The sequence below is a fragment of the Engelhardtia mirabilis genome (assembly GCF_007748095.1).
Lineage (GTDB): Bacteria > Planctomycetota > UBA1135 > UBA1135.
The window spans coordinates 5,592,795-5,650,465 of record NZ_CP036287.1; the positions used below are offsets into that span (position 1 = coordinate 5,592,795).

The 57,671-nt window shown below is 70.1% G+C and carries 37 protein-coding genes (1 of these 37 only partly in view); 8 read left to right on the top strand and 29 right to left on the bottom strand.

Annotation, left to right across the window (positions count from 1 at the left end; genetic code table 11):
• From Pla133_RS20600 to Pla133_RS20610, 3 genes are all read left to right on the top strand, one after another.
• Positions 1-485, top strand: the 3' portion of a protein-coding gene (locus tag Pla133_RS20600) for a beta-propeller fold lactonase family protein (RefSeq protein WP_145068759.1). 1,918 nt of this gene lie to the left of the window's left edge; only the last 485 of its 2,403 coding nucleotides appear in the window; its start codon lies off the left edge, out of view; its stop codon occupies positions 483-485.
• Between the two features lie 151 nt (positions 486-636).
• The gene (locus Pla133_RS20605; protein ID WP_419191780.1) at positions 637-4,437 is read left to right on the top strand and encodes a beta-propeller fold lactonase family protein; all 3,801 of its coding nucleotides are present in this window, start codon (positions 637-639) and stop codon (positions 4,435-4,437) included.
• Positions 4,438-4,817: 380 nt separating this feature from the next.
• Complete coding sequence (locus Pla133_RS20610) at positions 4,818-5,549, top strand: hypothetical protein (protein ID WP_145068764.1); 732 nt, start codon at positions 4,818-4,820, stop codon at positions 5,547-5,549.
• Positions 5,550-5,622: 73 nt separating this feature from the next.
• On the opposite strand, the gene Pla133_RS20615 is transcribed toward Pla133_RS20610, so the two are convergent.
• Positions 5,623-7,467, bottom strand: coding sequence for a putative bifunctional diguanylate cyclase/phosphodiesterase (locus tag Pla133_RS20615; RefSeq protein WP_145068766.1), 1,845 nt, complete (start codon positions 7,465-7,467; stop codon positions 5,623-5,625).
• 287 nt (positions 7,468-7,754) lie between these two features.
• Between Pla133_RS20615 and cyaY the strand changes: the two genes are divergently transcribed.
• Positions 7,755-8,069, top strand: a complete 315-nt coding sequence (cyaY, locus tag Pla133_RS20620) for an iron donor protein CyaY (RefSeq protein ID WP_145068768.1) — start codon at positions 7,755-7,757, stop codon at positions 8,067-8,069.
• A 140-nt stretch (positions 8,070-8,209) separates the two neighbouring features.
• Here the strand turns inward: cyaY and Pla133_RS20625 are convergent, their stop codons facing one another.
• The 6 genes from Pla133_RS20625 to Pla133_RS20650 all read right to left on the bottom strand — a co-directional run bounded on the left by Pla133_RS20625 (position 8,210) and on the right by Pla133_RS20650 (position 15,605).
• The gene (locus Pla133_RS20625) at positions 8,210-10,516 is read right to left on the bottom strand and encodes a hypothetical protein (RefSeq protein ID WP_145068770.1); all 2,307 of its coding nucleotides are present in this window, start codon (positions 10,514-10,516) and stop codon (positions 8,210-8,212) included.
• 23 nt (positions 10,517-10,539) lie between these two features.
• Positions 10,540-11,097, bottom strand: a complete 558-nt coding sequence (locus Pla133_RS20630) for a YqgE/AlgH family protein (protein ID WP_145068772.1) — start codon at positions 11,095-11,097, stop codon at positions 10,540-10,542.
• Positions 11,098-11,491: 394 nt separating this feature from the next.
• Complete coding sequence (gene rlmD / locus Pla133_RS20635; protein WP_419191782.1) at positions 11,492-13,021, bottom strand: 23S rRNA (uracil(1939)-C(5))-methyltransferase RlmD; 1,530 nt, start codon at positions 13,019-13,021, stop codon at positions 11,492-11,494.
• 95 nt (positions 13,022-13,116) lie between these two features.
• Positions 13,117-13,566 carry a hypothetical protein gene (locus tag Pla133_RS26615; protein WP_419191783.1) on the bottom strand — a complete coding sequence of 150 codons (450 nt, stop codon included), beginning with the start codon at positions 13,564-13,566 and terminating at the stop codon, positions 13,117-13,119.
• Positions 13,567-14,061: 495 nt separating this feature from the next.
• Positions 14,062-14,271 (bottom strand): hypothetical protein, encoded by a 210-nt coding sequence (locus Pla133_RS26620; RefSeq protein ID WP_419191784.1) that lies wholly within the window; start codon positions 14,269-14,271, stop codon positions 14,062-14,064.
• Between the two features lie 137 nt (positions 14,272-14,408).
• Positions 14,409-15,605, bottom strand: a complete 1,197-nt coding sequence (locus Pla133_RS20650) for a type III PLP-dependent enzyme domain-containing protein (protein ID WP_419191785.1) — start codon at positions 15,603-15,605, stop codon at positions 14,409-14,411.
• A 70-nt stretch (positions 15,606-15,675) separates the two neighbouring features.
• On the opposite strand from Pla133_RS20650, the gene Pla133_RS20655 reads away from it, so the two are divergent.
• Positions 15,676-16,644, top strand: a complete 969-nt coding sequence (locus tag Pla133_RS20655) for a hypothetical protein (protein ID WP_419191786.1) — start codon at positions 15,676-15,678, stop codon at positions 16,642-16,644.
• 30 nt (positions 16,645-16,674) lie between these two features.
• On the opposite strand, the gene Pla133_RS20660 is transcribed toward Pla133_RS20655, so the two are convergent.
• Together Pla133_RS20660 and Pla133_RS20665 are read right to left on the bottom strand one after the other, a co-directional pair.
• The gene (locus Pla133_RS20660) at positions 16,675-17,787 is read right to left on the bottom strand and encodes a tetratricopeptide repeat protein (protein WP_145068781.1); all 1,113 of its coding nucleotides are present in this window, start codon (positions 17,785-17,787) and stop codon (positions 16,675-16,677) included.
• Positions 17,784-18,362 (bottom strand): tRNA (cytidine(34)-2'-O)-methyltransferase, encoded by a 579-nt coding sequence (locus Pla133_RS20665; protein WP_419191787.1) that lies wholly within the window; start codon positions 18,360-18,362, stop codon positions 17,784-17,786. Before Pla133_RS20665 ends, Pla133_RS20660 begins: the two co-directional genes overlap by 4 nt.
• 283 nt (positions 18,363-18,645) lie before the next feature.
• Between Pla133_RS20665 and Pla133_RS20670 the strand changes: the two genes are divergently transcribed.
• A complete protein-coding gene (locus Pla133_RS20670) occupies positions 18,646-22,056 on the top strand; it encodes a CHASE domain-containing hybrid sensor histidine kinase/response regulator (RefSeq protein WP_145168480.1) in 3,411 nt (1,136 codons plus the stop codon).
• Between the two features lie 238 nt (positions 22,057-22,294).
• Here Pla133_RS20670 and Pla133_RS20675 read toward each other — a convergent pair whose 3' ends face one another.
• Positions 22,295-23,074, bottom strand: coding sequence for a 3-keto-disaccharide hydrolase (locus tag Pla133_RS20675; protein WP_145068788.1), 780 nt, complete (start codon positions 23,072-23,074; stop codon positions 22,295-22,297).
• Positions 23,075-23,263: 189 nt separating this feature from the next.
• Here Pla133_RS20675 and Pla133_RS20680 point away from each other — a divergent pair, with 189 nt between their 5' ends.
• Complete coding sequence (locus tag Pla133_RS20680) at positions 23,264-25,855, top strand: amylo-alpha-1,6-glucosidase (protein ID WP_145068790.1); 2,592 nt, start codon at positions 23,264-23,266, stop codon at positions 25,853-25,855.
• A gap of 167 nt (positions 25,856-26,022) precedes the next feature.
• On the opposite strand, the gene Pla133_RS20685 is transcribed toward Pla133_RS20680, so the two are convergent.
• From Pla133_RS20685 to Pla133_RS26625, 12 genes are all read right to left on the bottom strand, one after another.
• Positions 26,023-28,332 carry a heavy metal translocating P-type ATPase gene (locus Pla133_RS20685; RefSeq protein WP_145068792.1) on the bottom strand — a complete coding sequence of 770 codons (2,310 nt, stop codon included), beginning with the start codon at positions 28,330-28,332 and terminating at the stop codon, positions 26,023-26,025.
• 73 nt (positions 28,333-28,405) lie between these two features.
• Positions 28,406-29,167, bottom strand: coding sequence for a hypothetical protein (locus Pla133_RS20690; protein WP_145068794.1), 762 nt, complete (start codon positions 29,165-29,167; stop codon positions 28,406-28,408).
• 160 nt (positions 29,168-29,327) lie between these two features.
• Positions 29,328-32,897, bottom strand: a complete 3,570-nt coding sequence (locus tag Pla133_RS20695) for an efflux RND transporter permease subunit (RefSeq protein ID WP_145068796.1) — start codon at positions 32,895-32,897, stop codon at positions 29,328-29,330.
• Positions 32,894-34,813: a heavy metal-binding domain-containing protein gene (locus tag Pla133_RS20700; RefSeq protein WP_145068798.1), complete on the bottom strand. Its 1,920-nt coding sequence runs from the start codon at positions 34,811-34,813 to the stop codon at positions 32,894-32,896. The genes Pla133_RS20695 and Pla133_RS20700 overlap by 4 nt, the downstream gene beginning before the upstream one ends.
• Positions 34,810-36,171 carry a TolC family protein gene (locus Pla133_RS20705; RefSeq protein WP_145068800.1) on the bottom strand — a complete coding sequence of 454 codons (1,362 nt, stop codon included), beginning with the start codon at positions 36,169-36,171 and terminating at the stop codon, positions 34,810-34,812. Before Pla133_RS20705 ends, Pla133_RS20700 begins: the two co-directional genes overlap by 4 nt.
• Positions 36,172-36,435: 264 nt before the next feature.
• The gene (locus Pla133_RS20710; RefSeq protein WP_145068802.1) at positions 36,436-36,888 is read right to left on the bottom strand and encodes a hypothetical protein; all 453 of its coding nucleotides are present in this window, start codon (positions 36,886-36,888) and stop codon (positions 36,436-36,438) included.
• A gap of 99 nt (positions 36,889-36,987) precedes the next feature.
• Positions 36,988-37,869 carry a metal ABC transporter permease gene (locus Pla133_RS20715; protein WP_145068804.1) on the bottom strand — a complete coding sequence of 294 codons (882 nt, stop codon included), beginning with the start codon at positions 37,867-37,869 and terminating at the stop codon, positions 36,988-36,990.
• Positions 37,866-38,573: a metal ABC transporter ATP-binding protein gene (locus tag Pla133_RS20720; protein ID WP_419191788.1), complete on the bottom strand. Its 708-nt coding sequence runs from the start codon at positions 38,571-38,573 to the stop codon at positions 37,866-37,868. The genes Pla133_RS20715 and Pla133_RS20720 overlap by 4 nt, the downstream gene beginning before the upstream one ends.
• A complete protein-coding gene (locus Pla133_RS20725; protein WP_145068808.1) occupies positions 38,570-39,523 on the bottom strand; it encodes a metal ABC transporter substrate-binding protein in 954 nt (317 codons plus the stop codon). The genes Pla133_RS20720 and Pla133_RS20725 overlap by 4 nt, the downstream gene beginning before the upstream one ends.
• Before the next feature lie 4 nt (positions 39,524-39,527).
• The gene (locus Pla133_RS20730; RefSeq protein ID WP_145068810.1) at positions 39,528-40,778 is read right to left on the bottom strand and encodes a hypothetical protein; all 1,251 of its coding nucleotides are present in this window, start codon (positions 40,776-40,778) and stop codon (positions 39,528-39,530) included.
• 171 nt (positions 40,779-40,949) lie between these two features.
• Positions 40,950-41,432 carry a hypothetical protein gene (locus Pla133_RS20735; RefSeq protein WP_145068813.1) on the bottom strand — a complete coding sequence of 161 codons (483 nt, stop codon included), beginning with the start codon at positions 41,430-41,432 and terminating at the stop codon, positions 40,950-40,952.
• Positions 41,433-41,540: 108 nt separating this feature from the next.
• Entirely contained in the window at positions 41,541-42,110 is a 570-nt protein-coding gene (locus Pla133_RS26625) for an SRPBCC family protein (protein ID WP_419191789.1), read from the bottom strand.
• Between the two features lie 206 nt (positions 42,111-42,316).
• On the opposite strand from Pla133_RS26625, the gene Pla133_RS20745 reads away from it, so the two are divergent.
• Positions 42,317-44,383 (top strand): M48 family metalloprotease, encoded by a 2,067-nt coding sequence (locus Pla133_RS20745; protein WP_145168484.1) that lies wholly within the window; start codon positions 42,317-42,319, stop codon positions 44,381-44,383.
• Here the strand turns inward: Pla133_RS20745 and Pla133_RS20750 are convergent.
• The 7 genes from Pla133_RS20750 to Pla133_RS20780 form a co-directional block, all read right to left on the bottom strand.
• Positions 44,343-47,471: an efflux RND transporter permease subunit gene (locus tag Pla133_RS20750; protein WP_145068819.1), complete on the bottom strand. Its 3,129-nt coding sequence runs from the start codon at positions 47,469-47,471 to the stop codon at positions 44,343-44,345. The two genes, Pla133_RS20745 and Pla133_RS20750, sit on opposite strands and share 41 nt — an antisense overlap.
• Positions 47,468-48,865, bottom strand: coding sequence for an efflux RND transporter periplasmic adaptor subunit (locus Pla133_RS20755; RefSeq protein WP_419191790.1), 1,398 nt, complete (start codon positions 48,863-48,865; stop codon positions 47,468-47,470). The genes Pla133_RS20750 and Pla133_RS20755 overlap by 4 nt, the downstream gene beginning before the upstream one ends.
• A gap of 179 nt (positions 48,866-49,044) precedes the next feature.
• Positions 49,045-49,434, bottom strand: a complete 390-nt coding sequence (locus tag Pla133_RS20760; protein WP_419191791.1) for a response regulator — start codon at positions 49,432-49,434, stop codon at positions 49,045-49,047.
• Positions 49,435-49,572: 138 nt separating this feature from the next.
• Positions 49,573-51,171 (bottom strand): SGNH/GDSL hydrolase family protein, encoded by a 1,599-nt coding sequence (locus tag Pla133_RS20765; protein WP_145068824.1) that lies wholly within the window; start codon positions 51,169-51,171, stop codon positions 49,573-49,575.
• Between the two features lie 36 nt (positions 51,172-51,207).
• On the bottom strand, positions 51,208-52,791 hold the full coding sequence (locus tag Pla133_RS20770; RefSeq protein WP_145068826.1) for an SGNH/GDSL hydrolase family protein: 1,584 nt from the start codon (positions 52,789-52,791) through the stop codon (positions 51,208-51,210).
• Between the two features lie 715 nt (positions 52,792-53,506).
• Entirely contained in the window at positions 53,507-55,597 is a 2,091-nt protein-coding gene (locus Pla133_RS20775) for a hypothetical protein (protein WP_145068828.1), read from the bottom strand.
• Positions 55,567-56,946, bottom strand: coding sequence for a hypothetical protein (locus Pla133_RS20780; protein WP_145068830.1), 1,380 nt, complete (start codon positions 56,944-56,946; stop codon positions 55,567-55,569). The genes Pla133_RS20775 and Pla133_RS20780 overlap by 31 nt, the downstream gene beginning before the upstream one ends.
• Between the last annotated feature and the right edge of the window lie 725 nt (positions 56,947-57,671).

The following is a 57,671-nucleotide window of genomic DNA, read 5'->3' on the forward strand; positions in this document are numbered from 1 at the left end:
TCGGAGCCGTGGAAATGAGCGGAGCGCCGTGGGACGTCGTCGCGCATCCCGACGGGCGCTTCGTGTACGTCCTGACCCGCACCGCCAAGCGGGTCAAGGCGATCGAGCTGGATCCGGTGATCGGCACACCCACGGTCGTGGTGGGGGTTTCGCCCCTGGTCGGTGACGCCCCCGAGGCGATCGCCATGGACCCCCTCGGGCGCTTCCTCTACGTCGCCAACTCGGGCTCGGACAACATCAGCGCCTTCGAGATCGACCGGGAGACCGGTGGGCTGGTCTCGATCGGCACGTTCGCAGTCGCGGACGACCCGCGCGGGCTGGCGATCGACGCCTCGGGGTCGGTGCTGGTGGTGGCGAACACGGCCGCGAACATCCTTCAGGTCTTCGGAATCGACCCCGTCACCGGCGATCTCGGAATCAAGATGATGATCGGCTCGAACGGTCTCGGGCCCCTGGGGCTGGCTGTCACGACCGAGCTCGACTGATCCGCGGGCGACGATCCGCGCCCGAGAGGCGGGTTCGGACGGGAAACGGGCCAGAGGATCGGGCTCTGGGTGCCGCGGATCCGAGGCTGGTACATGGCCGTGATTGCCTGACGGGCGCTTGCGGGCGAGAATGCCGCGCAAGAGTCGATCCATGCGCCAATTCCTCGCCCGAGTCCTCGCCGTCACGGCGCCCCTGGTCCTGATCGCTTGCGGTCAGGGAACAGGCATCTCCGTGGGTCCCGCACCGTCCTCGCTGAGCTACAGCACGGTCGCTGCTTCCTACTCCGTCTGCGCCACGATCCCGCCCAACACACCGATCTTGATCGGCGGGGCGAGTAACTACACCGTGGCCCCGGCTCTGCCGCCCGGCCTGACCCTGGACGCGAGCAGTGGAATCATCACGGGGACGCCGGTGCAGCCATCACCCCAGGCGTTCTATACGGTGACTGCTTCCAACGAGGCGGGGCAGATTTCGGCGCCGGTGGTGATCGAGGTGAAGCTCGGCGTGCCGCCGACGAACCTGCTCTACAGCACGACCGAAGCCAACTACGGACTCGGGTTCCCGATCGTGCCGAACGTGCCGTCGGTGCAGGGAGACGTCGAGACGTTCCAGATCTCGCCTTCGCTGCCGGCCGGCCTGGCCCAGAACCCCTTCACTGGGATCATCGTCGGCACGCCCCTCGCGCTGAGTCCGGAGACGATCTACACGATCACGGCATCGAACTGCATCGGGCAGACGGCCGCGACCCAGATCCGAATCGGGGTCGCCGACCCGAGCGTTCCGCCGGTGAGCCTCAGCTACACCAACCTGAACGGGAGCTACCAGGCCTGTTCGGCCATCGCGACCAACGAGCCGATCCTCGACGGATTCGCCACGGTCTTCAGCGTGACGCCGTCCCTGCCGAGTGGGCTCTTGCTCAACTCCAGCACCGGCACGATCACCGGCACCCCGGTCGCGACCCAAGGGACGACGACCCACACCGTCACCGCCACCAACAACGCCGGATTTGCTCAAGCGGACGTCAACATCACCGTCGTCGCGCCGGCGCCGCCCGCCAACCTGATCTACACGACCCTCGACGCGACCTTCATCGTCGGCGTCCAAGGCGCACCCCTGGTCCCGTCCTACACGGGCAAGGTCAACTCCTGGGCGGTATCGCCTGCCCTGCCCGCGGGTCTGGCGCTCGATCCACTGACGGGGATCATCGGCGGCACTCCACAGGCCGTGGTTCCGCAGTCCGTCTTCGTCATCACGGCGAATGACTGCATCGGCCAGCAGACGAGCATCAATCTCGCCATCGAGGTCGCCGACCCGACGGTTCCGCCCTCGGGCCTGGTCTACGGGACGCCCGCGCCTTCGTACACGGCCTGCAATCCGATCACGGCGAACATCCCGACCGTGAGCGGCGTTGTGCTCCAGTTCACGATCACACCGCCGCTTCCGGCCGGCCTGGTCTTCGACCCCGGGACCGGCGCCATCACGGGCAATGCAACGGCGACGTCGCCCAGTACGACCCATACGATCACCGCGATCAACGCCGCGGGATCGGACCAAACCACGATCAACCTCACGGTTGTGGCGCCGGCGCCCCCGTCCAGCTTGAGCTACTCCCTGGGCGACGTGACCTACACCGTTGGCGAGGCCGTGCAGCCGAACAATGCGACGGTCGACGGGTCGATCTCGAGCTACGTGTCGGTGCCCGCGCTTCCCGCGGGCCTCACGATCAACCAGCTGACGGGCGCCATCAGCGGCCTGCCGACCCAAGCCGCCTCTGCCAACGTCCACACCATCACGGCGTCGGACTGCCTGGGCCAGTCCACTTCGACCACCGTCACGGTGGAGGTCGTCGACCCGTCGCAGATCATTCCGCGCTTCATCTACGCGTCGAACTCCGACGGAACGGTCTCAGGCCTGACCGTCGACAGCCTCACCGGTCGCCTGACCCACAACGGCTACGCCTTGGCCGGGATCAGCCCGGTCGACCTGGAGATCTCGAAGACCGAGCGCGACCTGTACGTCTTGAACGAGGGCAACTCGTCACCCGGCAGCGCCGGGATCACGCACTTCAAGATCGACATCTCGAGCGGCCGACTGAGCGCCGTGGGCGCCCCCACGGCGCTTCCCGACGGTGGCTTCCCGACCGATCTTCTGCTCTCCCCGGACGGCGACGCCCTCTACGTCAGCAATACCCTGCTGGGCAGCATCTCGGCCTTCAACGTCGCGCCGGACGGCAGCCTGTCCTCGATCAGCGGGAGCCCCTTCACCACCGTGGGCTCCCAGCCACGCGGCCTCGCCATCGAGCCACTCGGGCGCTACCTCTTCGCGGCCAACGCCAGCAGCAACGACGTCTCGGTCTTCGACATCAACCCCAGCAACGGAGGCCTCTCCGGCGAGCAGCGTTTCGGGGTCGGCGGATCAGCGGTCGACTGCGTCTCGATCTTCTCGGCCAGCGGCACCCTCGGCGTCTACGTCGCAACGGCCTCGCCCAGCGCCCTGATCCCCTTCTCGGTCAACGAGTCGAACGGTGCGCTCACGAGCCTCGGCAACGAGGCCCTGGGCGGTGCGCCCAACCGTTTGGTCTCGGCCACCGCGGGCAACGACCGCCTGGTCTACGTGTGCACCGCCGCCGCGGTCGAGCGCTTCGTCGTCAACGACACGGCACAGCTCTTCAAGCCCGTGCCGCAGAGCCCCTACTCGGGTCCGAATCCGGTCGACATCGTCTTCTCCGCAGCCGGCACCTTCGGCTTCGTTGCCTTCAAGGGGGCTAGCGAGCTCTCGAGCGCGGAGATCCAGCCCAACTCCGACGGTCAACTCGTCCCGATCTCGCCCAGCTCCTCCCCTAACGACCGCATTCGCGTACGCCCGCAGCCCACGGCCCTGCGTCTGGCGGCCGGCTCCCAGGCGGTCGAGCGTCGCACGACCTTCGTCTACGCGACGAACTCGAACGACCAGGACGTCTCGCAGTTCGTCTTCCTGCCCGCCGGCCCGGGCCTCACCGCACTGAACCCGACCCAGGTCAGTGCGGGGCTTTCGCCGGCGGACATCACGGTGCACCCCTTCGCCGACTTCGCCTACGTCGTCGATCTCTCGGCCGGCTCCATGGCGGACATATTCTCGTTCAACATCGGCGCCGACGGGCAGTTGGCCCAGTCCGGCACCTATGACCTCGAGGACGCCGTGACCTCCGGCGACGGCGGCTGGGCCATCACGATCGAGCCCTCCGGACGCTTCGCCTACGTCGTCCGGGTCGCCTCGCCCCAAAGTCAGGTCATCCAGTACGCGATCGACCCCTCGAGCGGCCTGCTCTCGTTCGTCAGCGCTGTCAATGCCGGCGACGTCTCCCGCTTCCCCGCGATCGACCCCACCGGCCAGTTTCTGTATCTCCCCAACGGCCTGCAACAGAACGTCAGTCAGTTCGCCATCGACCCGGCAACGGGTTCCCTGACGAGCCTGGGCGTCGTCGCCGCCGGCGCCGGCCCCTTCGCCGCGGCCGTTGACCCGACCGGTCGCTTCGTCTACGTGGCGAACCGCGGGTCCGGAGACGTGTCGCTCTACACGATCAACGCGAGCACTGGCGTGCTCTCGTCCATCGGCAGTGCCACCACCGTGGGGAGCCTGCCGACCTCGCTGGTTGTCGGACCCGGTGGTCGCGTGCTGTACGTGGCCAATGAGGGCTCGGGCAGCATCTCGAGGCTGCTGATCAACCTCAACCCGATCGACGGCGTGACCGATGGCTCGTTGTTCTTCCTGGACAACTTCAGCCTCGGCGGTGGGCCGCGGTGGATCGACCTCGATGCAACCGGAGAACGGGCGTTCGTGAGCTTGACGACGACGGGGGACCTGGTGACGTTGTCGTTGGATCCGGGGACTGGTTTGACGTTGGAGGATACGGATGCATCGGCGGGGAGTACGGGGACTCGGAATGTGAGCAGCCGGGACCGCGTTCAATAGGGAAGCTGCCCCCCGATACTGGACGCGAATTGGCGAGAGGCCTGTAACCGAGGCCTCGACCGATCGTCCAGGGGTTGATGAAACCCTATCGATCGTCCACGCCGTTCTGGCCGCCGCGCTGCCCCTTCGACGATTGCGACTCCAATCGCACGGGGACACCGTTTCTCGCTCAACGTCGAGGTCAGTACCCGCGCAAGTGCGACGGCCGACTCGTCCAGCGTTTTGGGTGTCGAACCTGCGGCCGGCGGTTCTCGTCGCAAACCTTCAGGCTCGACTACCGCCTCAAGAAGCCACGACTGCTTCGGCGGCACGTCGAGCTGTTCGTGTCGAAGGTCACGCTCCGACAGACGAGCCGGATTTCCGGAGCGAAGCTCGACACCGTGGCCAGGCACCAGGAGCTCTTGGGCCGCAATTGTGAGCGGATGCAGCGCGCGATCCTCCAAGGGCTCGGCTCCGACCGCCCCCGACTGCGCGGTCGACGAATCTCGCTGGACGAGCTCGAGACTTTCGAGACGGACCGTCGCCTTCGCCCCGTAACCGTCCCGGTTCTGGTGGATGTCCGCAGCCTCTTCGTCTTCGGAGCCGAGGTCGGGACGCTACCCGCTCGTGGCAACCTGAGACCTCGGGACCGTGCTCGCAAGGATCGAGAGGAGCTGATGTTCGGTCGCCGCGAGAACGAGTCTCGCTTCGCTGTCACAGGAGTTGTCCGGGCGGCGGCGCCTTACTTCGAGCCGGGCAGCGGAATGGTGCTATTGACCGATAGGAAGCAGTCCTACATCGGGATCTTGCAGCAGGAGTTGGGTCAGAAAATTCGCCACCATCGAATCCCCTCGAGCCTGGCGAGGGGCAGGTCGAACCCCCTGTTCCAGATCAACCACACGCTGGCTTCACTGCGCGACGGGGTCTCGAGGCTTGTCCGTCGAAACTGGGCGCACTCAAAGAAACGCCAACGCCTGCGCAGCCACCTGTGGATCTGGATTGTCTGGAGGAACTTCGTTCGCGCCATCACCAATCGCGCGCCGGGAACGACGTGCGCAATGGCTCTGGGAGTCATGGATCGCAAGCTGACGCTCCCAGACATGTGCCGCTGGAAGGCCGAGTACCTTCGCTAGACGCTGCGCCGCGACGGATTGCCGCCATGACCCGGCGCACGCGAGACGCCGCAACCATGTCCAGCGTTCGGGGTCAGCCTCCTGTGGTATCGGGAATCAGGGCGCGTTCCCCACTCAAGTATGGCGTCACCTGCTCCACCGGCAACGGCGGCGAGAACACATACCCCTGAACCTCATCACACCCCGGCGCCCGCAGGAACTCGAGCTGCTTGCGCGTCTCCACTCCCTCAGCGCATGCCCGCAACCCGAGACTGTGCGCCATGGCCACGATGGCCTCCGTGATGGCGGCGTCCTTGGGGTCGATCAACAAGGTTCGGATGAACGTCTTGTCGATCTTCAACTTCGTGATCGGAAAGCGCTTCAAGTACGCCAGGGAGGAGTACCCCGTGCCGAAGTCGTCGATGGCCACCTGCACGCCGAGGGCGCGCAGTTCGGCGAGGCTCTCCAGGGCCACGCCGGCATCCTGCATGACGGCACTCTCGGTGATCTCGATCTCGAGTCGACCGGGCTCCAGGCCGGCCTTCTCGAGCGCGCGTCGCACGACCTCGGCGGGGCGTTGGCGGCGGAACTGGCGGGCTGAGAAGTTGACGGCAACGGAGTCGAGGACAATGCCCTGCTCACGCCACTCCACAGCCTGGCGACAGGCCTCACCCAAGACCCAGGCGCCGAGGCCGTCGATCAGACCCGTCTCCTCGGCCACGGGAATGAACTCGTCCGGGTGGATCGTTCCGAGGTCGGGGTGCTGCCAGCGGACCAGGGCCTCGACACCGGTGATGCGGCCGGATTCGAGGTCGATCCGTGGCTGATAGTGCAGTCGGAACTCCTGGCGCTCGATCGCGAGCCGCAGGCTCTGTTCGAGTTCCAGTCGCTCGAGCGCGCGGTCGTTCATGTTCGGGAGGAAGAACCGGTGGGTACCGCCGCCCTGGCCCTTGGCCTGGTACATGGCGATGTCCGCATGCTTCACCAGCGTCTCGACGTCTCGGCCGTCGGCCGGGTAGACGCTGATGCCAATGCTCGCGCTGGTGTAGAACTCCGCGCCGTCGAGCTTGAAGGGCTTGGCGAGTGCGGTCTGGACCTTGCGAGCGACGCGAGCTGCGTCCTGTCCGCGACGGATATCAGCCAAGATCAGGTTGAACTCGTCCCCGCCGCGGCGCGCGGCCATGTCGGACTCACGTACGCAGCTCTTCAGTCGAGACGCGACCTCCTGCAGGAGACGGTCGCCGACGGCATGCCCCAGGGTGTCGTTGATGTGCTTGAACCGATCCAGGTCGAGGAACAGCACGGCGAGCTGGCGGCGGTTCCGTCGCGCTTGGGCCAGCAGTTGCCGGAGCCTGGCGCGAAAGGCCTGACGGTTGGGAAGATTGGTCAGGGTGTCGTGGTGCGCCAGGTGGCGACCGACCTCTCGGGCCCGACGCAGCTCGTGCTGCAACTCGTGACGCTCGACGGCCCAGTCGATGGCTCGCTCCAGCAAGGGCACGCCGGGGTCTGCGAGCTCGGCGCGTCCGATCAGCTCCGTGGCTCCTTCGCGGACGAGCAGCTCGCGCTGTTGCCAGTCGCCAGGCTCGCCGATCAGCACCACGGGAAACTCTCCGACCCGTTGGCGCAGGATTCGAAGGCTGGCCAACGCGGGACCGACTTCACTTGCGATCAGAAGGACGAGATCGACCGAGACCTCCTCGGTGGCGCTGTCGAGTTCGCCGATGTCGGTCGCCTGGACGCGAAACGAACGCTGGGCGTGGGCCTCGAGGCGTCCGGTGATGACACCGACCTCGTCGGTGGTCCCTCCGATCAGAAGTACGCGCACAGGGCGCGGTCTGCCATCAGCTCCGACGACGCCGATGTTGAGCGGCGCGTTGCGATCCGCACCGGTCAATTCCTCGGACTGGGGTCGCTCGAACGGGACGATGACGTCGGACATGGTCAGGGATCACTCGAACTTCGATCGACGGGCTCTAGCGACGACGGGACCGCCGTGCTTCTCAGGAGCCTCGCGGGGGGTCAGAATAAGCGCGCTGGACGGTCCCTTGGCAATCGCCGGGTTCCCGTTCCCGGGCCTGGGTCTAGGGCAGCCACGGTCCGCCATTCCGAGGATCGATCGAGCGGGCGCCGGCCGTCCCCAGCGCGCATTCACCGTGGATCGCGATTGCGAGTTGCCCTCCCCTGGGCATCCAACCACATTCGGCCCCAGCCAGCCCTATCCGGACCATGGACTCCCAAGAGTACACCCGCCTCGCCGATGCCTGCCTCGACCGTGTGACCGACTGGCTCGAGCCCTTCGACCCGGATGAGGTCGACTTCTCGACCGCCGACGGCGTGGTCAAGATCGAGTTTCCAGACGGCGCTACGTACGTGCTGAATCGGCAGGCCGGCGCCTCGCAGATGTGGCTCGCCGCTGGAGTATCGGCCTGGCACTACAACTGGACCGGGTCGTCGTGGTCTGACGATCGGGATGGGCACGATCTGTTCGAGAACCTCTCGAGGGTGATGTCCGAGAAGCTCGGCCGCAAGGTCAGCCTCTGAGCCCCTCGACAGCGGCGCCGCTTGAGCAGCATCGAGGCCCGGCGCCGTGCCCCGGCGGCCCGGCTGGCCGAGGCGCCGAGCCTGCGGGCAGCAGAGCAGCCGAACTCGCTGATGATCCGCACCGCTTCCCTCGGTCCGAGTCAGCCGTCCCGACCGAACGCCTTCAAGAGCGATCGCAAGCCGTCACTCGCCCGTTCGCCGACGGCGTCGCCGACAGCCTCGCGGATGACGTCCTCGAGAGCGTCGGCGGCCTGGATTCCGAGTTCGCCGCCCAGGGACTCGAGTAGATCACGCTGCAGGTCCGCAGTATCGAATGCGACCTTCACGGCGGGCCATCGCCCGCGCAGGGACAGGGGCACCGTCACGTCGCGGCCAAGGGTTCCGCCAGCCCGGGCCAGGAGATCACCGACCTCGCCCCCGACCAGTGTGCTGGGGATGAGTGCGTCGAACTGCGCTTCGCCGGTGGCGAGTTCGACAGCGCCCTCGAAGGTCACCTGCTGCCCGTGGAAGGCGATCTGGAACGGCGGGTGGGTCACTCGACCGTCCGCGATCTGCACGACGAAGGGGTCGAGATCCAGTGGCTCGACCAGGCGGTCGAGACTTCCACCGAGCTTGGGTAGCCAGCGCGCGGTGATCTCGCCGACGTCCAGCTCCAGCTCGCCCATCAGACCGGAGAGGTCCCCGTCCAAGGGCAGCGAGTAGCCGCTCAGGCTGAGCCTGGCCGGGTCTGCACCCGGCGGCTTCTCCGCCGAGGCGAGCATCGGCAGCAGCGTCCCGACAATGCGCGGGCTGGAGAGCGGCGTCAGGTCGAAGCTCAGCTCGAGAGGCCGTCCCTCGCGCCCCAACAGTCGCGCGCCTTCGACCTCGCCCTCCATGCGGAGCTGGGCCACGGGCGAGTGGGCCGTCAGATCTGCGGACCAGACACCTCGACGGTCGGTCGGCCGCAGGGCCGCATCCATGGATAGCTCGCTACCGAGCAGGTCGAGAAGCAGTCCGTCGGCCCCCAGCGCGGCATCCACGGGGTCGGTGGGGACACCGGCCATGGCGATTTCGAGTTGGAGGTTCGGAGCCCGCGAGAGTTCGAGGTCCTTTAGGAGCTCTCCCAACGGAGCCGTCTCCAAGTCGATGCTGACGGCCCCGTCTCCGCCCGTGGATGCGGTCATGCTGGCCCGCAGGCCAGCCTCCGAGGTCAACGCGGCCCCGAGTCGCATGCGGTCGAGCGCGAGGGTCGAGCTCGGCGTTTGCAACAGCCAAGACCCCAGGTCCACGTTGACTTCGACCGCCAGTCCCACCGGCTCGGATGCGACGCCGAGGGAAGCGGGCAGGGGCAGGACCAGACGGTCGATGCTCATCTCGATCGACTGGGAGTCGGTGATCAGCGACAGGTGCTCGGGCAGCGATGCGCTGACGTAGCCCGCGGCGAGTCCGCTCGGGTCGAGGACCTGAACAGTCGACGGTTGGTCACGATCGAGCACCAGTTGGCCGGCCTCGAAGCGCAGGTGCAGGGTCGCCGTCGTCCGGGATCCCCCCAGGTGCAACCGCAGCGATCGCGCGCTGGCGTCGCCGTCGGCGCCACTGAGAACCGCCTCGACCGCAGCCACCGGCCCGACAAGCTCGACCAGACGCCCGCCCTGCCGGAGGAAGTCGTCGATCCATTGGACCGAGAGTCGATCCACGGAGAGGCTCAAGCTGCGGATCGGAAGGGGCAGTCGGCTCGACAGGTCCCTGCCATCCGCCAGCTCTCCGCGCAATTCGACTCGGCCGAGCTCGGGCGAGCGGATCGCGCCGCTGCCCTCGATGGTGCCGGGCTTGCCCGGCTCGAGCCGGATCGAGGCGGAGAACTCCGCCAGCTCGAGCGGCGTTCTGGGTCCACCTTCGCCCAGGTCGGCGATGGCCATACGTCCGATGGCGAGCACGAACTCGGCGTTCATGTCGGCGAGACCCGCCAGGGGCCCGGGACCGCCCGCTCGCGGCTTCCCTGTACCACCAGTGCCCTTGTCGGAGCCGCGCGGGGTCAGGGCTCGAGCCACGTTCCAGTTGCCCTCGGTGTTCCGCGTCAGCTCGACCGTCGGCAACTCGACCGCGATCCGGCCGAGCTTCCCACCGCTCCCCCGGGCCAGGGCCGTGAGGGCGGGAAGCGAAATCGATGCGTCGAGCACCCGCTCACCGTCCGGGTCCTCCAGGACGATGCCTGTTACCGCCTGTCGCGAGACCCAGCTCAGATCGACGCCGTCGATCTCGAGCCGACCCATGAAACTCTCGCCGAAGGCGTCTTCAGCGGCCTGCGGGCCGATGCGGCTCCCAATCACCGGGACCAGAGCGACGAGCACGACCGTGGCGCCCAGAAGGAACGAGATGCATCCGATCGGACCACGGACAAGAACTCCCAGCACTCGCCGAACGGGGTGCTTGGCCGGGATCGCAACGGTCTCGAGCGTGTCGTTCATGGGGTCATCGGGCCCGGGCGGAGTCAGTTGAGGCTCGGCGTCGGCCCGCCGGTCCCAGGCTCTAGCTGATCGACGATCGACGACCACGCCTCCTCACCTTCAGCCTGGAAGACGAACTGCGTCGCCAAGGGCACTGGGAGCCAGGATCCCTCGGACAACTCGCGCTCCAACTGCCCGGGAGACCAGCCTGCGTAGCCCAGGAACAAGCGCACGGCGGGCACCGGGATTTCGCCTCGCTCGGCCTCCCCCAAGACCTTGGCCAGGGCGTCCAAGTCGCCTCCTAGCCACAGCCCCGTGCAGATCTCGTGGCCCCCGGGGATGCGTCCCGGGACCATGTGGACGAACTGCAGTCTGGAATGGTCGACCGGTCCACCGAGGAAGACCGGCGCGATCGAGTCGGCGAGCAGTTCGTGCTCAGGGAGGAGCTTGCCCACCGTCAGGTCGAGGGGTCGGTTCAGAACCAGCCCGTAGGCGCCCTCTGGACCGTGCTGGCAGATCAGGAGCACGGCCTGGCTGAAGTTCGGATCCTCCATCCCTGGCCATGCAGCCAACAGCGCGCCCGCGGGAACCTGTACCGCCATGGTCGACCAGACTACCCACCCTTCGGGTCCCCGACGAGGGCCCGTCGACCGGGGGCTCGGCAAGTTCGCGGGATCCGTGGCATCTGCCGCGGGCGAAGCCCTTCGGGGCCCCGGTCCATGACTCCTGATAGCGGGCGCCTGTCGTCTCAATCCCGGCCGCTCCGCCCGCCACCATCGGACGTTGCACCGCCCGAGTCGCCACCGCTCTCCTCGTAGCCAACGCAGGAGATCACAGGCTGCAAGGGGTAGCGGTTGAACCGGTCGTCCTGCCCGGCCCGACGGCACATCAAGAACACGCCGCCCCGCGCCGAGTCCACGCGCTTCATCTTGCTGCAGCCGACGCAGAGGCTCTGGCTCAGGGGAAAGGGCAGCCCCTTCGCGCTTCCGGTCGCCCTCACCCTTCTCGCCTCACGAGGTGGAAGGCGCACTCCAGGTGGGGCGTGTGGGGGAACAGGTCGAAGGGCTGCACCGCGGCCAAGTCGTAGGTCGCTGCCAGGAGCGGGGGAAGGTCGCGGGCGGCCGAGTCCGGATTGCACGACACGTACACCAGATGGGGCGATGCCACCTCGGCCAGACGCGCGACGACCTTCTGGTGCAACCCCGCGCGCGGTGGGTCGACTACGACCACGTCGGCGGGCGGCAGGTCGAGCTCGTCCCCCCCGAGCAGGGCGAGCACATCGCCGGAGTGGTAGCTGGCCCGCTCCACTCCGTTGAGCTGGGCGTTGACGCGAGCGTCGACCACCGCGGGCTCGACCAGCTCGAGTCCGACGACCCGCTCGAAGGCTCCGGCCAGGACCAAGCCGATCGCCCCGCCACCGCAGTAGAGGTCGTGCAGCACGCCGCCTGCCCCGGCCTCGTCGAGCCTCGCTCGAATCCAACCGAAGAGCTGCTCCGCGGCGCGGGTGTTGGTCTGGAAGAAGGAGTCCGGCGAGACGCGGAATCGCGTCCCAAGCAGCCGCTCCTCGATCCAGCCCGGGCCGTGACGGGTGGTCTGAACCTCGCCCAGGGCCACGGTCGAGAGACGGTCGGTCTCGCTGTGAACCAGGGTCGTTAGCTCCGGATGCCGCGCGACCAACTCCTCACACAGGGTGTCGAATGCCGCGGGCGAGCCCGGAGATGTCACCAGATGCGCCATGACCTCACCGCTGTGGACCCCGTGTCGCAGGACGAGGTGGCGCAGGTAGCCCGAGTGGGACGCGGTGTCCCACGGCTCGAGTCCCGAGGCGAGCGCCAGCTCCCGAACGGTGGCGAGCAGGCCGTCGCCTCCGCTGAACTGAATCGAGCAGGCGCTCACGTCCAACACCTTGTCGTGGCGTCCGCGCGCGTGCAGCCCCAGGCCGAAGTCGGTGCGCCGCCCGTCTCCACCCTCGGGCTCCCGCCGCTCGACCCAACGCTTCGCGGAGAAGGTGAAGTCCATCTTGTTGCGGTAGCCGTAGATGGACTCGCAGCCGATCAGGGCAGGAACCTCCCCGAGGCCGAACTCCGACAGGCCGCGCAACTGCCGCATCAGCAGCCGGTGCTTCTCCGCCAACTGCCGTGGGTAGGCCAGGTCCTGGAAGCTGCAGCCGCCGCACTCGCCGAAGTGGGAGCAACGGGGCTCCACGCGATCGGGGGACGGCCGCAGGACCCGCATCACATCGGCCTCGACCTTGCTTCGTCGACGCTGCTTGACGCGCCCTTCCACCAGGGCGCCGGGAGTCGCCCGTGCGAAGTTCACCGTGTAGGCCCCAACCCGACCGCTCGCCCGACCGCGCTCGGCCAGACCATCGACCTCGCAGACAAACCGGTCGTCGCGGCGCGGTAGCCGCGGCGCGGTCTCCGGTGCACCCCAGATCTCCCCGGGTTGGGCGTCGCTGGGCAGTGAATCGACTCCGCGGGTGTCAACACCCTCGGAGTCCGGAGTGGCATCGGTGTGTTCGATCACGGTAGGTGGTGCCCCGGCCCACCGGAGCGGCTGGGAACGGGCGCAAGAGTCTGCACGAATCCCGGCAGCGTTGGTCCATCGCGTGGCGAGTCCTCTCACCCTGCTTCCAACCGTCGATCGAGTTCGAGCAGGGCCCGTCCGAGGGCTCCGATCGCCGAGTCCGATTCCTCGCTCCACACACCATCACCCAACGGATCGCCGTCCAGCTGGTTCCTGTCCTCCCCACCCTCGTCCTCCCCACCCTCGTCCTCCCCACCCTCGTCCTCGAAGCCCTTCGGGATCTCGACCCTGCCGCCACCCACGAGGCAGTCACCCAGGGCCCGTCGCTCGACGAGGAAGCCGAACAGGATCCGCCTCTGGTGCCAGGGCAGGCCGTTGAAGGACGCCGCCGCCCGATCCGCAAGACCGAAAGGCACCCCCAGCACGTCGGCCACGAACCGGTCCCGCTCCACATCCGTCGGTCGCACCCGGCGCCCATCGCCTGCGGAGTCCGGACTACCCAGGGCCTCTTCGAGCAGCTTCGCATCGAGGACCGCACGCACCATGCGCTCATGGCGACCAGAATCGGCGCTCGCCCCGCAGCAGCCATCGACACACCCAGCGACACTCCCGGCGAGCTGGTCCACATCGACCAGCAGCGCCGACTCCCGCACGATCCGAGCACACAACGAGCGAGCACACAACGAGCGAGCACACCGCGCCCGAGCGCCGCGCGGCTCGACGCGCTCCGATTCTGAGCGTTTCGATACGGGCCGCCCAGATCCCGACCGCCGTGAATCAGCGGCTGCTTCGCCCGGTGCGCCGCGATGCCCCCTACTCTTCACCAACTCCCCCTTCGCGACCGAAGTCGAAGCGGCCTGGAGCCTCCCCCAGCCCGCATCGAAGCAACCAAGCGTCGGTCAGCCGGGGAACGATTCGCCTGCGGTCAAGGGCTGCAACGAACCCGACGCGTCGCAGCACGGCAATGCGACCGGTCTCGTCCGACTCCGCCGCCTTGCGAGACGTCGGAGCTACGAAGCGAGGCTGAGTGCCGCCGATCTTCACTGCGACGCCTCCACCTTCATCCGCGACCGCAGGGACAGATGCCCCTGATGCACCCGAGTCCCCCGCAGCGCCCGCAGCGCCCGCAGCGCCCGCAGCGCCCGCAGCGCCCGCAACGACGCCAGCGCCCGCAGCTCCAGCCGAGTTCGTGAGACCGGCGCCGTCCACGGCACCGGCACCTCCGACTCCCGCTTGTCCCTCTCCTCCACGGCTGATCCTCCTCGTCGGGGTTCTGATCCGGTGTGGGTCACCGGCGATCGCTCACCGAGCCCCCCACGAACGCCGCTGGTGCAACTCTGTGCCGCGACCCTTTGCAGATTCCTGCGACAAGCCGTTGACAGTGCCGTCAATCGTCAACGAACAGCTCGTGACCGCGGGCCGCCACCGGCACGTCGCGTACGCCGTCGTCGTCCAGAAGCAGCACGCGATCGTGCAGATTGACCGTCGGGCACACGTGCATCGGCACCAGATCCAGCAAGCCGCCCAGGGCTGGCAGCGCCCCCTCGGGACCGTCGAGGGGCAGGTGCTCCTCATTGGGCGTCGCCGCCTCCAGGCCGCGGATCCCCAAGGCCACCGCCACCGGGCTACCGGCCTCCGCCGCCAGGGCCTTCGAGCCTGCGTCGCAGGTCACGCGCCCGCTACGCGGTCGACTGACAATCCGCGACAGGACCACGGCCGCCGGTTCGAGCCCCAACTCGGGGTTCTCGAGCTCGCTGCGCAGATCGTGCAACACGACCGTCCCCGGCGACACGCGGTGGAGCGGCTCACCGGCCGCACCCTCCAACGGCCGCGTCTCGAGCACGTGCCGAAACGCCGGCGTGCCACTGGTCACCACCTCCGCGACCACCACACCGGCGCCATGCAGCTGCCTCAGGATCCCGCGCAGCCGCGCGAAACAAGCGTCGATCCGCACCCCGCGCTCGGGGAAGTCGGCGTGCAAGTGCCCCTCGTAGGCGTGCAAGCCGCGCAACCTCGGGCCCGCGGCCCTGGCGGTCGCGAGGATGCGGTCGACGTCGTCGTAGGGCGCTCCGGTGCGGTCCATGCCCGGATTGGCGTCGACGAAGAGTCCGACATTCGGCCGCACGAGGCCGACCGCCGCAGGCTCCTCGACGAGCACCGAGACGGTGTGCCGCGGATGCAGTGCTGCCAACTGGGACGTCCGTCGGGCGGAGGCGCTCGATTGCGGATAGGCCACCAGCACGTCTCCGAAGTCACCGGCGGGCAGTCCATCCAGGAGCTCCAGCAGGACACGCAGCTCGGCGGTGGTCGCTACCTTGAACGCGCGCAGCCCCCGCGCGAGCAGCAGCGCCCAGATCTGCGGTGTCTTGGTGGTCTTCAAGTGTGGTCGCCAACGGTCGGCGTCCGCCCCGGCCCAGGCGATCACGCGATCCACGTTGCGAGCCGCCGCGCGCAGGTCCACCAACAGCGCCGGCGTCAGCAGCCGATCGAGCAGGTCGGGTGCGAGACCACGGGAGAGGGGCGCTGCGGAATTGAACGGGGAAGAAGCGCGCCCACCCCGCGTCAGACCGGAATTGGTGTCCACGGCCCCATTCTGGCCGCGGTGCGCCGGGATTCCGTCGCCACTTCCTTGCACTCCAGCCCCGAGACCTTCGATGCATCGAGCCCCTCGCACCTGGGCCCCCGTGCCCGCCCTCGCCCCCTGCCTTGCCGGGCTCCTGTCCGGTGCCTCCTGCAAGGCGCCCGCGCCCGATGGTCCGAATCCCGCAGGCACGCCCGCGGGCCAGCCCACAACCGCGCAGCTCGACTCGACCAGCCAGTCCTTCGTGGGCGGCCTGGAGCTCGACGACCGTGGCCGACTCACCCCCGAGGCCCTGGCCAAGCTGGGCATCGCACAGGACACGGTCTTCCTGGAGGACCTCGAGCCCGACGCCGGTCCCCACGTCTACGAATCGTCCGATGGCACGGCCACCGCGACTCTGACCCACTACGAGGGTCGAGGCTGGACGCTGAGTGCGCGGTCCGGGCACCAGCAGATCTCGATGATCGCCACGGGCAGCCTGGGCGACATGGCCGCGCACTCGTCCACCGGCGCCGGCTCACCGGCCGGTTCTGACAGGATCGAGCAGCCCGTCGGCGATTGGGTCCTGGCCGTGACGCCGACCGGCGGGGATTGGGACAGCGCGCGCGAACGCGATGACTTCACCGTCACCTTCACGGCCCGGCCCCGGTTCGACCCCGCCTCGGCCGGCGCGCCCCAGCCCGGCATCCTGCGCGACGCGCCCCTCAACAGCTCGTTGCCCAACTACGGCGGGCCCCAGCCGATCCTGCCGACGTTCACCTACGCCAGTCCCGACGGCGCCGTCGAGCTCACCTTCGCCCGCCTCGAGAACGACAGTTGGTGGCTCACTGGCACCGTCCATGAAGACGGCCGCCGGGTCGACCAGTTCGTACGCCCGATCTCGGACCGCCGCGCCGCGCGGATGGAGGCTGACGACTGGCGTCTGACCGAAGACATCGGCACCTACCGCTTCACAGTGCGTCCGGTGAACGGCGATTGGGCCGGCGCGCGCACGGGCGAGGACTTCGAGGTCACCTTCGCTGCGCCAAACAGGGCTGATTGAGCCCGTACCCGGGGATCGGGCGCCTCGCGCTCAGTCCCCGCGCAGCTCGCGCAAGAGGTCGCGGCTCTCGATGTCGTCGATGTCGTGCTCGAGCGCGACCTGCAGCCAGGCGCGAGCGTCGGCGGAGCGACCCAGCTCCGAGTACAAACGCCCGAGCAGGGCGGCGACGCCGGGCTCCATGTGGGCAAAGCCCTCGACCGCCTGAAGGGCGCCGAGCGCGTCCTCGAGCCTGCCACTCTCGCGGTAGAACTCGGCCAGGGCCACGTGCGCCCGCGCGCCGTCCACATCGAGCGGACGGATGGCGCAGCCGCTGAGGAGCGTCCGCTCGGCCTCCGCGCGCTTGCCCGCCAGGGTCAGGGCGCGACCCAGAACGGTCCAGGCGCCCACGTCGTCGCCGTCGAGTTCGATGGCGCGGCGGGCCAGGGTCGTCGCCTCCTCCGCATCGTCGGCCAAGGCGATGCGCGCCAGCTCGCGATAGCCGTCCGACGACTCCGGCTCGAGGGCCACCACCCGCTGGAAGCAGGAGCGCGCCCCCTCGTCGTTGCCGAGCACGGCGCGCAGGGTTCCGAGTTCCAGCCACGCGAAGACGTGGCCGGGATCGACCTCGACCGCGCGCTCCAGCAGTTGCGTGGCCTCCTCGTCGTCACGCGCGAAGAAGCGCGCGAGCAAGAACAGGATCTGCTCGTCGTCCGGATCCAGATCGAGGCCCGCGCGCAGGTCCTTCTCGGCGGACTCGAGGTCCCCCTGCTCCAGGTGCAAGGTCCCGAGCTGGGCGTAGAGCGTCGCGCTGGCGTCGATGCCGAGGGCCTCGTCGAGCAACTCCTCGGCCTCCTCGGCGCGCCCCATGGAGGCGTAGGTGTGCGCCAGTCCGCTGTGCCCGAGGGTGTCGACCGGATCGAGGTCCATGGCCCGTCGGTAGGCGCGCTCGGCGCCCTCGTGGTCGTCGCGCAGGAGCTCGATCTCGCCCAGCAGCAGCCACAGGCTGAGATTCATCGGGTCCCGGTCCAGGGCCGCGCGCAGGCTCTCCGAGGCCTCGATCAAGGCGGACTCGCGCTCCAGATCGCCCTCCGGCGGGTCGACCAGGGCGCGCTCCAGAGCTTGGCGGCACTCGTCGGGCACGCCGCTGGTGGGCTCGCCGCTCACGCGCCACCGCCCGGCCCGCGAGGGCCACTGGCCCGCACCACGTCGGCGGCCCTCAGGTCCTCCTGCTCGCGCGGATCGGCCTCGTAGCGGCCGTCATTCTCGGGCAGACCGACCCCCGACCGATCGAGGGCCGTGTACAGGGCCAGGGCGGCGACGTTGGCCAGGTTCAGGCTGCGCACGCCGGGGCGGATGGGGATGTAGATGTGGGCCTGCGGGTGCTCGGCCAGCAGTGCGGCGGGCAGCCCGCGGGACTCGCAACCCAGCACCAGCACGTCGTCGGGGCGGAACGCCGCTTGGAACAGGGACTGCCCCCCACGAGCCGTGAACAGCCTCAAGCGCTGCTCGAGGGGACGCTGTGCCCCCTGTTCGAGGGCCGACCGGGCCGCAGCCCAATCCGCGTGGACCCTCAGGTCCACCTGGGGCCAGTAGTCCAGCCCGGCCCGTTTCAGGTAGCGATCCTCCAGGGAGAAACCCAGGGGCTCCACGAGGTGCAGCGGCACCCCAGTGGCGGCCGCTAGGCGGGCGGCGCAACCGGTGTTGTGCGGGATCTCGGGATGCAGCAGGACCAGGTCCAAGGTTGTTGGGCCGCCCCGATCGGAGGCGTGCCGCCGGATCCTACCCGCCCGGCGGACCTGCCCGGGCCCGCGGGAGGCCCGTCCTGGCCGATCCGCTCTCCGACCCATCTCTGGGGATGCCGGGGCGAGGGGGTCAAGGACTGCCCCACCGACAGCCGACCTGACGACTGTGCGGCTGCCCGCCTCTACCACCACCCACGATCGCGAATCGCGGCCCGACCCCCCCGATCGGCAGGTGCGGCCCTCGTCCCCCCGGCCCTGGCGGCCATCGCTGCTGCCGGTCATGGCGGCGGTCGGCGGCCTCGCACTCACGGGAATCGCGACCGTCCTGGTCGACGAGAACGCCGATCGACAGGTCCAGGAAGCCCTGAACGCCCAATCCGAGGCGCTGGCGGGCTCTCTCGGGCACGTGATCGACCAGCACCTCCAGGCCCTGGTCGACGCTCGAGCGCTGATCGGCGCCCTCCCCCCGAGCGGGCTCGACCGTCGGACATGGAGGCGTTTCGTCGTGGGCCAGGAGCTCGATCAGCGCCTGCGAGGCCTGTTCGGAGTGGCCTGGGTCGAGTGCGTGGATCGCGACGCCCTGGTCGAGTTCGAATCGGCGGTCGCCGCCGAGTATCCGAGCGACCTCGACTTCGCGGTGCGCGCCCATCCCAGCGGCCCAGGCAAGGCGCCCGACGGCCAGGCGGCGTTGGTGATCCGCTACCACGAACCCCTCGAGCTCAACGCCGAGGCCCTCGGTGTCGACCTGGCCACCGCCCCCGGCGCCCTGTCCGGGCTTCTGCGAGCGCGCGACACGGGTCGGCCCGCCACCTCGCCGCCAATGCGCCTGGCCCAGGATGGCAATGCCGTCGCCGACAAGCTGGTCTTCTACGTCCCGGTCTACGACACCCCGCAGGTTCCGGCGACGATCGCCGAGCGACGGGCCGCCCTGCGCGGCTTCATCGCCGGGCCGATGAACCTGCAGCAGATCCTCGAGGACGAGACCCTCGGCCCGGCGGACGGCCTGGCCCTCGCCATCGTGGACGCTGTGGACGGCGTGGCCCTGGCGCGAGTCACGCCCCACGACTTCGACACGATCGAACCACGCGTTGCCATGTCGAGCACCTCGGTCGCCGGGCGCGAGTGGCTCGTCACCGCTGCCAAGCCCGCCGGACGGGCCTCGACCGTGACGGTGCTGACGGCCGTCACCGGAACCGCCCTGTCCTTGGCCCTCGCCACGCTTCTAGCCGCCCTCGCGCGGGCCGGCCGGCTCGGCGCCCCTCGTCCGCGTGGCGCGCAGGACGCTGCGAACTCTCCCGCCAGCCTTGCGTCGCGGGTGCTCGACAGCCTGCGCTACGGCGTCGCGGTGCTCGCCACGGACGGCAGCCCGATGTTCGCGAACCGAGCTTGGCGCGAGGACGGCGAGGGCCAAGGACAGCAGGAGAGCAACCTGGGTGAGCTGCTCTGGGCGGCGTTCGAGAGCGAAGTACCGACGCTGCTCGCTGGCAAGCACTCGACCATCGTGCGCGAGCTCTGCATCCCCGGCGATCGACGGCCGCGCCAGGTGGTGATCCGGGTCAGCGCCATCGAAACGGCGCAGGGACCCGCGCTCTGCGTCACCTGCGAAGACGTCACCCTGCGTCGTCACGCCGAGCAACAGCTCCTGCGCAGCCGCAACATGCTCGAGGCCACGACGCGCATGTCCCAGGTCGGCGGTTGGGAGCTCGACATCGATCGCTCCGAGCTGCATTGGGCGGACGAAGCCTTCCGCATCCACGAACTGCCCCTCGGCGAGCAGCCGGGCCTCCAGGACGCGATCGAGTTCTTCGAGTCGGGCGCGCAGTCCGAGTTCCGTCGCACGATCGACAACGCCCTGGTACGCGGTCAGGGCTGGGACCTGGAGCTACCCCTGGTCACCGCCCGCGGCAACCGACGCTGGATTCGCACCGTGGGCCGCGCCGAGCGCTCCGAGGGTCGAACCGTAAGGATCCAAGGCTCCTACCAGGACGTCACCGAGCGCCGCGCGGACGAGGACCGATTGCGCCTGTCCGAGGAGCGCTTCCGCCTGATCGCCGAACACGCCACCGACGGCATCTGGGACTGGGACCTGAAGACCGGCCAGGAGTACCTCAGCCCGAGCTTCAAGGCTCTCTTCGGCTACGCCGACCACGAACTGCCCAACACGCCCGAGGGTTGGCAGCGAATCATCCTGGCCGAGGATCGCGAGCTCTTGGAGCAGGCGCTGCAGGCCCATGTGGAGCGCGGAGAGGACTTCGCCGTTCCGGTTCGCTTCAACCACAAGCAGGCGGGCATCGTCTGGGTCATCTGCCGTGGGCAGGCGATCTTCGACAACGACGGCACGGCGGTGCGCGTGGTCGGGACCCACACCGACATCACCCAGCTCAAGCACACCGAGGCCGAGCTCGAGCGCGCGCGCGAGGCAGCCGAAGCCGGCAGCCGCTCCAAGTCGGAATTCCTGGCCAACATGAGCCACGAGATCCGCACTCCGATCACCGCGATCCTCGGCTTCGTCGACCTGCTCGCGACCCGCGACGACTTGGACACGGAGTCCGCGGACTTCCTCGAGACCATCGAACGCAACGGGCGTCACCTGCTCGAGATCATCGACGACATCCTCGACCTCTCCAAGATCGAAGCCGGACGCATGGCGGTCGAGCGCCGCGAGGTCGATCCGGCGGCGTTGCTCGAAGAGGTGCGCGAGTTGTTGGAGGTCCGCGCGCGAGGTCACGGCCTGGAACTGACCGTCAGCGTCGACGAGGACGTCCCCGAGCGCATCGAGAGCGACGCTCTACGGTTGCGCCAGATCCTGCTCAACCTGGTCGGCAACGCGATCAAGTTCACGGAGTCCGGCTCGGTGCAGGTGCATGCCAGCTGCGACCAAGGAGCCGAACGCCCCCGCCTCCGGATCGAGGTCATCGACACCGGCGTGGGCGTCGAACCGGATGCGATCGACCGGCTGTTCCGCCCCTTTACCCAGGCCGACGACTCACACACCCGCACCTTCGGCGGAACGGGACTCGGCCTGACAATCTCCCAACGCCTGGCCGGCATGCTGGGCGGCGAGATCGAGGTCCGCTCGACGCCCGGACAGGGCAGCACCTTCACGGTCACGGTTGACGCCGGCGCCTGCGCGGGGAAGTCCACGGGCACAGCGATCAAGGCAACGACCGAGCGCCCGAGATCCGACCCGGCGGCGGAGCCAGAGTCCAGCCCGGCGGCGGAGCCAGAGTCCAGCCAATCGGACGAGCCCTTGCTCGAGCCGGCCGACATCGAGCAAACGCAGGCTGCCCTGCCGGCCAAGCCCCTCACCGGTCGGCGCATCCTGGTGGCCGAGGACGGCCCCGACAACCAACGCCTGATCCAGCTCTACCTGACGCGCGCCGGGGCCGAGGTCTCCCTGGTCGACAACGGACGCGACGCGGTCGATGCCCTGCAGTCGCCCCAGTCGCGCTTCGACGCCCTCCTGCTCGACATGCAGATGCCCGTGCTCGATGGCTACGGCGCCGCCTCCGAGCTCCGCGCCCTGGGCAACCGGATCCCCATCGTCGCCCTAACGGCCCACGCCATGGGCGGCGACCGCGAGCGCTGCATCGCGGCCGGCTGCGACGAGTACGCCACCAAGCCGATCGACCCGGCGGCGATGATCGCTAGCATCAACCGCGCCCTGTCGAGCGTGGCCCGTCGCGGCTAGTGTCCTGGATCAGAAATTCGGCGTCACTGCCCGGAGGTCCGATCGATGCTGGCTAGGCGCGCCGACGACGCGTATCCGCTGCGATACTCGGAGGAGGCGCTGGCGACGCCAGCGGCGATCGGAGCCCGGGAAGTGACGCCGAATTTCTGATCCAGGACACTAGCCACCTCTCAGTCGCCGCCGCCAGCGCAGCGCCCCGGGGAGCGGATCCCCGCGTCGAGCTACCGCGCCACGGGGCTCAGAGCTCGCGCACCCAGACGTTGCGGAAGCGCACGGGATTGCCGTGGTCCTGCAACTTGATCGGACCCTTGGGCGCGTGGGGCGAGTAGGTCGCCACCGAGCGGTGGGCCGTCGCGCCCAGGAACTCGCGCGCGTTGTGGACCAGCACGCCGTTGTGGAACATCGTCAGGCGGGCCGGGTGCAACAGCTTGTCGCCGTCGAAGCGCGGCGCCTCGAACACGATGTCGTAGGCCTGCCACTCACCGGGCGCGCGGCACACGTTGACGAGAGGCGGGTACTGGCCGTACATGGCCGCCGCCTGGCCGTCGGCGTAGGTGCGGTTCTCGAAGCTGTCGAGGACCTGCACCTCGTAGCGATCCATGAAGAAGACGCCCGAGTTGCCGCGGCCCTGACTCTCGGACACGGGCTCCGACGGCGAGGCCCACTCGATGTGGAGCTGCACGTCCCCGAAGTCGGCGCGGGTGCGGATGTCGCCGCCGCCCGAGACCTGCATCGCGCCGCCTTCCACCTTCCACTGGATCGCCTCGCCGCCCTGGTGCCAGGCCGCGGTCGAGCTGCCGTCGAACAGCACCGTGGCGTCGGCCGGCGGCGGGGTGAAGGGCCCGGCGCCCGGCTCGACCACCGGCGGCACGGGCCGCGCCGAGTCGTGCACGCGCCACTCCCCGCCCGGTAGGAAGGGTGTGTCGTCGTAGCCCACCGGGTGGTGGTCCTGGACGGTGGGACGCGCGGCGAACAGGGTCGCGCCGGCGCCGGCGAGCAACAACAGGCTGAGCTTCATGGGAGCGAGGGGGTTCCGGGCGCCGATCCGGCGGCGCGGTGAGCACGCTGCGTCGGACAGCCGGCCGAGGGATCCGTGGGAGGTGCCGTCTCGAGTCGGGGGCCGGCGGGAGTATAGGCCCCGACGCCCGAGCGCGGCGCCCCGGCGGGAGCGGTGGAACCTCCGCGCCCAGTTCCGCATTCTCTTGGCGTGTCCGACCGCTCACCGCACCGCATTCCCGCCCTCGGCGGCCCCCTCGCCTCCCACGGTTTCGTCGAAGCCAGCGGTCGACGCTCGGCCTTCTTCGGTCGCGAGCGCGGCCCCTTCGAGTGGTGGGCCTGGCCGCTCAAGATCGCGTCGGACCTGCGCCTGACCCTGCACCTGCCCGGCACCAGCGCTCCGATCGCGCTCGAGGCCCTGCCCGGCCACGGCACGGTCTCCCCCGGCGAGCTGGTGCTGGTCCACGAGGGCGACGACTTCCTGCTGCGTCAGACGATCGTCGCCGATCGCGAACGGGCCGTGCTCCTGTGGCTGCTCGAGCTGGAGGGCCGCCGCGAACTCGACGCGGAGCTGGCCTGCACGTTGGACCTGCGCCCCATGTGGCCGGCCGGCCTCGGCGGTCAGTTGGCCCTGCGCGATCCGGTCACCGGCGCGCTCACGCTCTCGGAGGAGACCGGCCGCTTCGCCGCTTTCCTGGGCGCAGTCGGCGGACGGGTGCGCGACGCGCCGGACGGGCGCGGCGTGCCGCGGCGACCGATTCGCCTGGCAGCCAGGCTGCGCCCCGGCGAGACCACGCCGATCGTCTTCGCCGCCGCCCAGGGAAATGCGACGTCGCCCAGCCGCGGCAGCAGGCTCGGCCGCGGACAGGCGGCTGCCGGAACCTCGTCGGCCCGCGGCGTCGTCGATCGGGCGCGCGACACCTGGCGCGAGGTCGGCGAGAACTGGAGCGCCACCCTCGACGCCACCCGCGCGAGCTGGTCGCGCTTCGATGCGGGCGTCGTGCGCTTGCGCTGCGCGGACGCCGACCTCGAGCGCGCCTTCGGCTGGAGTCAGGCGGTGGTCGAGCGGTCGCGGGTGCGCGTCGACGGGCTGGGGACCCTGCTGGTCGCCGGCCTGGCGCCGAGCCGCGACGGCGACCGCCCGGGCTTCGCCTGGAGCTTCGACACCGACGCCCTCTTCGCCGCCCAGGCCCTGGCGGGTCTGGGCCGCTTCACACCGGCCGCCGAGGCGCTGTGGGGTGCGGCTTCGCGCCAACGCGCGGACGGCAAGCTGGCCCACGAGACGGTGCTCTCGGCCAAGCTCTGCGACTGGTTCGAGCGCTATCCCTATGCCTACTACCGCGGCACCACCGCGGCGCAATTCGCCCAGGCGCTGGATCGCTACGTGCGCGCGTCGGGTGACGAGGCCCTGGGCCGGGCGCTGTTGCCCGCGCTCGAGCGCGCCCTCGACTGGCTGTGGTCCGCGCGCGGCGAGTCGGGGCTGGTCACGACCTCCCGGGCCGGACTGGGTGCGGTCCAGTCCGGGCCCCTGTCGGAGGTGATCGAGTGCGATGCGTACCTGCACGGAGGGTTGTTCGCCGGGCTCCGCGCCGCGGCGCGCCTGGCGCACTGGCTGGGTGAGTCCGAGCTGGAGCGACGCTGCATCGAGCGCGCGACCCAGTGCGCCGAGGCGTTCGAACAGCTCTGGTCGCAGGAGCACGGGTGCTACGCCTTCGCCATCACCCGCGAGGGACGCTCCCTCGACGACCGCGCGGCGCTGATCGGCCTGCCCCTGGCCGCAGGCCTCGGCAGCGACGAACGCGCCCTGGCGGCGACCCTTGGCCTGTGCCACCCGGAGCTGGCCACGGATTGGGGCCTGCGCCTGCTGGGCGAGGACGCCCCGCACTTCCATCCGGACAACTACAACAGCGGCGCGGTCCTGCCCCTTTCGAGCGTCTATGCGGCCCTGGCCTGCTACCGCGTGGGCCACACCGCCGCCGGGCACCAACTGCTGGGCACCCTGGTCAAGTTGGAGGGCCTGGGCGGTCGCGGCCTGGTCGAGGAGCACCTGCCCGGCGACCGCGCGCGACTGTCGCCGCGGCGCGTTCCGCGGCATCTGGTCTCGTCGACGGCGCTGCTCACGACCCTGGTCGACGGGGCGCTGGGGCTCGAGCTCGACGCCGCGCGTGGGCAGCTCGACGATCGCGTGAGCCTGCGCCTGCAACACCCCCTGCCCTGGTCCGAGCTCGCACTCGACGGCCTGCGCGTGGGGGCCCGGCCCTTCGACCTGACGGTCTCCCGCCGCAGCCTGCGCGACGGGGACGGCGCCCGCACGCAGATCAGCGCGCGGATCGCAGGCGAAGGCTCGATCGAGTTGGTCCTCGCCGCGGTCCTGCCGGCCGGCTCCGAGGTGCTCGAAGTGGTCGACGGCGAGGGCGCGGCCCTCGACTTCGAGCTGCGCGAGTTGGTCGCCGGCACCCGGGAGCTGCGCGCCCAGGGCACGCGCACCGGCGTCGCCGTGGCCACCCTGCGCCAGGGGCCGCACCTGCGCCTGCCGGTCCCGACCATTCGCCGCGACCGCGAGTCCCAGTCCGCTCGCCCGGTCGCCTTCCGTGCCGACGACCGTGGACTGGAGCTGACCCTTGCCGGTGCGCCCGACAGCGAGGTCGAGCTGGGCCTGACCTGCGACCTGCCGCTCGAAGTCCGCGGCGCCGAACGCGCGCGAAGGTCGGGCGGCGCCGAGTACCTGCGAGTGCACCTGCCCGCGAGCGACGAGGACCGCTACGCCCGCACCACCGTCGAGCTGCGCCGCTCGGACCGCTGATAGCCGAGCGGCGCGCGGGGAGCGCCGAACGCCACGCGGCCTGACCCTGCCACCGCCTGCTCACACGTCGCACGAAGCGGATCCGACCGCAGGACGAGGATCCGCGCAGACGCCCCGGTCGCGGACGAGCGCAGCAAGGGATCTGTGGCTCGCGGCGCGGCCCCGGCTCAGTCGTCCAGGTCCGCGGCGCGCAGGCGCAGGGCGTTGAGGATCACCGAGACGGAGCTGAGGCTCATGGCCGCCGCGGCGAACATGGGGCTCAGGAGCCAGCCGGTGAAGGGGTAGAGCACGCCGGCCGCGACGGGGATGCCGGCGGCGTTGTAGCCGAAGGCGAAGACCAGGTTCTGGCGGATGTTGGCCATGGTCAGCTCGCTCAGCCGCCGGGCCTTGACGATGCCGCCCAGGTCGCCCTTGACCAGGGTCACGGCGGCGCTCTCCATGGCGACGTCGGTGCCGGTGCCCATGGCGATGCCCACGTCGGCCCTTGCCAGGGCGGGCGAGTCGTTGATGCCGTCGCCGGCCATGGCGATGCGCGCCCCTTCCGACTGCAGGCGCTCGACCAGGGCCAGCTTGTCCTGGGGCAGGGCCTCGGCGACCACGTCGTCGATGCCGAGTTGCTTGGCCACCGCGCCTGCGGTGCGCTGCGCGTCGCCGGTCAACATCACGATTCGCAGGCCCGCCGCCTTCAGCTTGCGGATCGCCTCCGGGGTGGACTCCTTGATCGGATCGATGACGGTGATGGCGCCGGCGAGCTCGCCGCCTGCGGCGACGAACATCACCGTGGCCCCCAGGTCGCGCTCGGTGGCGGCCTGTTCCTCGAGCTCCGTGGTCGACGCGCCGACATCCGCCATCAGGGCGCCATTGCCCAGGGCCACGTCGAGCCCGTCGACACGGCCGACCACGCCCTTGCCGGTGATCGCCTCGAAGCTCTCCGCGCGGACCGCCTCGACCCCGCGCGCCTTCGCGCCCTCGAGGATCGCCTTGGCCAGGGGATGCTCGCTGTCCCGCTCGAGCGCCGCCGCCAGACGCAGCACGCGCTGGGGATCGCCATCGGCCACGGTCAGCACCTTGTCGAAGGCGGGCGCTCCCTGGGTCAAGGTGCCGGTCTTGTCCACCACCAGGGTGTCGACCTCGCGCAGGGATTGGATCGCCTCGGCGTCGCGGAACAGCACGCCCACCTGCGCGCCCTTGCCGGTGGCGACCATGATCGACATGGGCGTCGCCAGGCCCAGGGCACAGGGACAGGCCACGATCAGCACGGACACCGACGCCAAGAGCGCGTAGGCCAGGCGCGGCTCGGGCCCCACCAGGGCCCAGACGCCGAAGGCGATCAGACTCGACAGGACGACGCTCGGCACGAACCAGGCCGAGACGCGATCGACCAGGTTTTGGACCGGCGCGCGGCTGCGCTGGGCCTGGGCCACCATCTGCACGATGCGCGCCAGGAGCGTCGCGTCGCCGACCTTGGCGGCCTCGACGAGCAGGGAGCCGGAGCCGTTGACGGTGCCCCCGACGACCGCGTCGCCGGCCGTCTTCTCGACGGCCACCGGCTCGCCCGAGACCATCGACTCGTCCACGGAGCTGCGCCCTTCGAGCACCGTCCCGTCGACCGGCACCTTCTCGCCGGGGCGCACGCGCAACCGGTCGCCGACCTGCACCGTGTCGAGGGGGACGTCGTCTTCCCCTTCGGCGGTGACGCGGCGGGCCGTCTTGGGCGCCAGGTCGAGCAGGGCGCGGATCGCACCCCCGGCCTGATTGCGCGCGCGCAGCTCCAGCACTTGGCCGAGCAGCACCAGGGTCACGATCACCGCCGCGGCCTCGAAGTAGAGCGGCACCTCGCCGCCGTGCCGCCGGAAGGCGTCCGGAAAGATCGAGGGCGCGAGCACCGCCAGGGTGCTCTGGACGTAGGCCACGCCGACGCCGAGGCCGATCAGCGTGAACATGTTCGGGTGCATCCGGCGCACCGACGAGGCCCCACGCACGAGCAGCGGCCAGCCGGCCCACCACACCACCACCGTGGCCAGGGCCAGCTCGAGCAGGCCTCCCAGTCGCGCGCCGACGGCGGAGCGGATCGGATCCCCCGGCAGGACCATGTCCCCCATCGCCAGGACCACGACCGGCGCTGCCAGAGCTGCCGCGACCACGAAGCGGCGCGTCATGTCGCGCAGCTCCCCGTCGTCCGGATCCGCCGCGCCCGATTCAGGCTCGAGCGCCATGCCGCACTTCGGGCAGGTGCCGGGGCCGACCTGGCGCACCTCGGGGTGCATCGGGCAGGTGTAGGTCGCGTCCGCGCGGGCCGCCGGGTCGGAGGCGTTCCCGTCAGGTTTCAGGTAGCGACCGGGATCGGCCACGAACTTCGTGCGACAGCCGGTGGCGCAGAAGTAGTAGGTCCGTCCCTCGTGCTCCGCCTGGGCCGCCGCGGACTCGGCAGTCACCGACATCCCGCACACGGGGTCGCGCTGTTCGCTGCTCTGCATGGTTCTGGATCCGGAGGTGTACCGGCGGTCGTGAGCGCAACGCTCCGATCCGCCGGGTCAGGACCCATCTGCTCTATCGTCCGGCGCCGGCACCGGCGCTCGCCGCGTCGCGCTCGGGGCCAGCCTCCTCAGCGGCGGCCGCCCAAGCGGCTTCGAGGCGCGCGAGGTACTTGGCCGGCTCGGCGTCGAAGGCCGGGCGGCAACTTCCGCAGCACAGGCGCACCAACCTGTCGCCGACGACGAACTCCACCGGCTCGCCCATGGAGCCCAGGGCGTTCTTGTCGCTGACCAGACAGTTCTGAAGGGGATAGTCCGGGCTCTGGGCCGCGATCACGGCCTCGTCCAACTTGCCGTGCATGGCAGCCGGGTCGCGACGCACCTTGGCCGCGCAGGTGTCGCAGCACAGACGGAAGAGCCGATTGCCGACGACGACTTCGACTGCCACGTCCACCCCGTCTTGCGCCAGGGGCTCGCCCGAGATCAGGCAAGTGGTGAGCGGATAGTGCGGGCGCTGCTGGTCGGCGAAGGCCGCATCGACCTTGGCTGCCGTGCCGGCCGGGTCGGCGTTCGCTGGGCCGACGCAGCCGCGGCAGCACAGTTGCACCGCTCGCCCGTCCAGCTCGAGCACGATCGGTTCGCCCATGGAACCGAGCGCCTTGCCGGAGATCGGGCAGGCGGTCACGGTGTAGGCGTCCACGCGCGGGGCGGCCTCCTCGGCCTGCGCCGGCGCCGCGCGCTCGGGCGCCTCTTCTTGCGCCTGCGGGGCGCTCTGGGCGAACAGGGCACTCGCGCCCAGGAGGGTGAAGGCTGCGAACAGGGTCTGGAAGGCTCTCATGGGTCGGTCTCGCGGAATGTGGGTCAGGCGCGCTCTCGGGGGGCAGTCGGGTACGCAGCCCGGCGCCATGCGTTAGCCATAGGACACCCCGTCCTTCCGACCACCCACAATCAGCCTTCGCCGGCCGACGCCCTGAACGCTGGCACCTTGATCGTTGTGCTCACGCCCGCGATCGGGCCAGGGCCATTTGCAGCTCGACGCGCAGGCAGTAGAGCGTCGGCACGACGAAGACGCTGAGCAGCACCGCGACCATGCCACCGACGGTGGGAATGGCCATCGGAACCATGATGTCGGAACCCTTGCCGGTCGAGGTCAGGACCGGGATCAGCGCCAGCACGGTGGTCGCGCTGGTCATCAGGCACGGACGGATGCGACGCAGTCCGGCGGCCACGACGGCCTCACGCACCTGCGCCACTTCCGTCGTCTCACGCCGGTCGAACTCCTGGCGCAGACTGGTCGCCATCAACAGGCCGTCGTCCGTCGCGATCCCGAACAGCGCGAGGAATCCGACCCAGACCGCGACCGAGAGGGCCACCGGTCCGACCTGAAACAACTCGCGCAGGTTGGCGCCGAAGAGCGGCAGGTCGAGGAACCAGGGCTGGGCGTAGAGCCACAGGAGGGCGAAACCTCCGGCCCAGGCGACGAGGACGCCGCTGAAGACCATCGCCGTCGTGAGCAGCGAGCGCAGCTGCAGGTGCAAGAGCACGACGATCAACGCCAGTGCGATCGGCAACACCAAGCGCAGGGTGCGCGACGCGCGCACTTGGTTCTCGAACTCGCCAGCGAGTCGGTAGGAGAGGCCGGGCGGGAGCGTCAATCGACCCTCCGCGACCGCCGCCGCCAAGCGGGCCTGGACCCGTTCGGCCAGGTCCACCGCTCCGATGCCCGGCGCGGCGTCGAAGATCACGTTGGCGAGCAGGAAGCCGTCCTCACCGCGCACGCTCTGGGGTCCGCGTTCGTAGCGCAGGTGCGCCAACTCCCCGAGTGGCACGCTGCCACCCGCGGGCGTGCCGACGAGGATCCTGCGGATGTCCTCGATCGAAGCGCGGCGCTCGCGCGGGTAGCGCACGCTGACCGGGTAGCGCTCGCGCCCTTCGATCACGGTCGTCAGCGTCACGCCGCCCAGGGCCGTCTCGATCACGTCCTGCACCGAGCGCACCGACAGGCCCTGTCGCGCCAGGGCCTCGCGGTCGAGGTCGATCTCGATGTACGGCTTGCCCAGGACTCGATCGGCGAAGGCGCTGCCGGGCGCCACGCCCTCGATCTGAGCGAGCAGACCCTCGATCTTCAGGGCGACTTCCTCGATCTCGTCCAGGTCGGTCCCCAGCACCTTGACGCCCATCGGGGCGCGCAGGCCGGTCTGCAACATGATGCGCCGGGTCTCGATCGGCTGGAGCATCGAGGCCGTGGTCAAGCCCGGCACCATCGCCGCCGCCGCGACCTCGTCCCAGATGTCCCGCGGCGTGCGGATCTCGTCGCGCCACTGGCGCACGGAACGGCCCTGCTCGTCGAGCCGGTACTCGGGCTTGTAGGTGACCAGGGACTCGACCATGCCGATCGGAGCGGGGTCGAGGGCGCTCTCGACGCGGCCGATCTTGCCCACCACGTCCTCGATCTCGGGGATCGCGCGCACGCGCCGGTCGGCCTGCTGCAACAGGTCGAGCGCCTCGCCGATCGAGGCGTGGGCCATGGTCACCGGCATCAGGAGGAACGCGCCCTCGTCCAAGCGCGGCATGAACTCGCGCTCGAAGCCGGGCATGCGCGCTGCCAGGGCGCGCGCGGGGCTGCTTTGCACGACGGCCGACGGCAGCCAGCCGAAGCTACGCTCGAACCCCAGCCACGCCGTGACCCCGAAGGCCACCAATGCCGCGGGCAGGGCCAGGAAGGCGAGCTTGTTGGCCAGGCACCAGCGCAGGATCCGCTCGTAGCCCGCGCGCAGCAGCACGAATCCGAGCAGCGGCAGGCCCAACAGGCACAGGGTCGCGAGCCCGCCCGCGATCGGCCGATGGGGCCCCAGAGGCGCCCAGTCCGAGCCCAGGAGGACCACGACGCCCAGGGCCAGGATCGGTCCCAGGAGGCGCGCCAAGGGCCGACGCCTGCGATCGGCGTCCGGCCAGGGACCGACACCGAACAGCACCACGGCCATGGCCGGCAGGGTCACCAGTCCGAGGGCGATCGAGGCCACCAGCACGATCGTCTTCGTCGCGGCCAGGGGCCCGAAGAGCTTGCCCTCGGCGCCGTGCATCGCGAATACCGGCAGGAACCCGATCACGGTCGTGAGCACCGCCGTGGTCACGGCGCCGCCGACCTCGGCCAGGGCGCGGCCGACGGCCCTGCGCGCGTGGGCCAGACCGCGGCCCGTGGCGGGTTGGCGGATCGCCGCTTCGGTCACGACGATGCCGACATCGACGAGCGTGCCGATCGCGATGGCGATGCCGGAAAGGGCGACGACGTTGGCATCGACGCCGAACAGGCGCATGCCGACGAAGCCCACCAGCACGGCCAAGGGCACCAGGGCGGCCACCAGCACCGCCGCCCGCAGGCGCGCCAGGAGCAACACGATCACGGCGACCGTGACCAGCATCTGCTGGCGCAGGGCGCGCTCGAGCGTCCCCAGGGTCTCGCCGATCAACTCGGTTCGGTCGTAGAAGGGCACGATCCGGACCTGGGTCTGCGTGCCGTCGGCGAGGGCGCTGCGCGGCAGACTCGGGGCCAGCTCCGCGATGCGCGCCTTGACCCGCTCGAGCACGGCCATGGGGTTCGCGCCGTAGCGCACGACCACCACGCCACCCACCGCCTCCGTGCCCCCCTTGTCGAGGGCGCCCCGGCGCAGGGCCGGTCCGATCGACACCCGAGCGACCTCGCGCAGGGTCACCGGCACGCTGTCGGTGCTCTTGACCACCACGGCTTCGAGGTCCGCGACGCTCTCGACCAGCCCGAGGCCGCGCACCACGTACTCGGCGCGATTGAGCTCGACCGTGCGCGCGCCCACGTCCACGTTGCTGGCCCGCACGCTGGCGGCGACCTGCTGCAGGGTCACGCCGGCCGCGCGCATGGCGTCGGGATCCACCTCGATCTGGTACTCGCGCACGTAGCCGCCGATCGAGGCCACCTCCGCCACGCCCTCGACCCCCGCCAGGGCCGGCCGCACGACCCAGTCCTGGATCGAACGCAGCTCTTCCAAGCCGAAGCCCCCCGCGGGCCGGCTCGGCGCGCCCTCGGTCGCCACGCTCCAACCTTCGAGCGTGTACCAGAAGACCTGGCCCATGGCCGTGGCGTCGGGCCCCAGGCGCGGCCGCACGCCTGGCGGTAGGGTGGCCTGGTCGAGACTCGCGAGCTGTTCGAGCACGCGCGTGCGCGAGAGTTGGAAGTCGGTCTGCTCGTCGAAGATGACCGCGATCGATGACAGGCCCATCATCGAGCTCGACCGCACGCTCTCCACGCCGGAGACGCCCAGGAGCGTCATCGTCAGCGGATAGGTGATCTGGTCCTCGACGTCGCGCGGCGAGCGCCCGGGCCAGTCGGCCACCACGAGCTGCTGGTTCTCGCCCGTGTCGGGGATCGCGTCCACCGGAACCCGATCCCGCGGCAGCTCGCCCAGGTCCCAGTCGAAGGGCGCGACCACGAGCCCCCAGACCGCGACCAGGCCGGTCAAGAGCGCCACCACCAACTGGTTCTCGAGCGCCCAGGCGAAGATCGGCGCGAGGGGCCGTTCCTGGCGCTCGGTCACGGGCGGGTGACCTCGCGCTCGATGACGCCGCAGCGCAGCATCGACGCTCCGAAGTAGGGGTTGGCCAGGGGTCCGTCGGGACCCTGGATCCAGCGCGCGCCTCGGTTGTCGAAGGCCATCGGGCAGAAGGCCACGCGCAGGGTCGCCGCGCCGCGGTTGCCCGCGAGCTCGATCAGGGACAGGGCGGCCTCGGAGACCTCGTCGAAGACCGCGCGCTGGTCGGCGATGGCGCTGGCACCGGCCGCGCGGGCGGAGGCTCCCGCGATCACGCCGAGCTGCGCCGCCTCGAGGTCGTCCGGTGCCTGCGCGGCCCTCGCGTCCGTCGCCAGTGCCTCGAATGCCGCGCGCGCACCCTCGCCGTCGTCGGCGGCCAGGGCCGCGGACGCTCGCAAGTAGTCGGTCCACAGCTCGGCGTGCCGCAGCGGACTGCCGTGCCCCGGGTCCACGACGCGGGCAGGGTCCATGGGCCCGTCCATGCCGCGGTCGACACGGGACGGCTCGCGATCGATCGATTCGGAGGGCAGCGAGAGCAGCCCGTGACCCCCGGCGATCTGCATCTCGCTGTCGAGCCGGAAGGCGCCCTGGACGGCTACCTGCTCCCCCTCGACGAGACCCTCGAGGATCACGTAGCTGTCGCCCGCCTGGGGCCCGAGACGCACCTCGCGCGGGCGGTAGAGGGATGCGTCGCCGTCTTGCTCGTGGACGTAGACCAAGGCCCGCCGTCCGGTGGTCAGCACTGCCGACGTCGGCACGACCAGCGGCGTGCCTTCGCCCCCACCGACGAGCCCCAACTCCTGCGCCGGAACCAGGTCCATGCCGCACACGCTGCACTGACCGGGACCGTCGGCGACGATCTCGGGGTGCATGGGGCTGATCCACTTGCCCGTCAGGTCGGGCCCGCGCGCGTGACCCTCGCGATCGAGCGCGACCAGGGCTCTGCTGCGGACGTACATGCCGGGCTTCAGGACTCGCTCGGGATCGAGCACGTGCACGCGCACCGCCGCCGTGCGCGAGACCCGGTCGACGGTCGGTTCGATCAGCGAGATCGTGCCCGTGAAGACCTGGCCGGGAAGAGCATCGACCTCGAACTCGATCGCTTGACCATAGCGCAGGAAGGGCAGGTCGCGCTCATAGGCCTCGAGCACGACCCACAGGTGCGAAAGGTCGGCCAGACGCATGAGCTCACCCGCGGAGTGCACGTAGTCGCCCACGTAGGCTCCGTGCTCGACGACGGTGCCGGCGAACTGGGAGCGAAACTCGACCCGGTCGCTGGCCTCGCCGCTGCGCTCGATCTCGTCGACCTGTTCTTCGGACAGGCCCCACAGGCGCAGCTTGGTGCGCGACGACGTGTAGGCTCGCTCGGAGTTCTCGAGGATGAAGCCCGCTTCGCCGGCCGCGGCCCGAGTGAAGCGCTCGGCGGTGGACAGGAGCTCTGCTTGGGCGCTGAGCAGGCCGGGGCTGTAGAGCTCGTAGAGGTGGTCATCGACGTTCACCTCCATGCCGACCGAATCGACGAACAGCCGCTCGATGCGCCCGGGCACGGTGACCGTGATCGAGCGCACCGTCGAGGCGTCGAGTTCCACCCGGCCGAACAGGGGCAGCTCGAACTCGACCGCGCGACACACCGCGGGGGCGGTGACGACCCCGGCCAGGGCGGCGGCGTCAGGGCCGAGTCGGACGGCGTCGCCGCCACCGCCCATGGCGCCGCGCTCGACCAGGTCCATGCCGCACAGCGGACAGGCTCCGGCCTGGGGCGCTGAGATCTGCGGGTGCATGGGACAGGTCCACTCGGCTGCCGGCGAGTTGGCCGCCACCGGATCCTGATGCGGCGGCGCGACGGGCCCGACCGACCAGCGTCCCAGGGCGAACAGGGCTACAGCCGCAGCCGCGGCGATGAGTGTGCGCACGATCTTCACGGTTGGTCACTTCCCGTCAGGGCCTGCAGGCGAGCTCGCTGGATGTGGACGTCGCGGGCGGCGCGCCAGCGGTCGACCTCGTAGCCGAGCACCCTGCGCTCGGACTCGAACAGGTCGAGCAGCGAACCCTCGCCCGACTGGTAGGACGCCAGGCCCAAGTCATAGGCCTCGCGCGCCCGCGGCAACAGCTGATCCCGTGCCAGCTCCAGGTCACGCCCCGCGGACTCGAGGCGGTAGAGGATGTCGGCCAGCTCGGTGGACAGCTCCGCGCGCCGGTCGTCGATCGCGTAGCGGGCCGCGCGGATCTCGTGTTCGGCGGCCCGTCGCTGGGCGCTGTAGCTGCCGCGCCACAGGGGCAGCCCGATGCTGACGCCCAGACCGATGGGGTCATCGCCACTTCCGGGTTGCGCCGGGTCGAGGGCGTCACCGACGTCGAGCCACACGAGGCTGAAGGCCAGGTCCGGTCGGCCGGCGAAGTCCGCCAGGTGGCCCTGGGCCCGGGCGCGTTCCAACCCGGCCGCGGCGGTCCGCAGGGCCGGGCTGCGATCCATCGCCATCGCCTCCAGGGCGGCGTGGTCGAGCTCCATGGCCGCCGGCTCGACGGCCTCGGGGGGCGGAATTTCGCCCCACCAGCCGACGGCGGCCGAGAGGGCGATGCGCTGGGACACGAGCTGCTCGCGCGCCGCTTGCGCGCGCGCCTCGAGCTCGGCGACCTCGATCTCCAGGCGCAGCCAGTCCTCTTGGGGGGCCCCCGCCTCCACCCGCCACTGGACCACCGACGCGAGGTTCTCGAGCAGCACGACCTTCTCCTCGAGCAACCGAGCCACCACCGCGCCGAAGGCGTACTCGTGGTAGGCACGCTCGACCCGTTCGACCGTGCGCGCCGCTCGCGCGCGGGCGGACGACTCGGTCCAGGACGCGGTCCGATCGGCGAGCGCCTCGCGCGCGTCCAAGGTCCCGAACCACGGCCAGGGTTGGGTCAGCTCGACCCGGCGGCGGTTGGGGCCCGTGCGCGTTTGGATCTGCTCCACGAACTCGGTGACCATCAACTTGGGGTCGGGCGGCTGGGCAGCGGAGCCGACCCGCTCACGCGCGGCGTCGGCGCGCTCGAGCTCGGCCAAGAGGCCCGGATCGTGCCCTAGGGCGTAGCGCACGTAGTCGTCCAGGGTGGCCGAGGCGGGGTCGAACTCCTCCGCCGCCGGAGGCGCGACCGCCGGCGCTCGGGTCGATCGAATCGGGACCTGCTCGGGAGCCGGACCGGGTACGGATCGAGGGGCACTGGCACAGGCGGCCAGGGCGGGCAGCAGGACTGCGATGCGCGTGTGGCGGGTCGCGCGGGTGATTGCGTTGCGGGTCATCGGCTCGGTCCAAGGGGAGCGAGGGGCCCGTCGGTCGCCGCCGGTCGCGCCTTGGACGGGTTGGCGGCGGTGCGGGAGCCCTCGAGGTGACGCCAGGGTTCGTAGCGAGGGGGCCTGCGCAGCGCGGTCCGCTGGCCGTGGTCCTCGCACACTCGGGTCGCACTCGATGCCCGCTGACGCCGCGTCTTGATCGCGGCCGCAACCAGGCCCCCACCTACCGCTCGCGCGGCGGCGAAGGGTGCATCGAGCGCAGTCGGCGCCCGCTCAAAGCCGCAGGACTCGGAACGCTAGGTAACGCGGTGGATCGACACCCGGCGGTCGCAGGCGCAGCAGCCGCCCGACCGACGCACCCGGAGTCGCGAACCACGACGCCGCTCCGGGCGCGGGCGCCAGGTGATGTCCGAGCGCGATCGTCGAGACCTGCACCTCCGCGACCGGGGGAGTCGGAGCTCCGTCCATGGTGCAACCACAGGGCTCGCGGCGGTCCTGGCCAGTCGGCGCGGACTTCGCTCCCGGCAAGTCCCCACCACGGGTACCCGTGGCGTGGGCGCTGGAGCAGCAGGACTTCGGCTGGGGCTCGGGGGCGGTGTGCGCGCAGCAGCAATCCCGGCCCTCTGCGGCGGCCGAGCAGTGCGCCATCGAGCCCAGGGGCGCCAGCACGAGCTGGAGCACCGCCAGGAGGGCGATCGAGAGGCTGCGGAGCGAGTGGGTCTTCATGGCCGAGGCTGGGCGATTAGACGGCGGCAGGATGCCTATCGGTCGAACTGGATCCAAAAGGTCCCGGTGGCGGCCGGAAATCGCGCCCGTCCGTGAGCCTCAGGGCAAGCGCCGACGCCGCCCCTCGGCCCAGGCCGGGGGCAGGCAGAGCGCGCAGGCCACGACCACGCTCGGGCCCAGGGGCCAGTCCGCCCAGAAGGACAGGGCCAGCCCACCGACGGCGCCGGCGAACCCCAGCAGCACCGCCACGACCTGGAAGCCGCGCAGTGATCGGGCGACCTGCCGCGCTGCGAGGGGCGGGATCACGAGCAGGCCGAAGAGCACCACCGGTCCAACGAGCAGTGAGCCGATCGCCACGGTGATGCCGACCAGTCCGAGCCAGATCAACTCCAACCGGCGACGGTCGAAACCCAGGACCTGGGCCAACTCCGGGTCGAGCCCCACCAGCCAGAGCTCGCGCCCGAAGCGCGCCAGGAGCAGGGCGACCAGGGCATAGCTGCCCCCGAGCACTTCGACCGCGTGCCAGTCGAGGGTCAGAATCTCGCCTTTCAGCATGGCGTCGATGCGCTCTCCGCCGACGGGGGCCGACAGGGCGCAGAGGGTCGTCAGCGCGCTGGCCACCGCGAACAACACGGCCAGGCGGGCGGGATCGGCCCCTTCGCGCCGACCGAAGGCGTGCAGCAGGCCGAGACCTAGAGCGGTGCCCGCGAAGGCCCAGCCCAGCAGGTAGCCGGCCAGGGCGTGGGGGCTGTCGACCGCCTCGAGGGTGGTCATTCCCGCCAGGCCCACGTGCAGGGTCCACCAGGGTAGGACGGCGAAGCCCGCCGCGGTTCCGGCGGCGGCCACCTGGGGCAGGACCACCCCGTGGAAGGCCGAACGGCGCACGAAGAGCAGCGCTCCGACGGCCGGGCACAAGAGCGCCGCGAGCAGGGTGGCCACGATCGCCGGGCCGAACAGCTCCAGGATCAGGGGCAGGCTCATGCGGACGGCTCCCCGGCGGGGGCGATCGCCGCCAGGAGTTGGTCCACGCCGAGCTCGCGAGCCGTCGCGAGGCGCACCGTGCCGTCGCGCACGATGGCGATACGACCCACGTGGGTCGCGAGTCGCGGGAGGTCGTGGGACACGATCACGGCCCCGCGCTCCGCGTCGCGCACCAGTCGGCTGACCAGGGCCAGGATCCGATCCGCGGACTCGGGATCCACACCGCTGGTGGGCTCGTCGAGCACCAGGAGCTCCGGAGCGGCCACGAGCGCGCGGGCCAGAAGGGCGCGCTGCAACTGGCCGCCCGAGAGGGTCGAGAAGGGGCGCCGCGAGGCCGCGACGAGGTCCACCTCGGCGAGTGCCGCGACCACGGCCGGCGCGGACGCCGGCCGCGGCCGGCGCCAGGCACCGCGCGGACGCAAGCCGCCTTGGGCGACCAGCTCCGCGACTGTCAGGGGATAGAGCGAATCGAGCTGCTCGTGCTGGGTCACGTAGGCCGAGCGCGGCCTGCCGCTGCGCGTTCCCGCCAAGGGCTCGAGCAATCCGAGCAACCCGCGCAAGAGGGTCGTCTTCCCGGCCCCGTTGGGCCCCACGACGCCGAGCAGCTCGCCCGGCGCGAGGCTGAGATCGACCCCGGTCAAGACCGGCGTCGATCCGTAGCCCAGGCTCGCTCCGCGCAGCTCGATGAGTGGCGCACCCGTCACGGCGCGCGGCTCCCTTCCTCGACCGGTGCGAGAGCCGCCACGAGCGCCCCGACCGCGGCGTCCATGGACGCGATCCACGTGTCGGCTCCTTCGACGCCACCCGCCATGGTCGGAAGCTCGACGACGGCGCCACCGACTGCGTCGGCCACCTTCCGCACGCTGCGTCCGTTGGACCACTTGGCGGTCAGCACCGTGCGCACGTCCCGGTCGCGCATCAACTGGATCACCTCGGCCAGGTGCGCGGGGGTGGGCGGGATCCCGGGCTTTGGCTCGAGGACCGCCGCCGACTCCACCCCGGCCGCGCGCAGCAGGTAGTTGAACTCCGAGTGGTAGGTCACCACCACCTGGCCCGCCAGGGGCGCCAGAGCCTTGCGCCAACGGGCCTCGGCCACGTCGAGGCGCTCGATGTAGCGTGCGTGGCGCAGCTCGTAGTCCTCGCGGTGCTGGGGATCCACCGCCACGAGCGTCGCCAGGATGCGGCCCGCGAAGTGCCGACCAGCCGCCGGGTCGAGGTTGAGGTGAGGGTTGCCCTCGGGGTGGATGTCGACGCCGCGGCCGCGGTCCACTGCGTCGGGCACTTCGATCGCCTCGAAGCCCACCGACGCGTTGCAGAAGCCCGGCGCGCCGGGTTGGATGCGAGCGTTGCGCGCGCGCTCGAGGAGGCCCGGGACCCAGGCGTGCTCCAACGAGAGGCCGATCTCGAGGAACACGTCGGCACGGTTGGCCGCGACCAGGACCGAGGGCCGGATGGCGACCGAGTGGACGTTCTCCGTACCGCGGGCGATCGAGGTCACCTCGACCCGGTCGCCGCCGATCTCGGACGCGATCGAGCCCAGGTCCTTGACCGTGGCGAGCACGCGCAGGGGTTCGTCTGCGCCCGGCGTCGCCGCCGCCAGACCGGCGAGAGCGAGGTGGGCCAGTGCCAGGAGGATGGATTGCTGCTTGGTCATCGGATCACCAGTTGAGGCCGTGGGAGTGTGCGCCGATGAAGGCGGTGAACTGCAGGTAGACGCGGCTCGTGTCGCCCTCCAAGTCGCTATCGCCGAGCGTGAACCCCAGGCGCAGGCGACGGAACTCGGTGGCGTGGTAGGTCAGGTACGAGTCGAACTCCTGCGCCTCCAGGTTCGGCCCCTCGGGCAGCTCCGACCAGGAGTACTGCACGCCGGTCGACCACTGCGGGGACAGGCGGTAGTCGGCGAAGGCGAAGTAGCCCTGCACGCTGTCGTCGAACACGGCAAAGCTCTCGTCGCCGCTGTCGACGGTCATGTCGGGGTCGACCAGCTCCGCAGCCAGGTCGCCGTCGTAGACCAGGTACTCGCCGCCCAGGGTCAACCCCCGCAGGCCGGTCTCGTCGGTCCAACCGTAGGTCAGGTCGACGCCGAAGACCGAGTTCGAGAGACCCTCGGCGCTGGCGACCGGGTTGGCGTCGTCTTCCAGGTAGAAGTCCGGCAAGTGCCGCAGGGATGAGCCGAACTGCAGCACGCTGCTCTCCGACAGCTCGTGCATGAACGTCGCGCGGGCGGTGAGCGAGAACTCGTCCAACTGCTTCTGGCCCGGCGCCAACGCCTCGGGACCCGCCTCGCCGTCCTCCTCGCCGTGACCGTGTCCACCGGCCAGGCTGCTGAAGGCCGCCAGCGACAGGCGTAGGGGCGTGGCGTCGCCCAGGGGCGTCCACCAGTCGGCCTGCACGCCAGTGCCCGCCAACTCGTCGCCGAGGAACTCGCGCAAGACCAGCGGCCGCTCGAGGGTCCGCAGCTCCTCGGGGTGCTGCTGCATCTGCTTGCCGAAGTCGACGAAGAAGCGGCCGGCCTTGAAGGTCAGGTTCGAATCCAGGCCCGTGTACTGGACGGCGGCCTCCTCGACCGCAACCGTTTCCCCGCCTTCACTGGTCAGGACGATGTAGGCCCACAGGTCCGGGTCGACGTTGGCCGCGAGGTTGACCTCGATCAGGCGCAACTCGAGGTCGAACCCGTCGCCCGCGCCGTCGGCGTCGAGGTAGCTCGCGAAGCCGTCGATCGCCGCGCCGATGGCGGGATTGAAGTCGCTCGAGAAGCGGTCCGACTGGCCCAGGGACGAGGGCGGCGGCATCCCGGGCGATTGGAACGCAGAGCCCTGGGCCGCTGCCGGTGCGGCCAGGAGCGCGGGCAGGGTCAGGAGGAAGAAGGGACGCGGGACAGAGTCGGAGCGGTAGTTGTCGGTGTGCACGTGAATCGGGATCGCGGACCGCGGAGCGCCTGAGCGGCATGGGGAGCCGTGCGCGCACGGCGGTCCGGCTCGGTCCGGATGGCCCGGCCGCCTGACGATCGCGCAGCACAGCGTCTGGACCCCGGACCCGCACCGAGCAGCGCTCGATGGGCTCGCGGGGTCGACGACGTCTCAGGCGACCTGCGGTGGGCCGCGCTCGGAGCGCGACCGATCCCGAACGACGGCGTGGATGCCCGTCGACGGCCAGATCGGGGCCGCCATCCCCGCGTCGGACACCTTGGCCCTGACGATCGCGGCGCTCGGCAGCCCCAGGGCCAACTGACACAGGGCACAGGCACCGTCGGGAAACAGGTGCTCGTGGTCCGGGTCGTGGCGGGGCTCGACCCGTTCGCTCGAGGGTCCGCCGCGGACCGAGTCCTCGGCCGCGAGCGCGGCGTCGTGGGCAGGACTCGCGTCGCAGCCCGTGTGGCCCGAGCTACCGTGGCCCGAGCTCCCGTGGCCCGAGCTCCCGTGGCCCGAACTACCGTGGCCGGTCTCGCCCGCCAGCACGTGGACGAGCTGGTGTCCCGGCCCAGCGACGAAGACGCCCAGGAGCAGCAGGACGGAGAGGGTGCAGCGCAGGGCGTACCCCACGCGTTCGGATCGCGGAACCACGGTGCGACGATCTTCCCCGGGTTGGAGCAAAAGGTCAACCCACGGAGGATGGCCACGCCCGCCGGGATCTGGCCCGTCTCGGACCGCTCCCCGTTCTGGCTCGATCCGTCAGCCCCGCTCGGTGGAAGCAGCAGGTCCGGCAGCCGGACCGGCGGCAGAGGCCCACATGGCCGTCGGGGCCTCGAGCCCCGCTACGAAGTCCGGGCCGACCATCGCGTCCAAGAACTGCGTCATCCAGCGACCCACCGGGTTCATCCCCGACTCGCCGCCGCAGGACCAGGCGACCTCGGTTCCGTCCTCGACTGCGACCAGGTCGAAGCCTCCGGTGGAGTGGTACGCGCCGTGGTCGACGGCCATGCCGTCGCGGGCGGTCGCGACGGCGGTGAGCGAGGTGAACTCGGGCTCGCCCTGACCGTGCACCTCGCCTTCCCAGACCATGCGATGACCGACGGTGCGGGGAGCGCCCTCGAACTCCCACGCACCCTCGGGATCCGCCGCCGTCGACCAGGCCGTCCACTCCGGCCAGGAGTGCAGGTCGGAGGTCGTGGCGGAGAGGGCCACGGGGGCGGCGGGCACGACCGCGGTGCGCTCGACGTGGTAGTCGTCGGGCAACAGGTAGGAACCACCGACCAGCAAGAGGACGAGGAGGACGAGGCCGAACGGGAGCTTCCAGAACACGGAGCGAGTTCTCTCTCGCACGCGGAAGTCGCGGCCCGAGGGCCAGCGGCATGTCCGCGACGAATTCGCGAGCGGACGGTTGCGGCGACGGAGCTCGCCAGCGCCGACGTGAACGCGAGCAGTCGTGGCGGTGGAGGTGGCCGAGGCATGCGCCGGGGGGCGCTGGTTTGCGACCACGGGCCCGCGACCCCGCGTATCGTATTCGCGTGCGGATTCCGGACGGCGTGATCGACGCGGCTCGCGAGCACCTCGCCAGTTGGCTGCCCTGGGCCGGACCCGCCGCCGCCCTGGCCCTGGCGACGATCGTGCCCCTCGTGCTGCTCCCGCCGATCCTGTGGCCCGCGGCCCGCGCGGCGCGGCGCGCCGCTGGCGCGCCCTGGCAGGAGCAGGCTCGCCGCCGCTGGCCGCTGGCGGTCTCCACGCGCCTGTTGGCCATGGTCGCCGCAGCCCTCCTTTGCTTCAGCGCCTGGGAGATGGGCGGCCCCCTCGCTGCGACCGGCTCGCGCACGACGGCGGGCCTGGGCTTCCTCGTCGCCCTGATCGCCAGCATCGCGGCGATTCGTCTGGTGACGGCACGCCTCCCCGGGACGCCGATGGCGGGACCCGATTGGCTGCGGGGCCACGTCGCCCTGTGGTGCCTGATGATGGGCCACGTGCTGATCATGGCCGCGATGGCCCTGGTGATGCCCCTGCACTTCGGCCTCGGCGTGGCCCTGGTCCTCGCCGGCGGCGCCCTGGCGACGACCTGGTGGCTGCGCGGCGGCATCCTCGTCTTGCCGCGTCTGATGGGAGCGCTGCGGCCGGCCGACGCAAAGCTCGCCGCGCAGGTCGAGCGGGCCGCGCGAGAGCAAGGCGTCCGAGGCATCATGGTCTTCGAGCTGCGCGCGCCGATCGCCAACGCCTTCGTCGTACCGGCGCCGCGGGCGTTGGTCGTGACCGGTGCCCTGCGCGAGGTCCTCGACGCCCCTCAGCTCGGCGCCATCCTGGCCCACGAGGTCGCGCACCTGGGCGAGAGCCGCCGGCGCATCGCGCTCTTCTCCAGCCGCGTGTACGCCGTCCTGCCGCTGCCCCTGGCCTTGCCCCTGGGGGTGCAGTTCGGCGTCTGGTACTCGTTCTACGCGTTCGTTCCGACGCTGGTGCTGTTGATGGCCACGCGCCGGCTCCTGCGCAGCTTCGAGGAACACGCCGACCGACACGGCGCCCGGGCGCAAGCGGGCGAGGGCACCTACGCCCATGCGCTCGAGGCGCTCCACCGCGCGAATTTGCTGCCGGCCGTGATCGGCGACCGCCGTCGCCCCCACCCGGACCTCTACGACCGCATGGTCGCCGCGGGAGTGCAGCCACAGTTCGAGCGCCCCCTGCCGCCCTCGAAGTGGATGACCCGGGGCACGCTCAGCGTTGGCATCGCCCTGTTCGGAGCCGCGGTCATCGCGACCACGGCTGGCGCTGACTTCGCTGCGCGGGCCGCCCAGGCCGGGGCCTTCGACCCGACCTGGGCCCTGGCCCTGGGCGGTGGCGACCCGCGGGTCGCCGGACTGCTGGCCGAGCAGTTCGAAGCTGCCGGAAGGCACGACGCCGCGTCCGACCTGGGCCGCTACGTGGCCTGGGCGTCGCCCGACGAACCGTGGGCGGCCCTGTCATGGGCCTGCCTCGACGCGCCGAGCGAGCGTGAGGTCGCTCGCTTGGCCGCGGCGATCGAGGGACACTTGCGGCGGCAATCGCGGCAGGGCTGCTGGCAGGAGGCTGCTCTGGCAGAGCTGTGGCTCCTGGCCGGGGACTACGCGCGCGCGAGCGCGGCCCGCGATCGAGCGCTCGCGCTGACGGACCGGGCGGATCCGGACTTCGCCTGGATGGCGGCGATCCTCGGGCGGCTCGCCGACGGCCTCGGGGAGCCCGACCGCGCTCGCGAGTTGCTCGCGACGGGCCTCGCGCGCCGCGCGGCCGGCGCAGAGGCCGACGACCCGCGGCTGGCACTGGAGCTGGCCGACCTGGCCCGGCGAGTGGGCGACGCGGACCAGGCCGAGGCGTTGGAGCGCGTCGTCGAGCGCGAGGGAGCGCTGCAAGACCGTCGCGGCGAGCTCGAGCGCCTGCGGCGGGAGCTCGCCGGGCGCCGGTTGGGACGAATGATCGCGGCACCGTACGTCCCAGTACGTCCCAGTACGTCCCAGTACGTCCCAGTACGTCCCAGTACGTCCCACCGTACGTCCCACCGTACGTCCCACACCGCGCAGCTCAGGCCACGACTGGAACCCGCCGCCTGGCGCCGCGGCTGAAGATCCCCGTCAGGTCGTGCCCGAGCGAAAGGATCACCGGCACCAGGAACAGGGTGAACAGCGTCGACACCACCAGCCCCCCCACCAGGATCGACGCCAGGCCCTGGTACAGCTCCGCCCCCGCGCCACCGCCCAGGGCCAGGGGCACCATGCCGGTGACCGTGGTGATCACGCTCATCAGGATCGGCCGCAGGCGCGATTGAGCCGATAGGGACAACGCCCGGCGCTTGTCGATGCCGTCCAGCTCGAAGTTGTTCGCCTGGTGCACGATCAGGATCGCGTTGTTCACCACCAGGCCCGCGAGGATCACGAAGCCGAGCATCGACAGCACGTCGAACTGGGTCTCGCCGCCCGTCAGCGCGATCGCGGCCACGATCCCCACGATGCCGCCCGACAGGGCCAGGGGCACCGTGACCAGGATCACGCCGGGCAAGAGCCAGCTGCGGAACAGCGAGACCAGGAGCAGGTAGATGATCAGCACCGACAGGCCGAAGCCCGCGCTGAGCGACGAGAGGGTCTGCTGCAGCTTGTCCGCCGAGCCGCCGACGCCCAGGGAGTAGGCCGAGCCGAGCTCCTTGTTGAAGACCGGGAAGACGTCGTTCTCGAGGGACTCGATGGCCGTCTCCAGGGCGGCGTCGGGGGCCAGGTTGACGGTCAGCAGGACCGAGCGTTGGCGCTCGAGGCGACGGATGCTCTGGGGTCCGGTCGTGCGCGTGACGCTCGCGACCTCGCCCAGGGTCACCAGTCGACCGGCGTCGGTGTAGAAACGCAGGCGTTCGAGCTCCTCGGCGTTGGACACGGCCGTCTGGGCCGCGACCAGGTTGACCTCGACTTCACGGCCGCCCTCGATCAAGCGCGTGATGCGCCGGCCGGCCACGACCGTCTCGATCACGCGGCCGATCTCGGACACGTCAAGGCCCAGGTCCTTGGCCTTGCGCTCGTCGATCTCGACCACCAGTTCGGGCTTGCCGGTGATCAGCGAGCTACGCACCGGGGGTTGCACGCCGTCGAGGGCGCCGATGGCCCCTTGCAGCCGCGCGGAGGCGTCCTCGAGCACGGCGATGTCGGGCCCCGAGAGCTCCACCTCGAACTGCTTGCCCGGGTCGCGGAACAGCGTCGAGCGGATCGGCACCACGAAGTTGAAGCCCGGCAGGGAGAAGGCCGGACCGAACATGCGCCGGTGGAAGTCCGCGAGCTGGGGTCCGGTGCCGTACTGGTCCTTCAGCACCACGCCCCCGCCGTTGAAGCGCGAGGCGATCACCGCGAACATCCGCGCAGACTCCGGCTGCGCCATCAGGAACTGCTCGAAGGGCACGAAGTTGTCGCGCACCGCCTCGGGCCGCGTGCCGGGGATCGGCTCGGCGAAGAACATCACCAGGTTGCGGTTGCCACCGGGCAGGTACTCCGCCGGCGGGGTGAAGGCGAAGGCGAGCAGCGAGATCGAACCCAGGATCAGGGTCACGCCGAGCTTGAAGGCCGGGCCACCGAAGCGGTTCTGGGTCAGGCGGTCGAGGAAGCCGCCGTAGAGCCGGCCGACCAGCCCCAAGGACGCTGACTCGTCGTGCTCGTCCACCGACTGGGTCGCCTCGGCATCGTCCGCGCGACCGCCCTGGGGCATGATCAGAGCCGCGAGCACCGGCACCACCGTCAACGACACCACCAGGGACAGCACCACCGCCGCCGCGATCGCCAGGGCCATGTCGCCGAAGATCTGGCTGGCCTCGTCGCGCTGGATCAGGATCGGCACGAAGACCGCGACGGTGGTCAGGGTCGACGCCAGCACGCCGCCCCACACCTCGCGCCCACCGTCGATCGCCGCGCGCACGCGGCCCTTGCCCATCTCTAGGTGCCGGAAGATGTTCTCGAGCACCACGATCGCGTTGTCGACGACCATGCCGCTGGCGAAGGCGATGCCGGCCAGGCTGATCACGTTGAGCGTCTTGCCCGCCGCCAGCAGCACCAGGAACACGGCCGCCAGGGAGATCGGGATCGACAGGGCCACGATCAGGATCGAGCGCGGGCTGCGCAGGAACATCAACAGCACCGAGACCGCGAGCACCGAACCCAGGATCAGGTTGTCGGTGACGAAGGCCAGGGCCGCGTCGATGTAGGTGATCTCGCTGTAGACCGTCGCCAGGTGCAGGTCCACGTCCTGCTGGCGGAAGCGCTCGTTCAGCTCCGCGCGCGCTGCCTCGACCTGGCGCACGGTGTCGACCACGTTGGCGCCCGTCTGGCGCCCGACGCCGATGGCGATGCCCGGCTTGCCGTCGATCTTGACGAAGCTCGTGCGCTCCTCGTAGGTGTCGCGGATCTCCGCGATCTCGCCCATGCGGACCGAACCGGTCTCGGTGCGCGCGACGATCAGGTCGCCGAGCTCCGAGGCCCGGGCGGCGCGGCCGATGGTGCGCACGACCCACTGGCGCCCCTCGGTCTCGACCGTGCCCCCGCGCACGTTCAAGTTGCCGGCGGTGAGGGCGTTCGCGACCTGGGCCACGGTCAGACCCCGCGCGACCAGCAGCTCCGGGTCGATCCGCACCTGGATCTCGCGCTCCGCGCCGCCGGCGATCAACAGGTCGGAGACCCCGGTGACCCGCTCCAGGCGCGACTCCACGTCCTGTTCGACGATGCGCTGGATGAACTCCGGGTCGTAGGCCGACTCGCAGGCCAGCCACATCATGCGCTCGTTGTCGTTGGCGCTGGCGATCTGGACCACGGGCTCGTCGGCCTGCTCGGGCAGGCGCGGAACCTGGCTGAGCTTGTTGATCACGTCGACCACCGCGAGCTGGGTGTCGGTCGTGAGCGAGAACTCGAGCGTGATCGTCGACAGGCCGTCGGCCGAGGTGCTGGCCAGCTCGGTCAGTCCCTCGACGTTCTGCAGCACCTCCTCGAGCTCGCGCGTGACCTCCTCCTCGACCTCCAGGGCGCTCGCGCCGCGGTAGGTCGTGGTCACGTTGATGCGCGGCTCCTCGACGGTCGGCTTGAGCTGGATCGGGATGCGCGTCAGCGCCAGGGCGCTGAAGATCAAGAGCAAGAGGACGGCGACCGCGACGGTGTAGGGCCGCCGGACCGAGGCTTCGACCGGGTTCAACGCTCGCTCCCGTCGGCTTCGACGGCGGGCGCGTCATTGGGCGCGTCAGCCGACGCCGCAGCGGGCGCACCGCCCGAGGGCATCAGGGAGACCCCGGGGAAGGCCCGGTCGACACCGGTCAGCACCGCGTCCATGCCCGGCTCCAGGGGCGGACCCAGGGAGACCACGGCGCTCTCGCCTCCGGATGAGCCCAGTCGGCGGATCGGAATCCAGGTGGCGCGCAGCCAGGGCGTCGGCGGACCCGTGGGCGGCCCACTGGGCGGCTCCGCGCCGGGGATCGGCTCGGCGATGACGAGGATCTCGCCGCCGTCCACGAGCCGGATGGAGTCGTCGGGGACCAGCAGCTCGTCCTCGATCGGCGTCAGGTCGACCCGCGCGCGGGCGAACTGCCCCGGGCGCAGGCGGTCGAAGCCCTCGTCCCCGCGGGACAGTCGCACGAGGGCGCGGAAGTTGCGGCTGCGCTCGTCGGCCACCGGGATGACCACGTCGATCCGGGCCCCGATCGGCTCGGCGCGCAGGCCGTCGACCTGCAGGCTGACCGCGGCACCGCTCGACAGTTGACCCGCCAGCCCGGCGGGCAGCTCCAGGGCGACCTCCAGGTTGTCCAGGTCGATCAGGTCGAACACCGCCGCGCCGGTGGTGGCGAACTCCCCCTCGTCGAGCAGCCGCTCGACGACGGAGCCGGCCCAGGGCGCGAACAGCCGCGTCTCGTCGAGCTTGCGCTGGGCCAGGGCCACGCCGGCCTCGGCCACGCCGACCTGGGCCCGCGCGATGACCAGGTCTTCCTCGCGGGTGCCGGCCTCGGCCTCGGCCAGGGCCTGCTCGGCGGCGGCCAGGGCCCCGGCGGCGGCGTCGCGGCCGGCGACGTAGGTGTCCAGCGACGCGGCCGAGACGACCCGGCTCTGCAGCAGCTCGGACCCCCGCTCCACGTTGAGCTCCGCCAACTTCAGATCAGCCTGGGCGCTGGTGACGTCGGCTCGCAGGCGTTCGATCACCTCGCGCCGCGTGCCTGCCTCGGCCTTGGACAGTTGCGCGCGGGCGAGCAGCAGGTCGGCCTGGGCCGATTCGAGGGCCAAACGCTCGGAGGTGTCGTCCAGCCGCGCCAGCTCTTGCCCCGCCTCGACCCGATCGCCATCGCGAACCTGAACACTGGCGAGCCAGCCGGCCACGTCGAAGGCCAGGCGCGAGCGGCGCGCCGCGCGCACCGTCCCGGCCAGCTCGACCGAGGGCTCCAGGGTCCCCCGGCGGATCTCCGCGACGGTCACCGGCAGGACGAAGGACGGCGAACCGCCGCCCTCGGGAGCGGGCTCCGGTGCACGGCGCAACCAGTAGTAGGCGAAGGCCGAGAGGGCCAGGCCGAGGGCCAGGGTCAGGAATCCGTTGAGACGTTGCATGGGTCGGGGCGCTGTTCGGTGCGGGGCCCCACGTTCTAGGACCCGGGGCGGCATGTGACGAGTGCGCAGCGCCAGATCAATGGCGCTGCAGCGGGGGAGCGATCGGATCGGAGAGTTGGACTGGCCTCGATGCATCCGGGCGCGGGCGGGCCCGCCCCCACCCGCGCGCGCCCACGCCCTCAGCGCCCGCGCCTGGCGATCACCTCGGCCAGGGTCGCGCTGAGCTCCTCGAGCCGGAAGGGCTTGCCCACCACCGCGGTCGGCCCGGTGAAGCTCCCGTCGCCCGTCATCAGCTCCCCGCTGATCAGGAGGGCCGGAAGGTCGGGGACCGTCAGCCGAAAGGTGTCGATCAGATCGATCCCGTTGGAGCCGGGCAGGTTCTTGTCGACGATCACCGCCGCCAGGCGGGACGAGAGGAGCTTGAAGCGCTCGAGCGCCTCGGGGACAGAACTCGCGACCTCCACCTGGTAGCCCTTGCGCCCCAGGGCCATGACCGCGAGTTCGCAGATCATGGGTTCGTCGTCGACGACGAAGATCAGGCCCAGGCCGCCATCAGATTCGGCATTCATCGCAATCTCCTCCAAGGACGCCGACGGCGCCTCCTTCCCGCTGGAGCACAGCATGGGTTCTCGCGTGGGCAACTGTCCACCCGACCGACGATTCGCCGTCACCCGCGCGCCGGAGGACCGCCCCCAGGGCTGTGACGGTCACTCGAATCGGACCGACTCCAACCGCAGGCAGACGGGCTCGCCCATGGCGTTCAGGTAGGCGTGGTCGTCGGATCGCAGGCGCACGCTGACGATCGCGCGCCCGTCGAGTTCGCGAGGCAGGTCGAAGCGAGCCGGCAGCGCCGCCGGATCGTCCAGGGCCAAGCGTCCGACCGAGAGCTCGTCGACGAAGACCTCCATGCGGGCCCCGATCAGGGCCGGACGCCCCAGAACCTGACCGTCGATGACCAGTGTCTGGCCGGCCCGGCGCATGCAGAGCGACGCGTAGGGGGCCACGTTGCCGTGCTGGTCGATGCCGCCGGTCGCGGCCGCTGCGACCTCGACGCTGTCCGGCGGCACGTGGAATTCGGAGACGAAGGTCTTGCCCGCGACCCAGTGCTCGAAGGCCTCGATGTCCTCGGCCTCCCGTTCGCCGGCGGCAAAGATCTGGTCGCGCTCGAGCAGGGCACGGGCGCTCGGCTCCACGCTCCAGCCGGGCAGCAGGTCGCGCTCGTCGATCAAGGCCAAGAGACCCTGGGCCACGCGCTCGCAGCCGTGGGAGTTCCAGTGCCTGTCGTCGACCGAGTTCCAGTTCTCGGCGGCGTCGTTGAACGCGTTCGAGATCGAGGCGTAGCGCCCGCGCTCCATGTCCGCCGCCAACAACTGCTGCGCGCGCGCGGCGATCGGCCCCATCGATTGCACCAGCAGGTACCGCGCCCCGATCGCGTCCACGGCCACGACCAGCTCCCCGATCGCCTCGGCCGCGCGCCGGTAGCGCTCGCGGCTCTCCCAGTCGAGGCCCAGGTTGATGTGGTTCCAGACCGGCCGCGGAAAGGCCCCGCGCATGGCGTTGTTGCCGATACCGGTCTCGCCGCGCAGGCGCGCCTGGGGACTGAAGGCAGACATGGCGCCGGTCCCCCCCACACCCAGGCAATCCACGAAGTCGTTCTGGACGACGAGTTGGATCACCAGATCGGGATCCATCACTGCCACCTGACGTCGCAGGTAGGCGCACTCGGCCTGGATGTTCCAACTGCTGACGCCGAAGTGCAGCACCTCGAGCCGCGGCGTCGGACAGAAGGGACGCAGGAGCCGCTCCAGGTGCACACCGATGCGACCGTCGGCAGGGGCTCCGTAGCCGAAGACGTAGGAGTCGCCGAGCAGCACGATGCGCGTGGTCTCCGCTGGCTTGCGGATTTCGAACGGCCGCTCGCGCAGCCCCAGGCCATTGCTCGTGACGAGCGCGCCGAGGCTCTGCGCCTGGTCCAAGCCGGGCTGCAGGATGCGCCCGACCTCCGGGTCCAAGTGCGCCTCGTAGACGGCGTCGACCTGGCGCGCGAGCTGCTTCCCGACGACGGCGTGGAACTCGGGTTGGGCCAGGAAGGCCTGCACGACGTCGGTGCGCAGGCTCGGGTCCGCGACCACGGCTGCGAGCACCTCGCTCGGCGTGACTCCGATCCACTGAACGAGGGCCCTGCGCGGCACGAGGGGTCCCATGACCGCGATGGCCAGGACCAGGCCCAGGGCGCTCGCGGAGAGCCTGCGAACGATCCCGCCCAGCCGACCACCCGCGCCCCACGCCTGTCCGACCTCGGTCATGGCGGCGATCATAGCTCGACCCCCGCGACGCCTCGGCTACTCGAAGGACACCGACTCGAGGCGGAAGGTGATCGAGAGCCCTTGGGGCGAAAAGTAGCAGTAATCGTCGGCGACAAGGCGCGCCGAAAGGTACGGGCGCCCGCGCAGGGCCTCGGGGACGTCGAAGCGCGCGGGGAACGCGTCCGAGTCGTCCAGGGCGATCGAGCCGACCTCGACCTCGTCGACGAAGACCCGCGTGCGCGCGCCGGCCAGAGCCGGGTGTCCGAGGACTTCGCCGCGCACGACCAGGCTCCCGCCGCCCTGCGCCAAGCAGAAGGAGCCGTAGGGCGCGAGGTGTCCGCTGGCGACCATGCCGGCGGTGGCCTGGGCGCCCATCTGCCGGTCGTCGGGCGGGAAACGGAAGATCGAGCCGACCTCGCTCGCCTGCACCTCCGCGTCCAGCTCGCTGCGATCGGTCGACTCCCGCGCGCCGGCGTCGAAGATCAGCTCTCGCTGCGCGATCGCCTCGGCGTCGGGCTCGATCCGCCAGCCCTCGAGCAGACCCCGCTCCGCGATCAGCGCCGACAGGCCGGCACCGAAGCGCTTCGACGCCAGGGGATTGAAGTGCCGATCGTTGGGGGCGTTCCAATGCTCGCGCTGGGCCCTGAAGCCGGTCGAGACGAAGGCCAACTGCTCCGACGGCAGGTCGGGCACCAAGAGCTCGCGGACCAGGGGTGTCGCCACACCCCACATGGAGATGAACAGGTAGGGCACCTCTTGGATGCGCGTGGCCTCGGTCAGCTCCGCCACGGCCCGGGCGGCGAGGGCGTAGCGATGGCGGCTCTCCCAGTCGAGCCCCAAGACCATCAGGTTCCTCAGGGAGCTGTCGTAGTACCCGTCCAAGGCGGTCTCGCGCACCACCGACTCGCCGCGCAACCAGGCCTGGCTACTGACCTGGGCTTGGGTCCCGAAGCCGCGCACCACGGGCGAGTCCGCGAGATCGTTGAAGAAGGCCAGCTGCACGACCAGGTCGGGGTCCAGCTCGGCCAACTGGCGGCGCAGGTAGGCGCACTCGGCCTGGAGGTTCCAACTCGCGACGCCCAGGTGCAGCACCTCCAACCTGGCCGTCGGGCAGAAGGGTCGCAAGCGGCGCTCGAGCTCGACCCCGAAGCGATCCTCGGCGGCGATCCCGAAACCGTACACGTAGGAGTCGCCGAGCAGCACGATCCGCGTTGTGTCCGGCGGCTTGCTCCACGCGTAGTCGCGCTCGCGCATGCCGTGGCCGTTGGTGCGAACGGGCTGGCCGAGGTGCACTCGGTCGGTCAGGCGCGCCAGGTGGATGCGGCCCACCTCCGGATCGAAGTGCAGGTCGTAGATCGCGTCGACCTGGCCCGCGACCCGGTTCTCGAGCGCCTCGCGGGTTTCGGGCGCGTCGAGCATGACCTTGACCGCCGCCTGCTGCAGCACGGGGTCCGCGAGGATCAGCCCCACGGCCTCGTTGGGCGTCACGCCCACCGCGCGCAGCACCAGGCTGCGCGGGACGAAGACCGCAGCGACGGCCAGCGCCACGAGCGCGCCGAGCAGCACCGCCAGTGCGCGTCGGGCAAGGGGGTCGCGCGTTGTGTGGGGACTTTCGGCCATTGCTCCAGTCGCATCGCTTCGAGGTTCGGACAAGCCGGGCTGCCCTGGGCGTTGGTGCAAGCGTAGCCGTCGGACCAGGACCGCACACTCGGGTACGCCCACTCCCTGATCCGCGGCGCGAGCGCGAAGGATGCCGGAATCCCGTTGCCGCCGTCGAGGACGATCGAGGCGAGGTCGATCGGGTCGACCAGCGTCGCGTTCGCTCTCCGAACGGATGGACCCTTCCGGAGCTCAGCAATCAGCCTGGAGCCGCCGAGCGGCCGGCACCGCGATCAGGCCCAAAGGCTCGCCGAGCACCCCCCCGGACCGACCTGGTGGCGAATCAAGCCGCGCACGCGACTGGTGAGCCCATCCCCCGAGGGGTTGCAATGGACCCAGAACTCTGGGTCCATTGCCCCCCTCGGGGGATGGGCTCACCGGACGCGTACCGAGTGAGCTCCAGGTTCTGAATGTGAGCGCCCGCGCGGATCAGGGAGGAACAAGCTGATACGGCCAAGAGGGTGCATGGCTCTAGGCACAGCAACCCTCGATTGCCAAGGTCGCAATCGGAGCCACAGTCAGGGTCAGGCAGCCCACCGACCGGCGCCCTTGGCGACGGCTCCCCTCCACCCGGCCACCATGTACCAAGAGCAGCAGCAACCATGGACGAGCGCTGCGAATCGATGGATCCCTCCCAGGTGATGCAGGCGCCGCGCCAGCCCCTCTGAACCCATGATCATCTGCGGAGGCGTAGGCAGTAGGGATCGATGATCACAAACCGGAGCGTCTGAGCTGCAACATCAACCTCTACGACCTGTAGTGCTTCACAGTCGGCCCCTGGCGCGATCGACCAATCGACCCTCACGTCCAATCGCCGCTCCGTGATCTCGAGCTCGACTCGTCCCGCTGGCATGCCTCGCCAGCTCGACATCTCGATGGCACCGCCAGGATTCGATGAAAACAGCGAGTCATCCAGCTCAATCGACCACCTCGACCGCACCAGCCTTCCATCGACCGGGCGAGCCACTCGAAAGCTGGCTCCTGGAGAAGTCCCGAAGGGGTGACTCTCGGCGTAGAGAAGGGCCGGAATCGCCCCCCCACCATCGAGCGGGAGATTCACCGAACCCTCCAGCGCCCCCCAGAGGCCAGCGTCCGCGACGGACAATCGACCTGCCAACTCGCGCCCGCCGTCCGCGTTGGCCTCGCGGACCTCTAAGATCCCCCTGAGATCCCCCTCGACGTAGAGTTCGGCGCCGACTTCAGCGCCCAGCGCGATATCCGTGCTGATCGGGATCGCGACGTCCCAAACCGGCTCGGGGCCAACAGACGAGCCGATGTACATCGGGACGAATGCGCCAGGCATGACCCCAGCCTCCGGCCCCAGATCCAACCTGACCCGGAAGGGCTTGTCTTCCGCGATGTTCAGAATCAGGTCGAAGGACGCATACGAGTCGATCGATCCAGAATCCGCCCTGTGAACCTCGATCAACCACGGCCCGTCGTCGGCAGCTGAAAGCCGCTCAATCTTTCCACACTCACAAGTGGCCTTCAGTCCCACCAGCTGAGCATCTGGTGCAAAGTCCGGGTCGACAAGAAGCCTCACAACTGGTTGCGCCAACTGCGATGCGGTCAGTGGAACTTGCTGCGTCCACCCTCCGGAGAGAACGACCGCAACCGGCTTGGGCTCGGCCTCTTCGGGACCTCCTGCCGGGCTGGGCTTGAAGTCGGCCCGCTCGCGTCGCACGTCAGCCTCGGCCTCCGCACCCGCGCGCACTGCGAGTGCTCCACGCCCGGATAAGCCCACGTCGACGAAACCGTTCAATTCACCATCGATCGGCTCCCAAGCCAGATCTCCTACCGCAATCTCGCCAACATATCGGGCGTTGCCCTGACGCTCACTCACGTAGATTGCGGGGCCTCCACCCGGCAACCAGACTGTCTGCCGGATCATATCCGGAGTTCCAGCCGCCGAAAGGCCGACTTCGTCAGTTGCGAGCACCACCCCGAGCGGATCGTACCAATCCAGGCGCACCGCTCTCAGCACTCCGCCGGGAATTGAAAGCTGGCATGCGAGAAAGCCCGTATAGCGGCCGAAACCCGGTGGGAAGAGTGCAAGCGATTCGAGCTCTCCAGCGAGAGGCTCAACCGCCGCCCACGGCGCATGGAAACGCAGCCCGTCCGCCGACGAACCCTCCCAGCCAATCGAATCGGCGGCCTGGTTGATCAAAGAGAACAGCTCTCGAAGCCTCCAGAGCTCGAAGGTCACCCCTGTCGCCGCTTCGGCAGGCGAGCCCGCCTCGCCGCGCCCCTCATATGCAAGAGCGCCGCCAACGAAGTGAGTCCTGTCAGTGCCAAGCTCATCCCTCACATCGATGTACGTGCAGCTGCCAACCTCACTGTGATTGAACTGCACCACACGACGCCAGAACGGCCATGCCACGAACAATGTCTCGCGCAAGAGCTCCGACGAGGGCTCTTCCCTAAGATACGGAATGAACAGTTGGCCATCCGCAACTGCGAGGCCTGCCGCATCGGCGATCTTGCGAACGTGCACTCGCGCTCGATCGACGGCCTCTGCTGACACTTCCAATCTCGAGTAGCGCCAATCAAATGATAGCTCGGCGTTCGGCCGCGTGAACCATCCAGCAAGAGCGGTCAGATCGGCGCTCTTCTCGACCGGCCGGCCCACCTCTGGCTCGGCCACCGACTCGGCGGGCGCCACGTTCCTGGACTGCCCCATGACCCCGCTAACGAGCAGCCCGACAGCCATGACGAACGCGAGACAAGAGTACTTCATCAGAAGAGTGAAACCGACGTCGTCTTGCACTGCTCGATCGACACCGTGAGCCATTCGGTCTCGGGCTTCTCCTTCAAGATACAGCAGTACTTCGAGAGCTGAACCGCGCCATCGGCCCCGATCGACGCGACCCCCGCGATCGCCCCGCTACCATTGACCTTGACCCACCAGCAGCCATTGGTGGTTTCTTCATATTCCTCGTGTACACCGTAGGTTGGCGCTGGCTGCACCTGATTCGACACCTTGCTGCAATAGCTGAGCGGTCCATAGACGCAGGCGGCCGCCTGGGTGAAAAACACAACATCCGCCGGATCACAGTGATCCGGAATCTGAGGGTTGAGCCCGCATTCCCCACAGACGCGGTGGAACGTTCCTTTCGAACCGATAACGGCCTTCTTGCACTTGCGATACAACCCCTCGTCAACGGAACCCTCATGCAGGTGGATTGATCCGGATCCGCTGCTCGCACTCGCGGGCAAGTGACCAGCGACACCTGCCGGCTCACCAGCGCTTGAGATCTCCGATGCCCCGAGCATCTCGGTCGACACATCCACCGTCACAATCGACAGCGCAGTCCCATCTCCGCTTCGAACCTCCGCCATGACCTCGCCAGGCGCCAGACCGTACAGATCGAGGCTCGCGCCAATGAGGTTCGGTTCCACCTCGACACCTCCGATCATCGGATCGCCGGCAGAATCCAACAAATCGACGATCCCTGATTGGCTGAGGTTGATGGTGAAGCTGCGGCTCGTCGGGCTGGGCTCGCGAACCATCAGTAGGCCGGTCGAAACGCCGGCCACAGGAACTCCGCCGTCAGGTATCTCGAGCCAAGCCTCTGGATACTCGACCGAGAAATCGAGTGAGTGCACCTGATCGACACCGACTAAGGTCCCTGCCTCCGAAATCGCTACGGATCCAGTCAACGACACCGCCACTTCACAGCGGACAATTCCGGATGGCAGGCTCGGAAGCCGGACTCGATCGCCGATCGGATACCGGATCGGGAGCTCCACCGTCGCATCACCGCCCCCAGTCGTGACCGAGAATCGTTTCGGCGAGATCCCTGGCGTGCCCTCCGACTCAAGCCACCAATCGCCCTCACTCCCTGGCGGCCTCACCGCGGCACCGCCGACGCTTGTGAATCGAAAAGCGTAGTTGAACTGAGGCAGCGAGTAGCTCGCGCTAGCAGCGTCGAGCTCGCTCGACTCGAAGGCGAAGTCGAAGATGAGGCGGCCCGCCTTGTGACCAGGCGCAACCTCGCCTGCCGCGATTCGAGTCACCTCGAGGTCTCGAGACACGAACCGGGCCGAGTCCACATCCACGTCAGCCGAATGAGACTGAGCAGACAAGGAGGCCACGATGAAGATTCCTAAAACCATGATGTTATCAGTCTACACCTAGTAATGCTCGAACCCCAGAGGGGCCCACGCTCGGATAAAAACGATTGGTGAATCACCAAGTCGCGCTCCTGGTGCCACCGCAGACAGATGCCCCTCACGCGCCCATCCCGGCTTCAAGGCGTCGCTGTTCGCTGTCGACTTTAACCTTCACCCTCGCCAGGTAGCTGTAAGAGGTCTTCGGCATGAGGCGAATACGACGCTCGGGCTTCACCTCCGATGCCGGGCATCCGACCAACCGACGAAAGCCAAGGAAAGCGTCGGTTCAAAACAGTCTTGACCGGGCTCCGGCACGGACTGGCTGGATACTAACGAGCCTGCGCACCACCCTGAATCGGCCCTGGGGACAACCGCCGCCTTCGGGGTGCCATCCAATTCGCCGACCATTGAAAGCCTGTCCTCAGCAACCGACCTACTCCTTCCTCTCCTTCTTCGCATCAAATCAATCTCCCAACGACAGATGCTAGCGTGAATCGGTCGAGCGTGTGGGCTCTGCCCAGAATTTGGCCCCACCAGGCATCAGGCGTCCAGGGCCCCATCAAGGCGGAGATTCACGATGATGACGGTGCCCGAGGGCTCGAGATCCGGGCTCCGCGATCCAGGGCATCTCGCTAACTCATGGCCCTGCTGCCGCCCTGAGTAGCGATCCCTCGGCGCCTTTCGGCGCCTGCCGCGCGAGACCATCTCGGTTGAGTTGCGGTGGACAA

Excerpts from the sequence above, each read along its gene's own strand:
- Pla133_RS20770 (WP_145068826.1), bottom strand. The coding sequence starts at position 52,791 with ATGGCCGAAAGTCCCCACACAACGCGCGACCCCCTTGCCCGACGCGCA.
- Pla133_RS20685 (WP_145068792.1), bottom strand. The coding sequence starts at position 28,332 with ATGCAGAGCAGCGAACAGCGCGACCCCGTGTGCGGGATGTCGGTGACT.
- Pla133_RS20630 (WP_145068772.1), bottom strand. The coding sequence starts at position 11,097 with ATGGCGGTACAGGTTCCCGCGGGCGCGCTGTTGGCTGCATGGCCAGGG.
- Pla133_RS20760 (WP_419191791.1), bottom strand. The coding sequence starts at position 49,434 with ATGAATGCCGAATCTGATGGCGGCCTGGGCCTGATCTTCGTCGTCGAC.
- Pla133_RS20615 (WP_145068766.1), bottom strand. The coding sequence starts at position 7,467 with ATGTCCGACGTCATCGTCCCGTTCGAGCGACCCCAGTCCGAGGAATTG.
- Pla133_RS26615 (WP_419191783.1), bottom strand. The coding sequence starts at position 13,566 with ATGGTGCGTGCGGTCCTCGATGCGAAGCTGCTCGAAGAGGCCCTGGGT.
- Pla133_RS20765 (WP_145068824.1), bottom strand. The coding sequence starts at position 51,171 with ATGACCGAGGTCGGACAGGCGTGGGGCGCGGGTGGTCGGCTGGGCGGG.
- Pla133_RS20675 (WP_145068788.1), bottom strand. The coding sequence starts at position 23,074 with ATGAAGCTCAGCCTGTTGTTGCTCGCCGGCGCCGGCGCGACCCTGTTC.
- Pla133_RS20625 (WP_145068770.1), bottom strand. The coding sequence starts at position 10,516 with ATGAACGACACGCTCGAGACCGTTGCGATCCCGGCCAAGCACCCCGTT.
- Pla133_RS20655 (WP_419191786.1), top strand. The coding sequence starts at position 15,676 with ATGCATCGAGCCCCTCGCACCTGGGCCCCCGTGCCCGCCCTCGCCCCC.
- Pla133_RS20710 (WP_145068802.1), bottom strand. The coding sequence starts at position 36,888 with ATGAAGACCCACTCGCTCCGCAGCCTCTCGATCGCCCTCCTGGCGGTG.
- cyaY (WP_145068768.1), top strand. The coding sequence starts at position 7,755 with ATGGACTCCCAAGAGTACACCCGCCTCGCCGATGCCTGCCTCGACCGT.
- Pla133_RS20725 (WP_145068808.1), bottom strand. The coding sequence starts at position 39,523 with ATGACCAAGCAGCAATCCATCCTCCTGGCACTGGCCCACCTCGCTCTC.
- Pla133_RS20605 (WP_419191780.1), top strand. The coding sequence starts at position 637 with ATGCGCCAATTCCTCGCCCGAGTCCTCGCCGTCACGGCGCCCCTGGTC.
- Pla133_RS20690 (WP_145068794.1), bottom strand. The coding sequence starts at position 29,167 with ATGAGAGCCTTCCAGACCCTGTTCGCAGCCTTCACCCTCCTGGGCGCG.
- Pla133_RS20755 (WP_419191790.1), bottom strand. The coding sequence starts at position 48,865 with ATGCAACGTCTCAACGGATTCCTGACCCTGGCCCTCGGCCTGGCCCTC.
- Pla133_RS20780 (WP_145068830.1), bottom strand. The coding sequence starts at position 56,946 with ATGGTTTTAGGAATCTTCATCGTGGCCTCCTTGTCTGCTCAGTCTCAT.
- Pla133_RS20705 (WP_145068800.1), bottom strand. The coding sequence starts at position 36,171 with ATGACCCGCAACGCAATCACCCGCGCGACCCGCCACACGCGCATCGCA.
- Pla133_RS20670 (WP_145168480.1), top strand. The coding sequence starts at position 18,646 with ATGGCGGCGGTCGGCGGCCTCGCACTCACGGGAATCGCGACCGTCCTG.
- Pla133_RS20715 (WP_145068804.1), bottom strand. The coding sequence starts at position 37,869 with ATGAGCCTGCCCCTGATCCTGGAGCTGTTCGGCCCGGCGATCGTGGCC.